The sequence below is a fragment of the Botrimarina sp. genome (assembly GCF_040219535.1).
GTDB lineage: Bacteria > Planctomycetota > Planctomycetia > Pirellulales > Lacipirellulaceae > Botrimarina.
Window position 1 is genome coordinate 114,855 of record NZ_JAVJSH010000036.1, and the last position, 57,671, is coordinate 172,525.

Annotated in this window: 49 protein-coding genes and 1 pseudogene (2 of these 50 cut by a window edge); 20 read left to right on the plus strand and 30 right to left on the minus strand. The window is 70.7% G+C overall.

Annotated features, from left to right (window positions below; genetic code table 11):
- From RIC11_RS19915 to RIC11_RS19925, 3 genes are all read left to right on the plus strand, one after another.
- A protein-coding gene (locus RIC11_RS19915; protein WP_350214150.1) for a hybrid sensor histidine kinase/response regulator crosses the window boundary here: on the plus strand, positions 1-1,110 show its 3' portion. 780 nt of this gene lie to the left of the window's left edge; only the last 1,110 of its 1,890 coding nucleotides appear in the window; its start codon lies off the left edge, out of view; the stop codon is at positions 1,108-1,110.
- A 59-nt stretch (positions 1,111-1,169) separates the two neighbouring features.
- Complete coding sequence (corA, locus tag RIC11_RS19920) at positions 1,170-2,255, plus strand: magnesium/cobalt transporter CorA (protein WP_350214151.1); 1,086 nt, start codon at positions 1,170-1,172, stop codon at positions 2,253-2,255.
- A gap of 168 nt (positions 2,256-2,423) precedes the next feature.
- On the plus strand, positions 2,424-2,792 hold the full coding sequence (locus tag RIC11_RS19925; protein ID WP_350214152.1) for a TraR/DksA family transcriptional regulator: 369 nt from the start codon (positions 2,424-2,426) through the stop codon (positions 2,790-2,792).
- Positions 2,793-2,820: 28 nt separating this feature from the next.
- Here the strand turns inward: RIC11_RS19925 and RIC11_RS19930 are convergent, their stop codons facing one another.
- Positions 2,821-6,489 carry a mechanosensitive ion channel domain-containing protein gene (locus tag RIC11_RS19930; RefSeq protein ID WP_350214153.1) on the minus strand — a complete coding sequence of 1,223 codons (3,669 nt, stop codon included), beginning with the start codon at positions 6,487-6,489 and terminating at the stop codon, positions 2,821-2,823.
- Positions 6,490-7,218: 729 nt separating this feature from the next.
- Here RIC11_RS19930 and RIC11_RS19935 point away from each other — a divergent pair.
- Positions 7,219-9,411 (plus strand): carboxy terminal-processing peptidase, encoded by a 2,193-nt coding sequence (locus RIC11_RS19935; protein WP_350214154.1) that lies wholly within the window; start codon positions 7,219-7,221, stop codon positions 9,409-9,411.
- Between the two features lie 31 nt (positions 9,412-9,442).
- Here RIC11_RS19935 and RIC11_RS19940 read toward each other — a convergent pair whose 3' ends face one another.
- The 11 genes from RIC11_RS19940 to aroE form a co-directional block, all read right to left on the minus strand.
- Entirely contained in the window at positions 9,443-10,264 is an 822-nt protein-coding gene (locus RIC11_RS19940; protein WP_350214155.1) for an MBL fold metallo-hydrolase, read from the minus strand.
- Between the two features lie 182 nt (positions 10,265-10,446).
- Entirely contained in the window at positions 10,447-10,863 is a 417-nt protein-coding gene (locus tag RIC11_RS19945; RefSeq protein WP_350214156.1) for a TadE family protein, read from the minus strand.
- A 36-nt stretch (positions 10,864-10,899) separates the two neighbouring features.
- On the minus strand, positions 10,900-12,033 hold the full coding sequence (locus RIC11_RS19950) for a VWA domain-containing protein (protein WP_350214157.1): 1,134 nt from the start codon (positions 12,031-12,033) through the stop codon (positions 10,900-10,902).
- Positions 12,034-12,066: 33 nt separating this feature from the next.
- Positions 12,067-12,468 (minus strand): TadE/TadG family type IV pilus assembly protein, encoded by a 402-nt coding sequence (locus tag RIC11_RS19955; protein ID WP_350214158.1) that lies wholly within the window; start codon positions 12,466-12,468, stop codon positions 12,067-12,069.
- Between the two features lie 35 nt (positions 12,469-12,503).
- Positions 12,504-12,956: a sensor histidine kinase gene (locus tag RIC11_RS19960; protein ID WP_350214159.1), complete on the minus strand. Its 453-nt coding sequence runs from the start codon at positions 12,954-12,956 to the stop codon at positions 12,504-12,506.
- Between the two features lie 266 nt (positions 12,957-13,222).
- Entirely contained in the window at positions 13,223-13,837 is a 615-nt protein-coding gene (hisH, locus tag RIC11_RS19965) for an imidazole glycerol phosphate synthase subunit HisH (RefSeq protein ID WP_350214160.1), read from the minus strand.
- 194 nt (positions 13,838-14,031) lie between these two features.
- Positions 14,032-14,865 carry an OmpA/MotB family protein gene (locus RIC11_RS19970; protein WP_350214161.1) on the minus strand — a complete coding sequence of 278 codons (834 nt, stop codon included), beginning with the start codon at positions 14,863-14,865 and terminating at the stop codon, positions 14,032-14,034.
- A 250-nt stretch (positions 14,866-15,115) separates the two neighbouring features.
- Entirely contained in the window at positions 15,116-15,577 is a 462-nt protein-coding gene (locus RIC11_RS19975) for a hypothetical protein (protein ID WP_350214162.1), read from the minus strand.
- Between the two features lie 54 nt (positions 15,578-15,631).
- The gene (locus tag RIC11_RS19980; protein WP_350214163.1) at positions 15,632-16,969 is read right to left on the minus strand and encodes a prepilin peptidase; all 1,338 of its coding nucleotides are present in this window, start codon (positions 16,967-16,969) and stop codon (positions 15,632-15,634) included.
- A gap of 97 nt (positions 16,970-17,066) precedes the next feature.
- Entirely contained in the window at positions 17,067-17,618 is a 552-nt protein-coding gene (locus RIC11_RS19985) for a shikimate kinase (RefSeq protein ID WP_350214211.1), read from the minus strand.
- Positions 17,619-17,786: 168 nt separating this feature from the next.
- Complete coding sequence (gene aroE, locus RIC11_RS19990) at positions 17,787-19,289, minus strand: shikimate dehydrogenase (RefSeq protein WP_350214164.1); 1,503 nt, start codon at positions 19,287-19,289, stop codon at positions 17,787-17,789.
- Positions 19,290-19,518: 229 nt separating this feature from the next.
- Here aroE and RIC11_RS19995 point away from each other — a divergent pair, with 229 nt between their 5' ends.
- Complete coding sequence (locus RIC11_RS19995) at positions 19,519-20,145, plus strand: EF-hand domain-containing protein (RefSeq protein WP_350214165.1); 627 nt, start codon at positions 19,519-19,521, stop codon at positions 20,143-20,145.
- 60 nt (positions 20,146-20,205) lie between these two features.
- Here RIC11_RS19995 and RIC11_RS20000 read toward each other — a convergent pair whose 3' ends face one another.
- The 6 genes and pseudogenes from RIC11_RS20000 to queC all read right to left on the minus strand — a co-directional run bounded on the left by RIC11_RS20000 (position 20,206) and on the right by queC (position 27,488).
- Complete coding sequence (locus tag RIC11_RS20000) at positions 20,206-21,249, minus strand: DUF1559 family PulG-like putative transporter (protein WP_350214166.1); 1,044 nt, start codon at positions 21,247-21,249, stop codon at positions 20,206-20,208.
- 398 nt (positions 21,250-21,647) lie between these two features.
- Positions 21,648-23,657 (minus strand): DNA mismatch repair endonuclease MutL, encoded by a 2,010-nt coding sequence (gene mutL, locus RIC11_RS20005; protein ID WP_350214167.1) that lies wholly within the window; start codon positions 23,655-23,657, stop codon positions 21,648-21,650.
- Between the two features lie 391 nt (positions 23,658-24,048).
- Entirely contained in the window at positions 24,049-25,461 is a 1,413-nt protein-coding gene (locus tag RIC11_RS20010; protein ID WP_350214168.1) for a sigma-54-dependent transcriptional regulator, read from the minus strand.
- Between the two features lie 143 nt (positions 25,462-25,604).
- Complete coding sequence (locus RIC11_RS20015) at positions 25,605-26,291, minus strand: 7-carboxy-7-deazaguanine synthase QueE (protein ID WP_350214169.1); 687 nt, start codon at positions 26,289-26,291, stop codon at positions 25,605-25,607.
- A gap of 37 nt (positions 26,292-26,328) precedes the next feature.
- Positions 26,329-26,727 (minus strand): annotated as a pseudogene (locus RIC11_RS20020) (GxxExxY protein).
- A 44-nt stretch (positions 26,728-26,771) separates the two neighbouring features.
- Positions 26,772-27,488 (minus strand): 7-cyano-7-deazaguanine synthase QueC, encoded by a 717-nt coding sequence (queC, locus tag RIC11_RS20025; RefSeq protein WP_350214170.1) that lies wholly within the window; start codon positions 27,486-27,488, stop codon positions 26,772-26,774.
- Between the two features lie 262 nt (positions 27,489-27,750).
- Between queC and queF the strand changes: the two genes are divergently transcribed.
- The gene (queF, locus tag RIC11_RS20030) at positions 27,751-28,101 is read left to right on the plus strand and encodes a preQ(1) synthase (protein WP_350214171.1); all 351 of its coding nucleotides are present in this window, start codon (positions 27,751-27,753) and stop codon (positions 28,099-28,101) included.
- Positions 28,102-28,133: 32 nt separating this feature from the next.
- Here queF and RIC11_RS20035 read toward each other — a convergent pair whose 3' ends face one another.
- Positions 28,134-30,368: a hypothetical protein gene (locus RIC11_RS20035; protein WP_350214172.1), complete on the minus strand. Its 2,235-nt coding sequence runs from the start codon at positions 30,366-30,368 to the stop codon at positions 28,134-28,136.
- Between the two features lie 456 nt (positions 30,369-30,824).
- Between RIC11_RS20035 and RIC11_RS20040 the strand changes: the two genes are divergently transcribed.
- The 4 genes from RIC11_RS20040 (at position 30,825) to RIC11_RS20055 (ending at position 34,299) form a co-directional block, all read left to right on the plus strand.
- Complete coding sequence (locus tag RIC11_RS20040; RefSeq protein WP_350214173.1) at positions 30,825-31,274, plus strand: TraR/DksA family transcriptional regulator; 450 nt, start codon at positions 30,825-30,827, stop codon at positions 31,272-31,274.
- A 152-nt stretch (positions 31,275-31,426) separates the two neighbouring features.
- Positions 31,427-32,578 carry a S1C family serine protease gene (locus RIC11_RS20045; RefSeq protein WP_350214174.1) on the plus strand — a complete coding sequence of 384 codons (1,152 nt, stop codon included), beginning with the start codon at positions 31,427-31,429 and terminating at the stop codon, positions 32,576-32,578.
- A gap of 89 nt (positions 32,579-32,667) precedes the next feature.
- On the plus strand, positions 32,668-33,450 hold the full coding sequence (locus RIC11_RS20050) for a GDSL-type esterase/lipase family protein (RefSeq protein ID WP_350214175.1): 783 nt from the start codon (positions 32,668-32,670) through the stop codon (positions 33,448-33,450).
- 18 nt (positions 33,451-33,468) lie between these two features.
- The gene (locus RIC11_RS20055; RefSeq protein ID WP_350214176.1) at positions 33,469-34,299 is read left to right on the plus strand and encodes a phosphatase PAP2 family protein; all 831 of its coding nucleotides are present in this window, start codon (positions 33,469-33,471) and stop codon (positions 34,297-34,299) included.
- 162 nt (positions 34,300-34,461) lie between these two features.
- Here the strand turns inward: RIC11_RS20055 and RIC11_RS20060 are convergent, their stop codons facing one another.
- A complete protein-coding gene (locus RIC11_RS20060; protein ID WP_350214177.1) occupies positions 34,462-34,773 on the minus strand; it encodes a hypothetical protein in 312 nt (103 codons plus the stop codon).
- A gap of 38 nt (positions 34,774-34,811) precedes the next feature.
- On the minus strand, positions 34,812-35,030 hold the full coding sequence (locus tag RIC11_RS20065; protein WP_350214178.1) for a hypervirulence associated TUDOR domain-containing protein: 219 nt from the start codon (positions 35,028-35,030) through the stop codon (positions 34,812-34,814).
- Between the two features lie 127 nt (positions 35,031-35,157).
- Here RIC11_RS20065 and RIC11_RS20070 point away from each other — a divergent pair, with 127 nt between their 5' ends.
- Positions 35,158-36,186, plus strand: a complete 1,029-nt coding sequence (locus tag RIC11_RS20070) for a DNA topoisomerase IB (RefSeq protein WP_350214179.1) — start codon at positions 35,158-35,160, stop codon at positions 36,184-36,186.
- A 46-nt stretch (positions 36,187-36,232) separates the two neighbouring features.
- Here RIC11_RS20070 and RIC11_RS20075 read toward each other — a convergent pair whose 3' ends face one another.
- Entirely contained in the window at positions 36,233-37,492 is a 1,260-nt protein-coding gene (locus tag RIC11_RS20075) for a glycosyltransferase (protein ID WP_350214180.1), read from the minus strand.
- Between the two features lie 173 nt (positions 37,493-37,665).
- On the opposite strand from RIC11_RS20075, the gene RIC11_RS20080 reads away from it, so the two are divergent.
- From RIC11_RS20080 to RIC11_RS20090, 3 genes are all read left to right on the plus strand, one after another.
- The gene (locus RIC11_RS20080) at positions 37,666-38,547 is read left to right on the plus strand and encodes a hypothetical protein (protein ID WP_350214181.1); all 882 of its coding nucleotides are present in this window, start codon (positions 37,666-37,668) and stop codon (positions 38,545-38,547) included.
- 160 nt (positions 38,548-38,707) lie between these two features.
- Positions 38,708-39,166 carry a hypothetical protein gene (locus RIC11_RS20085; RefSeq protein ID WP_350214182.1) on the plus strand — a complete coding sequence of 153 codons (459 nt, stop codon included), beginning with the start codon at positions 38,708-38,710 and terminating at the stop codon, positions 39,164-39,166.
- Positions 39,167-39,238: 72 nt separating this feature from the next.
- Positions 39,239-39,979 carry a hypothetical protein gene (locus RIC11_RS20090; RefSeq protein WP_350214183.1) on the plus strand — a complete coding sequence of 247 codons (741 nt, stop codon included), beginning with the start codon at positions 39,239-39,241 and terminating at the stop codon, positions 39,977-39,979.
- A 175-nt stretch (positions 39,980-40,154) separates the two neighbouring features.
- On the opposite strand, the gene RIC11_RS20095 is transcribed toward RIC11_RS20090, so the two are convergent.
- The 7 genes from RIC11_RS20095 to RIC11_RS20125 all read right to left on the minus strand — a co-directional run bounded on the left by RIC11_RS20095 (position 40,155) and on the right by RIC11_RS20125 (position 48,235).
- On the minus strand, positions 40,155-41,963 hold the full coding sequence (locus RIC11_RS20095) for a DUF885 domain-containing protein (RefSeq protein ID WP_350214184.1): 1,809 nt from the start codon (positions 41,961-41,963) through the stop codon (positions 40,155-40,157).
- A 260-nt stretch (positions 41,964-42,223) separates the two neighbouring features.
- Positions 42,224-43,510: a citrate synthase gene (locus tag RIC11_RS20100; protein WP_350214185.1), complete on the minus strand. Its 1,287-nt coding sequence runs from the start codon at positions 43,508-43,510 to the stop codon at positions 42,224-42,226.
- Between the two features lie 417 nt (positions 43,511-43,927).
- Positions 43,928-44,272 (minus strand): helix-turn-helix domain-containing protein, encoded by a 345-nt coding sequence (locus tag RIC11_RS20105; RefSeq protein ID WP_350214186.1) that lies wholly within the window; start codon positions 44,270-44,272, stop codon positions 43,928-43,930.
- A gap of 23 nt (positions 44,273-44,295) precedes the next feature.
- On the minus strand, positions 44,296-44,421 hold the full coding sequence (locus RIC11_RS20110; RefSeq protein ID WP_350214187.1) for a hypothetical protein: 126 nt from the start codon (positions 44,419-44,421) through the stop codon (positions 44,296-44,298).
- Between the two features lie 272 nt (positions 44,422-44,693).
- Positions 44,694-46,211 carry a serine/threonine-protein kinase gene (locus tag RIC11_RS20115; protein ID WP_350214188.1) on the minus strand — a complete coding sequence of 506 codons (1,518 nt, stop codon included), beginning with the start codon at positions 46,209-46,211 and terminating at the stop codon, positions 44,694-44,696.
- A 107-nt stretch (positions 46,212-46,318) separates the two neighbouring features.
- A complete protein-coding gene (gene metF / locus RIC11_RS20120; protein ID WP_350214189.1) occupies positions 46,319-47,185 on the minus strand; it encodes a methylenetetrahydrofolate reductase [NAD(P)H] in 867 nt (288 codons plus the stop codon).
- A 102-nt stretch (positions 47,186-47,287) separates the two neighbouring features.
- On the minus strand, positions 47,288-48,235 hold the full coding sequence (locus RIC11_RS20125) for an aminotransferase class IV (protein WP_350214190.1): 948 nt from the start codon (positions 48,233-48,235) through the stop codon (positions 47,288-47,290).
- A 342-nt stretch (positions 48,236-48,577) separates the two neighbouring features.
- On the opposite strand from RIC11_RS20125, the gene glgP reads away from it, so the two are divergent.
- The 5 genes from glgP to RIC11_RS20150 all read left to right on the plus strand — a co-directional run bounded on the left by glgP (position 48,578) and on the right by RIC11_RS20150 (position 53,753).
- A complete protein-coding gene (gene glgP, locus RIC11_RS20130) occupies positions 48,578-50,779 on the plus strand; it encodes an alpha-glucan family phosphorylase (RefSeq protein ID WP_350214191.1) in 2,202 nt (733 codons plus the stop codon).
- A gap of 98 nt (positions 50,780-50,877) precedes the next feature.
- Positions 50,878-51,165, plus strand: coding sequence for a hypothetical protein (locus RIC11_RS20135; RefSeq protein ID WP_350214192.1), 288 nt, complete (start codon positions 50,878-50,880; stop codon positions 51,163-51,165).
- 89 nt (positions 51,166-51,254) lie between these two features.
- Positions 51,255-52,349, plus strand: a complete 1,095-nt coding sequence (locus tag RIC11_RS20140) for an acyl-CoA dehydrogenase family protein (protein WP_350214193.1) — start codon at positions 51,255-51,257, stop codon at positions 52,347-52,349.
- A 67-nt stretch (positions 52,350-52,416) separates the two neighbouring features.
- The gene (gene cysC / locus RIC11_RS20145) at positions 52,417-53,088 is read left to right on the plus strand and encodes an adenylyl-sulfate kinase (RefSeq protein WP_350214194.1); all 672 of its coding nucleotides are present in this window, start codon (positions 52,417-52,419) and stop codon (positions 53,086-53,088) included.
- Between the two features lie 386 nt (positions 53,089-53,474).
- Positions 53,475-53,753: a BON domain-containing protein gene (locus RIC11_RS20150; RefSeq protein ID WP_350214195.1), complete on the plus strand. Its 279-nt coding sequence runs from the start codon at positions 53,475-53,477 to the stop codon at positions 53,751-53,753.
- A 72-nt stretch (positions 53,754-53,825) separates the two neighbouring features.
- Here the strand turns inward: RIC11_RS20150 and lpxK are convergent, their stop codons facing one another.
- A complete protein-coding gene (lpxK, locus tag RIC11_RS20155; RefSeq protein ID WP_350214196.1) occupies positions 53,826-54,932 on the minus strand; it encodes a tetraacyldisaccharide 4'-kinase in 1,107 nt (368 codons plus the stop codon).
- A gap of 212 nt (positions 54,933-55,144) precedes the next feature.
- On the opposite strand from lpxK, the gene RIC11_RS20160 reads away from it, so the two are divergent.
- Positions 55,145-57,671: the 5' portion of a hypothetical protein gene (locus RIC11_RS20160; RefSeq protein ID WP_350214197.1), read on the plus strand. Its footprint extends 1,100 nt past the window's final position; the window shows 2,527 of its 3,627 coding nt (coding positions 1-2,527); its start codon is at positions 55,145-55,147; its stop codon lies beyond the right edge, outside the window.

Consider the following 57,671-nt stretch of genomic DNA (forward strand, 5'->3'; position numbering starts at 1 on the left):
GAAGCGGACCGGCGCAAAGACGAGTTCCTGGCGATGCTCGCCCACGAGCTGCGCAACCCGCTCGCTCCGATCGGCTTCGGCCTGGAGCTGCTCGCCCGCCAAGAAGGGACCGACACGCAGCAGCTCGAACTGGTCCGCGACCAGTTCAACCAACTCGTCAGGCTCGTCGACGACCTGCTCGACGTGTCGCGTCTGGTGCGCGGCAAGATCGATCTGCGACCGACGCCCGTCGACCTCAACCAGCTCGCGCGGAGGTCGCTCGCGGTCGCCCGCGTGCAAACCTCCGCACGCGACCAGGTGCTCTCCGCCGCGCTGCCCGACGAACCGATCTGGACCGTCGCCGACGCGGTCCGCCTGTCGCAGGCGCTGGGGAACCTGCTCTCCAACGCGTCGAAGTACTCGGACGACGGCGCGCGGATCGAGCTCTCGCTCGCCCGCGAGCAAGACACGGCGGTCATCACGGTCACCGACGAGGGGGTCGGCATCGACTCGGAGCTGCTGCCGCACATCTTCGACCTGTTCACCCAAGCCGATCGCTCCATCGACCGTTCGCAGGGCGGGCTGGGGATCGGCCTGACGGTCGTCAAGCGGCTGGTCGAGCTGCACGGCGGACGCGTTTCCGCCTCGAGCCTGGGGCTCGCGGGGGGCGCCGTGTTCACGATCGAGCTGCCGATCTCCGCTCCGCCCCAAACTCCCGACGGGCCGCCGCCTCGGCCCACGCACGCGCGGCCGCACGCGGTGCGGGCGCTGGTTGTCGACGACAACGTCGGCGCCACGTTCCTGCTCTCCCAGCTCCTCGCGAAGCTCGGCGACGTGCACGTCGAAACCGCCCACGACGGCGCCGCCGCGGTCTCCAAGGCGCTGCACATGGCGCCCGACCTGGTCGTTTGCGACATCGGATTGCCGGGGATGGACGGCTACGAGGTGGCCCGCTCGCTGCGCGCGGCGCCGGGTTGCCGCGGCGCGTACCTGGTTGCTCTGACCGGTTACGGTCAGGCCGGCGACCTAGAGAAAGCCGCCGCCGCCGGCTTCGACCGGCACCTCGTGAAGCCGGCCAGCGTCGACGACCTCGAGTCGATCCTCGCGGCCGTGCGGCCCGCGGCGCGATAAGGACCAGTGGCAGGCGTCGCTGAGCCGCTGACCGGGCGACCCGCCGGAGTGACCCCCGCATGACGATCAACTCCGGCTACCGCCGGCTGTTCCGCAAGCGACGCCCGAAGGTCGGCTCCCGGCCCGGCACGCTGGTCATCCCGCGCGAGGCGCCCCCGCCGCAGATCCACACGTTCACCTACAACGCCGACTCGCTCCGCGAGGCGGACCCGGCGGGCGTGGAGGGCCTGGCCGCCACGCTGGCCGACGACTCGGTCACGTGGGTCGACGTGCAGGGCTTCGGCGACCACTCGCTGATGAACCAGATCGGCGACTTCTTCGGGCTGCACCCGCTGCTGCTAGAGGACGTCGTCAACGTGCCCCAACGCCCCCGCACCGAGGCCTACGACGACCAGGTCCTGGTCATCGTGCGGATGGTCCGCGTCGACGAGGCGTCGGCCGAGCTCAACTCCGAGCAGGTGGCGATCGTCTTCTCCGAGCGGTGGGTGCTCACCTTCCAAGAGAAGCCCGGCGACATCCTCGACCCGGTCCGCCGGCGGCTGCGGAGCGGCAAGGGCCTGATGCGCACGCACGGCGCCGCTTACCTGGCGTACGCGATCGCCGACACGATCATCGACGGCTACTTCCCGGTCCTCGAGTCGATCGGCGAGCTCTTGGAGGGGCTCGACGAGGAGGTCCTGACCAAACCCACCTCCGACGTGCTCCACCGGCTCAACGCGATGAAGCACCGCCTGGCCCACCTGCGGCGGTGGCTGTGGGCGCAGCGCGAGGCGGTCGACACCCTGATGCGCGACGAGCACCCGCTGGTGACCGACGAGCTGCGCGTCTACCTGCGCGACACCCACGGCCACTGCGTGCACACCGCCGAGATCGCCGAGATGCACCGGGAGATGGCCACCGGCCTGATGAACAACTACCTGTCGTCGATAGCCAACCGCACCAACGAGGCCATGCGGGTCCTCACGGTGATGGCCAGCATCTTCATCCCGCTGACGTTCCTGGCCGGCGTGTACGGCATGAACTTCGAGTACATGCCCGAGCTCCACCTGCGCTGGGCCTACCCCGCCGTGTGGGTAGCGATGATCGCGACGGCCGCCGGGATGGGGACGTACTTCTGGCGCAAGGGGTGGCTCGGCGGGCGCTAGCGTCGGCGCGATCGCGGACGGCGTTTCCTCCGCCGCGCCCGTGCCGCGGGGCATTGGAATGCGCTTTGCGTCATCGGTTCGGACACCCCCATTACCGGACAAAGCGCGCGGGCCGATGCGCTCCCCAGGGGCCGCCCCGCCATCACCAAGCCAAGGAGGACCTTCCCGATGACAGCCACCACCGCCGGACACTACGCCGACCGCCTCAACCGCGAACTGTTAGACACGCAGAACGAGCTCGGCCGCAACGACTCGGCGCGGGTCGAGACCATCGCGGCGCCGGGCGACCTGTCTAACGTGCCGCAGCACAACGCCGACGCCGACTCCGAAGGCCTCCGCGTGCGGATCGCCGAAGAGCAGCGCGAGCGCGAGAAGCTCGAAGCGATCGAAGCGGCGCTGCTCCGGATCGAGTCGGGCCAGTTCGGCCTGTGCACCGCCTGCCAGACGCCGATCGACGAAGAGCGGCTCGACGCGGCGCCCTGGGCCGCCAAGTGTGCCTCCTGCGCGCGCGAAGACTCCTGGACGCGGCTCCGCTGAACGGCGCCGCCCTCAGCGACCGCCCGCCTCAGGCCGCATTCTGCTTGCGGTCTTTGGTGGCGGTCTCCGGAGCACTCTCCCCCTCCCGGATCGCCTTCATCAAGGCGGCCGGCGCGGTGCGGATGTGCAGGTCGCGTTGCGGGAAGGCGATCTCGATCCCCTCACGAGCGAACGCGCGGTTGATCTCGGTGTGCAGGTGATGGATCACGTCCAGCCGGCCGTCGAGCGTGGGCAGGTACGTGCGCAGCACCAGGTTCAGCGAGTTGTCGCCAAAGCCCTCGAAGGTCGCTAGCGACGGCGGGTCCTTGAGGATCAGCGGGTGGTCGTTCGCCACCTGCAAGAGGATCTCGCGCGCCCGCTCGGTGTCGGAACCGTAGGCCACGCCGATGTTGATGACGATCCGGTTGGTCTTGTCCGACAGGGTCCAGTTCAGCAGCCGCCCGGTGATGAACTCCTTGTTGGGCACGACATACTCTTTGCGGTCCCAGTCGGTGATCGAGGTGGCGCGGATGCGTATCTTCGAGACCACGCCCGTCACGCTGTCGACGGTGACCACGTCGCCCACGCGGATCGGGCGCTCGAGCAGGATGATCAGCCCCGCGACGAAGTTGGCGAACATCTCTTGCAGCCCGAAAGCGAGGCCGAACGTGAGCGCGGTTGCGAGCCACTGCACCTGCGACCACTCCAGGCCGATCGCCGAGCAGCTCGTCACCACGCCGACCAGCACGATCGCGTAGCTGACCAGCGTGGTGATCGCGTAGCGGACCGAGGCCTCCATCGGCAGCTGCTGGAGGACCGCCATCTCGAGCAAGCCGGGGCCGTTCTTCGCGATGACGAACGTCACGAACGCGACCAGCAGGGCTAGCGCCAGGTCCGACAAGGTGACCGCCTCGCCCGGCGCGGCGCCAGCGGGCGTAGCGGGCGTTTCGCTCGGCGCGACGGCGGGCAGGCCGGGCAGGGCGGGGGCGTCGCTCGAGGGCGGCGGCGCCGACGCGACGGCCGAGCCGCCCCACAGCTTGTACTCGTCCAGCATCCCCAGCGCCGGCAGCACCTGCACCCAGATCAGCCACAGCCCCACGACCGACGCCGCGAACATGCCCGTGGTCACCAGCCGCCGGGTCTGCTCGCTGTGGGCCACCAGGTCCGCCTGCGGCGCACTCGTGGCGATGCCGGCCGTCTCGCCGCCGGCGGTCTCGCCCGCCGCGGCGGCCGCGGCGGCGGCCTGCGCGCGCTCCTTCGCCTGGACCATCGCCAAGTGCCGGCGCCGCAGCATCAACATCCGCAGCGCGACCGACCGCAGCACGACCAGCGTGGCCAGGAAGCAGACCGTCTCGGACACGCGCCAGGCGAGCGTGCTCGCCGTGTAGTAGTACCCCGTGAACGCCAGCACCCCCAACGCGATCGGCGCGGCCGCGGCCAGGCACGGCCACAAGCGGCGGAGCCGCTCGGCCCAGCTCCCCTTGTTGTACGCGTAGTACTCCTTGAGCACGCCGCCCGGCGCGAGGAGCGAGAACACGACCGCGGCGGCCACGACCATGCCGGCGATAAAGAGCGTGCGCTCGAGCGAGTCGCGGCCGTGCGACGCGTCGAGCGCGCCGAGCATCGTGGTCGCGGCGGCGATCGGCAGCCCGACCAGCGCCAGCAGCCGCGCGCCGCGGCGCAACGCTCCGGTCACGCCGCGCGACCAGCCGAAGTGGCTCTGCGCAAGCCCGTTGCGGCGGCACGACTGACGCAGCAATTCCAGCGGCGCCCACAGCCAACCGGCCAGCCACATCCCCTCGCCCACCGCGCCGGCGAAGCCGGTCGCGTCCGGCGCGACGCGCAGCCTCCAGCCGATCGCCAGCAAGAGCGCGGGCCACACCGCCGCGACCAAGACGGTCCTTACGGCGGCCTGGTAAGTCGGCATGATCGACCGGCAGTTGGCCTTCTCGGCGACCTCGCCCGCCGCGGTGATCGACTTGCGTAGCCGCGACCCTTGCGAAGCAACGGCCACAAAGCCGACCACAAACAGGCCCCACGCCCACGGCCGCCGCACCAGGTCGCCGGTCGCCTGCCGCCCCAGCCGCGCCCAAGCGACGGGGCTCATCGCGGCGAGGTCCGCCTCGTCCAGCGCGTAGTCGTTGGCCAGCGACTTGCCGCTGCGGATCCACAACACCCGCTCGTCGATGAACTCCTCGTACGTCGAGACGAGGTCGACGTAGCGTTCCTCGGCCAGCGTCAGGTCGGACAGGGTCTCGATGTACTTGGCGCCGTTGCCCATCAGCTGATCGAGGTAGTCCCGCTGCCGTTCGAGGATGTCCTTGGCGGCCTTCGCCAGGAAGTCGAGGTCCGCGCCCGCCGGCGCCTCGGCGACGATCTCCGCCGCGCGGTCCTCGAGGTTGGCGAGCTCGTCACGGGTGTCGCCGTAGTCGAACAGGTCGTACTCGAGCTCCTCCAACACCGGGCGCCGCGCGGCGATCGACTCGGTGTAGACCGACGTGTCGGGGAGCGTCTTGCGTTGCTTGCGCAGCAGCGCGCCGACCGAGCTGATCGAGCCCACGTTGGCGACTCGGTTCTTCGTTTGTTTGAACTGCTTCTCGAGCGCCGCGCACGCGTCGCCGACCGCCTTGAGCTCTTGCTCGGCTTCGTTGAGCTGCTGCGTGAGCGCGTGGGCGCGCTCCGCCAGCGCCTTGTTGTGCTCCGCGTGGCTCTTCAGATCCTGGCTGGCGATGATCACCTCCATCTCTGCCTGCCGGAGCGACTCCTTGGCCTCCTGCTCGCGGCGCTGCTTGACCAGTTCGCGGGTCTGCGCGAGGAGCTTCTCGGCCTCGACCACGCGCCGCGCGGCGAGGTCGGTCCGCACACGGACCAGGTTCGCCGCGTCCTCGGCGTCGTACTTGGCGAGCTCCGCCTCGAGCGCGACCAGTTCCGCCGACAGCGCCCGCCGCCGCGCCGCCTGCTCGGCGGCCCGGGCGCTGGTCGCCAGCGGCGGCTCGTCGGCCGCCGGGACGACCGGCGCGAGCTCGCTCAATTGGGTCTGGAGGTTGGTCACAGCGGTGCGGATGTCTTTGCGTCGCTGGCCCCGCGCCTGGGGCTCCCCTTCGAGGGTCGCCCGCGCCTTCTTGTCGGCGGCCACGGTCGCTTCGAGCTTCGCTTGGTGCTGCTCCAGCTCGGCCACCGTGGCGTCATCGGGCGGCGCAGCGGCCGCCGCTTCGGCGGGTTGCTCGAGCTTCTGCTGCGCCTCGGCGAGCCGCTGCGGAACCGCCGCCGCTTCGGCGCGGAAGGCCTCGGCGCGGGCCGCGTGGTCGGCGGCGAGCTGCAGGTCGGCCGCGGCGGCGGTGAGCGCGGCCGTGATCGGCTTGCGGGCCTCGTCCGACAGGTCGGCGGCGGTCTCTGCGTCGCGTTGCAGACGCTGCAGTTGCTCGGCGGTCAGCTCGGCGGCCGACGCGGGCGACTCGGGCGATTCGGCCGAAGCCAGCTCGACCCCCGCCGCGGGTTCACCCGCCCAGCCGCTCGGCGTGCCGCCGCCCACCGCCCACTCGGCGGGGTAGTCGGCGCCATTCGGCAGAGCGAGCGGCGCCGCGGCCGGCTGTGTAGGTGGCAGAGCGACCGGCTGCGCCGGGCTGGCCCAGGGCTCCTCAGAGCCGGCGCTGGCGGCCAGCATCGACACACAGAAAGCAACAACGACGCGCCGCATCGGCGCGAGCGAACAAAGCATGACGGTTCCTTCCGTTTCGCTTGGGCGGCTTTTCCTAAGCACTCCCACACCCGGCCGAGCCACTCCGATAGAGCGGCTGCGGCGCGGCGACGCCGATCCTATGGCGATTCGCCCGCCAACGCCAAGGGAAGTCTGCCGCGCAGACCGCTCGGCGGACAAATCGCCGGCCACACGGCCCCGATCAAGGAAAATGGCGCCGTGCGCCGCCAAAACCTCGCCCCAGCCGCGCGGCCGGCGGCGCCGCTGTAACGAAACCCTAAGCTGCTGGCCTTAAACGACTTAACATGGGTTTCGTGACAGGTTTCGCGACATTTCGCCGTAATCGTGGGCGTGTCGCGTTGCGTATCAAAAAAGCTGCGGCTAGGCGCAGGGGGCGTAGTGGCTGGGGTGGCCCTCTGGCGATGGCCGGACGGCCCGAACCGCGGCGGCTACGGTGGCGTAGAGCGGGGGCAGTGGAGCGCTCAGTGTGGCCTGCGATCTTGCCCTGCTTACCGAGGGCGCGATACTTTCCAGGCCGTCCAGCCCGGCATCGGGCGCCAAACGGATGTTTAGGTCGGTTTGGCAGGCGCGGTTAGAATCGACAAGTCGGCCGCGGCGTCTGCCCGGCCTTAGCTGCTGATGCCACAGCCGCCTTTGAGCCGAAAAACAATAAGAATGTCTAGCCTGCCCGCGGGCCGTCCCGCCGCCCCCGCGCTTTCCCTCCGAAGCACCTCAGGCCCAAGCAACCGCATGCGTCGAACCGCCCTTGCTCGCCCCCAACAGCCGGCCCGCTTTCGATCGCTGGGGGCGCTTGTGCTAGCGCTGGCGATAGCCGCATCGAGCCTGGTCGCCACGCCCGCCGCCGCCCGCCCCGCGCCGCCGGACCAAACGGACCGCGCGATCGCGATCCTGGTCAGCAAGCGGATGCAGCGTGAGCACCTGAGCAAGAAGCCGATCAACGACGAGATCTCCGAGCGGACGCTGACGGCGTTCCTCGAGCGGCTCGACCCGCTGAAGCTGTACTTCTATCAGTCGGACGTCGACCAGTTCGGCAAGTACCGCGACCAGCTCGACGACCTGTTCCGCAACGGCCGGGTGGACTTCGCCCACGTGGTGTTCGACCGCTTCCTGCAGCGGGTCGACGAACGCGTCGACACCGCGCTCGGGTTCGTCGACACGCCGCACGACTTCACCGTCGACGAGGAGATGGTCACCGACGCGGACGCCACCGACTACCCGAAGACCCCCGAGGAAGCGGCCGAGCGGTGGCGCAAGCGGGTCAAGTTCGACCTGATGATCAAGATCGCCGAGGCCGAGGCCGAGCTGCTCGACGAGGCGGCCGCCGAGGGCGGCGCCGAGGAGATCGAGGGTCTCCGTGTCGGCAAGCGCGTCGCGTTGCCCGAGGGCGCCAGCCTGGCCGAGGCGCGCGAGAAGCTCCGCAAGCGCTACAGCTCGCTCCGCAAGCGGTGGGAGCAGACCAGCAGCAACGAGCTGCTCGAGCTGTACGTGACGTCGCTCACCAGCGGCTTCGACCCCCACTCCAGCTACCTGTCGCCCGAGACCCTCGACAACTTCGAGATCTCGATGCGGCTCGAGCTGGACGGCATCGGCGCGTCGCTCAAGAGCGAGGACGGCTACACCCAGGTGGCCGAGGTGATCGCCGGCGGCGCGGCCGACGAGCACGGCGAGCTGGTCAAGGGCGACATCATCACCGGCGTGGGCCAGGGGACCGACGGCCCGATCGAAGACATCGTCGACATGAAGCTCAACGACGTCGTGAAGCTGATCCGCGGCAAGCGGGGCACCATCGTGCGGCTGCAAGTCAAGCCGGTCGACAACCCGAACAACCTCGTCGAGTACGTGATCACCCGCGACCGCATCGAGCTGAAGAACCAAGAGGCCCGCAGCACGATCCTCGAGACCGGCCAGAAGCCGGGCGGTCAGCCGTACCGGATCGGCGTGATCGACCTGCCGAGCTTCTACATGGACATGGACGGCGCCCGCGAGGGCAAGCCGGACTTCAAGAGCGCCACGCGCGACGTGCGCCGGCTGCTCGACGGGTTCGAAGAAGAGGCGGCCGCCGGCCGGCCGATCGACGCGGTCGTCGTGGACCTGAGGTTCAACGGCGGCGGCTCGCTCACCGAGGCGGTCAACCTGACCGGGCTGTTCATCGACCACGGCCCGGTCGTCCAGGTCAAGGGGACCGACGGCCGCACGCTCCCCTACGCCGACGAGGCCCCCGGCATGCAGTGGGACGGGCCGCTGGTCGTGCTGACCAACCGCTTCAGCGCGTCGGCCAGCGAGATCTTCGCCGGCGCGATCCAGGACTACGGCCGCGGCATCGTCGTCGGCGACCAGTCGACCCACGGCAAGGGGACCGTCCAGCAGCTTTTCGACCCGGGCCGCCAACTGTTCGGCAACAAGAACCTGGGCGCGATCAAGATCACGATCCAGCAGTTCTACCGCCCGGGCGGCGACAGCACCCAGAACCGCGGCGTGCTGTCCGACGTCACGCTGCCCAACCTGACCGACCACCTCGAGGGCGTGACCGAGGCCGAGATGGACTACGCGTTGCCCTTCGACCGCGTCGACAAGCAGCCGCACGACTGGCACGGCATGGCGGGCCCGGAGATCGCCAACCAGCTGCAGTCGCGTTCCAAGGAGCGGGTCGCCGAGTCGGAGGAGTTCGCCGAGGACCTGAAGCGGATCGAGCGGTACGAGGCCCAGAAGGACCGCCCGACCATCTCGCTGAACCTGGCCGAGTTCCTCGCCGAGCGGGAGAAGCTCGACACCGACAAGGAGAAGGAAGAGATCGGCGAGCAGATGTCCGACTCGGACCGGCCGGTCTTCGACGCCGAGGACCACTACAACCGCGAGACCTTGGAGATCACCAAGGACTACATCAAGCTGCTGCGCGAGAACAAGCTGGCCATCGCCCGCTGAGCGGGCCGGCCGGCCCGGCGGCCACGCGGGATCACGTGAGCGGGACCCGCAGGCCGTCGTAGGCCAGGTCCATGCCCTCGGGCAGCTCGGCGCAGGTCGTCGCGTAATCGAGGTCGTGGCTCATGTGCGTGAAGTAGGTCTGCTTCGGCCCGAGCTCCTCGGCCAACGAGACCGCCTGATCCAGGCTCAGGTGCGTGGCGTGGCCCGACCGCCGCAGCGCGCCGAGGATCAGCACGTCGAGCCCCGCCAAGTGCTCCTTGCTCTCGTCGGGCATGCCGTTCAGGTCGGTGCAGTACGCGACGTTCCCCACGCGGAAGCCCAGCGTGTCGAAGTTCGGCCCGTGGGTCTGCCGCACCGCGGTGAAGCGCGCGCCGAGCACTCCGATCTCGGGCCAGCCGCCATTGACCGGGCCGATCCGCTCGAACCGCAGCTCGGGCACCGCGCCGCGGTGCAGGTTCGGCCGGCGGCGGAACGCGTAGTCGAACGACTTGCGGATCCGCTGCTCGGTCCACTCCTCGCAGTACAAGGGGAGCGGGCCGTTCAGGTAAAACTGCATCAGCCGCAGGTCGTCCAGACCGAACAGGTGGTCCGCGTGCTCGTGGGTGTACAGCACCGCGTGGACCACGCCGATCCGCTCGCGCAGCAGCTGCTGGCGGAGGTCCGGCGGCGTGTCGATCAGCAGGTTCCCTTCCGGCAGGCCGAGCACCACGCTGCAGCGGGTCCGGTTGTTCTTGGGGTCGTCGCTCGTGCAGACAGGGCAGCCGCACCCGATCGCCGGCACGCCGACGCTCGTGCCGGTCCCCAGCACGATCATCTGGCCGCGGAGATCGGTCGACACGGCTTCGCTAGGCACGGCGCAGGGGGCAGGGCAGGGGGCAACCGAGTCTGGGGGCGGGCGTGGGGGCCAACCGAGTCTGGGCCACGCCCGGTCGGCCGTCCAGGGTGATTATCCCCCGCTGGCCTGCCGCGTCCTAGCGGCTCGCTCTCTGACCACGCCGGTCGCGCGGGTTCCCTGCGAGCCCGGCAAGGGCGGCGCTAGCGCGTCTGCACCCGCTCGGTGCGTAGCGTCGAGCGCGAGGTGAGCGTGCGGCCGCGCGTGAACTTGGGCACGACCCAGCCGTTCTGGTCGAGCGGCACGCTGATCGCCACCGAGACCTCTTCGGTGTCGGTCGTGATCACCGCCGGCGTGGGGTCGACCGTGGCGCCGCGCGCCCCGGCCACGCGCAGCAGCAGGTTGGCCGCGTCCCGCGCGTCGTCGGCCGTGGCGCCCGGCACCATCGCGGCGCGGGCCGCCTCGTAGGCGGCGTTGTCGGCAGTGTGCCGCAGCACGTTGAGCCGCGTGAACTCGAACATCGCCAGCAGCACCATGAAGAAGACCGGCGCGACGATGGCGAACTCGACGGCGGTCGCGCCGCGGCGGACCGGGCGGCGGCGTTGGCGGCGGTGGGGCATGGGTGTCGGCTCGTGGGGAGCGGCAGCGGGCGGGCGTCAGTCGGTGATCAGCACGGGCAGCGTCCGCGCGATCTCGCGGAACGCCTCGGCGAGGTCGCCGGCGGTGTCGGCGTGGTAGTACTGCCCGCCGGTGCGGCTGGCCACGGTCCGCAAGCGGCGGCTGTCGGCGTTGGGGCTGAAGCCCACGGTGTGCACCGTGCAATTGGCCCGCGCCGCGTCGTTGGCGACGTTCTCCGGCGTGACCCCTTGGTTGTGGCGGCCGTCGGTCATCAGCACGATGGTCTTGACCGCGTAGGGCCGCGCGTCCTCCAGCGCTTCGATCCCCTCCCGGAGGCCCTGCCCGATCGCCGTGCTCCCGCCGATGCCGTTCTGCATGAACGCGGCCATCGTGGCGTTGATAGCCGAGTAGTCGGTCGTCAGCCGGTTGTGCAGCGACGCCGTCGGGAAACGCAGGTCGCCGTTCGGGCACGACTGCCGGAAGCGGCTGCTGTAGCTCACCAGCGCGAGGTGCTCCTCGGGGTAGGTCACCTCGAGCTCGTCGACGAAAGCGGCGACCGCCTCGGTCAACGCGGCGAACCGGGTCCGCGAACCGAGCGGCCCGCAGTTCTGGCCGTTGCCCGTGCCGCCGAAGCTGATGTCCAGGCCCATCGATCCCGAGCGGTCGATCACCAGGCAGATGTCGCGCTCGAGCATGGTGCTCGTGGCCGTCATCTGCGGCTCGAACGCGGGCGTGCCGAGCACCGAGCCGAAGAACAGGTTCACCCGCCCGCCGGCCGATCCGGCCGTGCGGCTGCCGGTCACGCGGACCGCGTTGATCGTGCCGCCGCCGGAGCGGAACGTGAACCGCGCGCCGGCCGACGGCTGCGTCGACTCGCCGAACTCGACCTCGCCGGGCGAGACCGCCAGGCCGGCGCCGGCGACCGGGTTGCGGCTGGCGGCTTCGATCGCCGCGTCGCGCGCGGCGACGCGGTCCTGGCGGAGCGACAGGGTCTTCGCGCCGGCGCGGCTGGCGGCGTCGGTCGCGGTGCGGAGCTCGGTGCGGACGAGCTGCATCCAGGCCACGTCGATCGCGAACGCGACCATCAGCACGATGACCGGCATCAGCACCGCGACGAGCACGAGGATCGCGCCGCGGCGGTCGGCGGCGGGACGGTGGGGGCGGCGGGGCATGTCGTTCGGAGCGGGTGGGGGAGCGGCCGCGGGTCAGAACTCTTTCATAAACGTGGCGGTCGCGCTCAGGCGGCTGGCGCCGAAGAACCGCAGCGGCACGACGCGGTTCTGGTCGGTCGGCGCCGAAACGACCACCGTGAAGTAGTCGCCAGCAGCGACCGCACCGAGGTTGCCACCGGCGGCCGTGGCTTGGCCGCCGCGGACGCCGCGGTCGGCGAGCACGGCCATCGCGGCGGCCTCGGCCTCCGCGGCGGTCGCGCCGGGCAGCAACGCCTTGTGCGCGCCCTCGTACGCGGCCACGGAGATCGACTGCTTGAGGAAGATCATCGAGCAGCACTCGAGCGACCCGAGCAGCAGCAGCATCAGCACCGGCAGGCAGACCGCGAACTCGGTCGCGGCGAGTCCGCGGCGTCGTGTGGTGGCGGGGCGATTCACGGCGGCGGTTCGGCGGGGTTCGGGGCGGGGCGGGTTCAGCGCGACGCTTGCGAGTCGGCCTCGTTGTCCGATGGCGCCCGGTGGTTCACACGCTGGATCATGGCGTTGAAGTCGGCGGCCACGTCGTGCCAGAAGTCGCCGCGGCGGAGCTCGATCGGGCCCGGGTCCTCGCCCCGCGCGAGCGCGCGCGTCGCGTCGCGGAAGCGCGCCATCGGGCCGGCGAACTTGTTCGAAAGCTTGATCGCGTCGTAGATGAACAGCGGCGCGAGGCTCAGCAGCACGATCAGCAGCGGCCCGTACACCCGCCAGGCGCTCCGCAGGTGGTCGGCGAAGGGCGTGAACGGGTCGACGAGCCAACGCAAACCAACCACCAGCGTGGCGGCCAACGCGATGAACAGCAGCCAGTGCAGAGCCATCCGCCGCGCGAGCGCGCCCTGCACCTCGGGGTCGACGTACTTGATCTTGCGTTTCGTTGCGGGCTTGTTCACGTGAGGCTCCCCAGGGCCGAGGCGCGGTGCGGACAGAACGCGTCCACCATCCGTGGAACCGTAGCTCGCGTTCCGCGCCGCCGCCGCGCGCCGCGGGGCCGCGCCGCCTGGAGCGACCGGGCCCGATCGCTCCAGGCGGCAGGACCGTCACCGGCCGATAGGGCAGCCGCCGCGCGCGGTCGCTGGTTGCCCGCAGAGAAACGCCGTTCGGGCGTTTTCCAACCTCGGCCAGTTCGCAGCAAGCTGCTCACGCCTCGCAAAACGTGCTAGGCGAGGGGCAGCTCGGCGAAGTTCTTCAGCAGCCGGAGGCCGACCGACTGGCTCTTCTCCGGGTGGAACTGCGTGGCGAACAGGTTCCCGCGCCACACGCTGCTGCAGAACGGCCCGCCGTAGTCGGTCTCGGTCGCCACCACCTCCCGGTCGGCCGCCGCGACGTGGTACGAGTGCACGAAGTAGAAGTAGGCGCCGTCGTCGATGCCCTCGAAGATCGGCGGGCGGTGGACGAAGCGGACCTGGTTCCAGCCCATGTGGGGCACCTTCAGGTCGGCCGGCACGTCGAACCGCACGACCTGGCCCGGCAGCACGCCGAGGCCCCGGTGCCGGCCGTCCTCGTGGCTGACCTCGAACAGCATCTGCAAGCCCAGGCACACGCCCAGGAACGGCCGCCCCGACGCGATGAAGTCCTTCAGCGGCGCTTCCAGGCCGTGCTCGCGCACCGCAGAGAGCGCGTCGGCCGACGCCCCCACGCCCGGCAGGATGACCCGGCTAGCGGCGGCCACTTCATCGGGTGAGCGGGTGATCGTCGCGCTATGCCCGACCTTCTCCAGCGCCTTCTGCACGCTGCGGAGGTTGCCCATGCCGTAGTCGACGATGGCGATCAAGGGGAGGCTGCAGGCTTGAGGCGGGAGGCTTGAGGAAGCGCCGGGGGCATTGGTGGTCGTCGTTCGAGGGTTTGACGCCCCAATTCTCGCCGAGCGGCCCGCCGAAAACTAGGAGACACAGGCTTCGGGCTTCGGGCTTCGGGCTTCGGGCCTCAGGCCTCACGCCTCACGCCTCACGCCTCACGCCTCACGCCTCACCGCACCGAGTCCGGGTACACGACCATCTCTAGCCGGCGGTTCTTTTGGCGGCCGGCCTCGGTGCCGTTGGACGCGAGCGGGTGGTTCGCGCCGTGGCCGATCACGAAGAGCTGCGTCGCCGGGACGCCCGCCCGACGCAGCGTTTCGTACACGGCCGTCGCCTGGGCGACCGACAGGTGGTGGGCGGTCGGGTGCTGCGACGACACGACCGGCGCGCCGTCGGTGTGGCCCTCGATGCCGATCCGTCGGCCCGGGTACGCCTGCACCAGCTGCGCGGCGACGCTGCCGGCGAGCCGCTCGCCGGTGGGCTGCAACTGCGAGCTGCCGGTGTAGAACAGGTCGTCGGCCGGCAGCGTGACGCGGATCACGTCGCCGTCGGGGCGGATGTCCACGCCGGGCAAGCCGCGGAGCTCGATCGGCTCCAGCAGCGAGCTGCTCGGCGCGAAGCCGACCGACAGCGCCTGCCGCTGGTTGGCCGCGAGCAGCTTGTCGGCCCGCTGGCGGAGATCGGAGTTGTCGGTCTTCGCCGAGGCGAGTTGCTCGGCCGTGGCCTTCAGCTGGCCCTGCGTGGCGACGATCTGATCGCTCAGCAGCTGCACCTGCTGCCGCGACTGGGCCAGCAGGGACTCGAGCTCTTGGTTGTCGCTGTCCAGCTGGTCGGCGCGCCGCAGCAAGTCCGCTTCGCGGGCGGCGATCTGTTGCTGCTGATCGGCCGTGAGGGTCACCGGCTGCGGAGCGGCCGCCGATCCGTTGGGCCGGAACACGACGCGTCCGCATCCCGCTGCACACAGCAGGCAAAGGGCGAGCAAACTGACGGTCCAGCGCGGCATCGGGCTCCGGCCTCGGCGGCGCAGCGGCTGTGGGTCTCAGCGGCTGTGGGGCGCGGCGGAGACTAGCAACCCGCCGCGGAGGGGCCAAGGGCGGCTTTGGAAGGAGGCTGGAGGCCGGAGGCTGGAGGCTGGAGGACGCGCAGGGCCGGGCCTTGGCCGCACCTCGGATGGCGGAATGCTAGCGGCGGGCGGCGCCGTTTCCCTCCCGGGCCGCTTCAACGCCCCCCGGCGCTTCCTCCGGCCTACGGCCTCAAGCCTCCAGCCTCTTAATAAAATTCCTCCGCCGCCAAGCCGGCGCGTGGGCGACCCAGCCTTGGCGGGCGAGGAATCGGTCGGACAGGCGGGTGTTGGCCGCGTCGCACAGCAGCGCGCGGACGCCCTTCAGCTCCGCGATGTGGTCGAGCGTCTGCAGCGCCGCGCGGAACGTGGCGTAGCTGGCGCCGGCCGTGCAAGCCACGTAGCGCAGCGCGAGGAACGCGTCGTGCCCGCGGGGGTGGTTGTAGTACAGCCGGCACCGGTCCTCGGGGCCGCCGGGGCGCCAGCGGGGCCCCACGGGCCAGACTTCTCGCCAGCTCAGCAGGTGCGGCCAGGGCCGCAGCGTCACGCTAACGAGCCGGCCGCCGCGGGTCTCGATGACGCCGTACCGCCGGCGCTCGAGCAGCGCGCGGCCCGCTTCGGTGTCGGTGACGGTTTGGATCAGCGGCAAGAGCACGCCCGTGGCAGTGGTGCGGGGGAGATGGGGCTGCCTCGGCGGCCCGCGGCGCGCTCACGCGGCGACGGGCTCGTCGTCCCAATCCTCGCTTATGCCGAGCACGCGCACCTTGAACCACCGCCAAAGGACCAGCAGCACGCCGAGCACCGCCAAGCAGACGACCAGCACGATCGGCACGACCGGCCCGAGACCGAAGATCACCTCGCACCGCGGCCAGACCACGCCCCACTGGACCACCAGCACCGCCGCGGCCATGCACAAGAACGGCCCGTAGGGGACCTCGTCGCCGCGGCGCAGCACGACCTGGCTCACGCCGACCAGCAGCGCCGCGAACGGCGCGAGGAAGAAGATCAGCAGGCCGGCTTGCCAGCCGAGGAACGCGCCGATCATCATCATCAGGGTCACGTCGCCGAAGCCCATCGCCTCGCGGCCTAAGGCGGCCGTGCCGACGATCCGCACCGCCCACACGATCGAGCCGGCGCCGATCATCCCCACCAGGGCGGTCAGCAGCCCCTGCCACGCGGGGCCCCCCGCCAGCCACACCATCGAGATCAGCAGCACGCCGACGACGAGCATCTCGCGCAGAGGGCGCGAGCGCAGGTCGCGCAGCGAGCGCGTCAGCAGCAGCCCCAGCCCCCGCAGCACGCCCCGCCGGGTGCGCCACACGCGGGTCGACAGCGCGAAGCACCACAGCACGTAGCAGCCAAGGCCGATAGCGAGCGAGCTTTGGTTCCGCGGCCCGCCGGCGAGCGAGTCGGGCCACTCGCCGGGCGCGACCGCGTGCGTCGGCTCGGCGTAGACCGGCGCGCCGTTGGGGCCGGGGGTCAGGTCGCCCTTGAACCCCCGCAGGGCGACGCCGACCGCCGGCGCGGCGGCCCTCTCTTCCACGTTGGGCAACGCGGCCATCGGCATCGCGGTCATCAGTACCAGCGCGAGCAGCGTGCCGCGGACGGTGATCTCGTCCGGGATGGTCTTCTCGTCGACGTCGATGAGCGACGCCGCGAGCATCAGCCACGCCAGCACGAAGTGCGCCGCGAAGGCCCTCAGCCCCGAGTAGCCCTCCGCGGGCAAGCTCGCCAGCGGCTGCTGGACGACCAGCGCCTTCGCCGGCCAGACCTCCCACCAATAGAGCGCGGCCATCGCCGCGGCGAACGCCAGCTCCACGAGCATCGGACGCAGCCAGAAACCGCGGCCGAGCACGCCCGCGTCGCGACGCAGCCGCAGCCAGCCGAGCACCGGCACGCGGTCCAGCGCGGTCCGCCGCGCGACGCCCTCGGGCGTGGGCTGCCACGGCGACACGCGCCGGCGGTTCCACGCCAGTTCGTAAGCGGCCGCGTTGGCGAGCGACGCCGCCACAGCGGCCACGGCGAAGACGACAATCAGAGAGAGCAACACGCAGCCGGGGGGCGAGAGAGCGGGGGAGCGCGGCGTCGGAGCGGCCTGCCGCGCCGGCGTCAGGCCAGATTAGGGCCGATCCGCGACAGGCTGGCTAGGCCGCGCCCGGCCCGCCCAACCGCGCCAGGATCGCGTCGGCGAGGGCTTCGGGCGGCTCGCCGGCCGCGTCGACGCGGGCGGTCGCGCACCGGGCGTAGATCGGCTCGCGCTCGGCTAGCAGCCGCTGGACTTCTTCCAAACCGGCGAGGCCCGTGAGGCTCGGCCGCCGCGAGGCCGAGCCCGCGTCGGCCGCGATCCGCTCGGCCAGCACCGCCGCGGGGGCCATCAGCCACACGACCGGGCCGGCCGCGGCGAGCCGACGCCGCGTCGCGTCGCGGAGCACCGCGCCGCCGCCGAGGGCGACCACGGTCCGCTCGCGCTGGGAGGCCTCGCCGACGAGCCGCTCTTCGAGGTCACGGAAGGCCGCTTCGCCGTCGTCGGCAAAGATCGCCGCGATCGACTTGCCGGCGCGGGACTCGACCAGGTCGTCCGTGTCGACAAACTCCCAGCCCAGCCGCTCGGCCAGCACCCGACCCACGGTCGACTTGCCGCACCCGCGGTAGCCAACCAGAAAGACGCGTTCGGCGGCGAGCTGCGGTCGGGTAATGGGTGAGGCCTGAGGCTTGAGGCTTGCGGGGTGAGGTGTGAGGGGCTATACGCCGAGACTAGTTCTTTACCGTCCAACTCCGCATCCCGCATCCCGCATCCCGCATCCCGCTTCCCGCTTCCCGCTTCCCGCTTCCCTCGTCCCTCGTCCCTCGTCCCCCGTCCCTCATCAATACTTCACCGGCCCGATGGCGCGCTTGAGGGTCTCGCGCATGACGTCCTTCGGGGGTTCCGCGCCGGTGAACAGCTCGAACTGCAGGGCGGCTTGGCGGACGAACATCTCGACGCCGGTCACCACGCGGCAGCCGTGCTCGCGGGCCTCTTTGACCAGCAGCGTCGACTCGGGGTTGTAGACCGTGTCGAACACGACCATCGAGGGCCGCAGGTGGCCCTTGTGGTAGGGGGTCTCGTCGACGTTTGGGTGCATGCCGATCGGCGTGGCGTTCACGAGCACGTCGACCTCGGCGTTGTGCCGCGCTCCCCAGTCGACCGCGCGGCCGCCCAACTCTTTGGCGAGCGTGTCGGCGCGGCTCTTGGTGCGGCTGCAGACCACCGCGTGCGCGCCGCGCTTCTGCAGCCCGTAGAGGATCGCCCGCGACACGCCCCCCGCGCCGAGCACCAGCACGCGCTTGCCGGCCAGGCGCGTCGCCTCGCCGGGGACGGGCTCCTCGCCGGGCGCGCAGAGGCCCAGCTCGAGGGTGTCCATGGCGGCCTTGTAGTCGGTGTTGTAGCCCTCGGTCTGGCCGTCGTGGAACACGACGGTGTTGACCGCGGCGATCTCTTCGGACGCCGCGTCGACGCGCGACAGGTGGCCGGCGATCGCTTCCTTGTGCGGGATCGTGACGCTCAGCCCGCGGAGGCCCAGCGAGGCCGCCTCGGCCATGAACTCGCCCAGCGTGTCGGCCGGCACGCGGAACGGCAGGTACACCGCGTCGCGCCCCGCCGCTTGGAACGCCGCGTTGTGGATCTGGGGGCTGAGGCTGTGGCCGATCGGGTCGGCCACCACGCCGTACACGTCGGTCGCCGCGTTGATCTTGTCGTAGTTGTAGACCTCGTGCATCTGCTGGAAGCTGAGCTGCCCCGGCGCGAGCGCGCGCTCGTGGTGGAACGTCGCGTACGTGAACGGCGCGCCGAACTTCGCGCCGAGGATCCGCGACGGCGTGCCGATGTCGCCCATGCACATGCCGACGGTCGGCGTCTGCGCGTCCTTGACCAGCCGCAGCATGCGGATGTTGTCGGTCGGCTTCTGCGCCATCGTGGCGATCTTCACGACGTCGGCGTCGAGCTTCGCCATCGCCGCGTGCAGCACGGCGAGGTTCTCGGGCGTGTTGCGGAAGTTGTGGCAGCTGACGATCCGCTTGGTCTTGCCGTAGCGGGGGATCTTGCCGGCGATGTCCTCCTCGAGGTCGACGTAGTCCGCGCCCAGGGCGATCGCCTCGCGGAGCATCATCATCCGCTGCTCCTCGCTGCCGGCGAACTTGCCGCCGTCCTCCTCGCGGCGCACCGTGATGATGACCGGCGTGGGGCGGTCGGCCAGCAGGCGCTGGAGGTTCACCCGCGAGCTGATGTAGTCCAGCCGCAGCTCGACGAGCTTCGCCCCCTGCTCCGCCAGGTGCTTGTGCTCGGCGAGCATGTGCTTGTGCCGGCTGCGGCCGATGCTGACACAGATCATGGGGGAGGCTGCAGGCTGGAGGCGAAAGACCGGCGGTCGCGCCCGGCGGGGGGGCGATGCGGGCGACCGAACTGGGGAATCGACCCATTGTCGCCAGCCACAACGACCGACGCCAGTCGGGGGGAAGCAGCGGCCACACGCCGCGTCCGGTTGCGGCGCGGGGCGGGGCGGGATAGCGTGGCTTGCCGACTTCAAGATGTCCCTCGTCCGCCTGCGTTGAGGCGCCGCGATGCGTTCTGTGACCTGCCTGTTGATGGTGCTCTCGGTCGGTTGCTCTTACGGCCCCAGGGCGGTGCGGCCGGTGGACGTCGATCCGGACGAGGCGGCCGCCGAGGCGATGGCCCTCTACGACGCCGACTCCGACGGCTCGCTGGCTGGCGAGGAGCTCCTCGGCGTGCCGGGCGTCGTCATGGCCATGCGGTTTTACGACGCCGACACCGACGGCCGCGTGACCCAAGAAGAGATCCGCGAACGGATCGCCGGCTGGGAAGACCAGGGCCTCGGCTTCAAGCCGATGGGCGTGAGGGTCACGCTCGACGGGCGGCCCGTGGCCGACGCCGAGGTGAAGCTCATCCCGGAGCCCTACCTGGGCGACGCCGTGAAGCCGGCGGCCGGCACCACGCTGCCCGACGGGTCGGCCAACGTGTCGGTCAAGCAAGAGGACCTGCCGGCGGCCCTCAAGCAGCGGGGCCGGCCGTTCTACGGCGTGACCGGCGGCACGTACAAGATCGAGATCACCGGCGGCGACACGCCGATCGACCCGGCGAAGATCGACCCCAGCACGCCGCTGGGCGTGGAGGTCGCCTACGACACGATCCAGACGAACTTCCACCTGAACCTGAGGTCCCGCCGCTGAGCCGCCAGCGATCGCCCCGCGGCGTAGCTCGGCCCGGCGCCCGCCGCCGCGCGGCGCCGCTCACTTGCCCGAGTTGTTCTCCCACTGGTCGCCGTCGGCGCGAGAGCCGCGGACGTGGTGCAGCTCGGGGTCGACGTCGAACGCGACAAACTGGACCGACCCGTCGAGGAAAGCGAACAGCAGCCCCGCCGGGTGGGCGCTGCCGAAGTACTCGCGGCCGTCGAAGCCGGGCGTGTCTTGCAGCGGCGTGCGTTCGATCTGCAGGTTCGGCCAGTGGGTGGTCATCCGGATCACGTCGTCCTGGAAGCCGCAGTACATGCTCCAGTCGTCGTCGTGGGCGGTCCCCGTTTCGTAGAGGTTCGCGTCCAGGTGCTTCTCGCCGACGGCGTAGGTGTTGCTCAGCCCGTCGGTCACCTGGGCGATCTTGATCTCCGAGCCGCAGAAGGTGGGGCCGGAGAAGAGGTCGTCCTTGGGGGGCCACTTCTTGGTCCCCGCGTCGGCCTCCGCGTAGCTCCTGGGAAAGACCGCCTCGCAGCGGTCCTCCATGAACGTCTTCTCGAACCGCAGCTGCTGGAAGCTCTTGTTGACGATGTCCAACGCTCCGGCCGAAGCGGCGTAGTCGGTGCGCGCGTGCGCGGCGGCCAAGACCGGCGCGTTGAGCGGCTCGAACTGGCTCGAATTGGGGTACGCGCGCGACGCTCGCCGCGACGGGCAGTTCAGCAGGGCGACCGGCGTGGCGTCGCGCTCGATGATCTGTTGGTGCAGCGCGGCGCCCGAGAGCCCCGCGCCGAGGTCCCGCAGCGCTTGCTCCTCGATGTACGGCAGCAGGCTATAGACCCAGCCGCCCGGCTGGTCGACGCCGTAGCCGCGGTTGGGGTCGCCGGTGTAGACCCCGTACCAGCCGCCGCTGGGGAAGTAGCCGTGGGTCCCTTCGTGGTTGTGGTAACCCAGGCCGATCTGCTTCAGCTGGCTCTGGCACTGCGCGCGGCGCGCCGCTTCGCGGGCCGCCTGGACAGCCGGCAGCAGCAGCGCGACGAGGATGCCGATGATCGCGATAACGACCAGCAGCTCGACAAGCGTGAAACCTTTCCGCGATCGGGGCATGGGGGAGGGCCGGCCAAGAGGGGTTTGCGACGAGCAGCGAGCCGCGACGGTCAGCGAGAAGCGGCGAGGGTACTTACTTTATAGCAGCCGGCGCCGCCGCGGTGCACGGCAGAAGTCGGCGATTCGTCGGGGCAAGCGGCAGCCGACCCGGCACTCGCCCGTGTCTTCAGGCGGCAATTCTTGACGCCGTCGGTCCGAAGCGATGCGATAATCGCCAGGTCTGGCCGCGCCGAAACGTCGCCGCAACGCGTTTACAGGACTCGTCGCGCGTAACGTTTCCCCAACCTGTTACGCGGCAAGAACTTAAGCCCCGTTTCGTGACGGCATATCGCGACACTCAAAAAGGCGACGTGTCGCGTTTGTTTCATTCGAAGCGAGCGGCGTGCTCGGCGGCCCCTTCACCCGTTGCGTCCGAAGCGGCGGTCGAGCTCGGCCGTGGTGAACACCAGCGAGGTCGGCCGGCCGTGGGGGCAGTGGTGGTGGTTCTCTGTGTCGGGGCGCGCGGCGAGCAACGCGGCGATCTCTTCGTCGGAGAGCGGGTCGCCGTACTTGACGGCCGCCTTGCAGCTCATCGTGTGGAGCAGGTCGTCGACCACGTCGCGCGCGGTCTCCCGGGCGGTCGGGGCGGCCGCCTTCTCGGCCAGCTGGGCGGCGATCTCCCGCAGCGTGGCGCCGGGCGTGAGCCGACGCAGCAGCGCCGGAAACGAAGCCACGAGCACCGTGTCGCCGCCGAACGGCTGGACCTCCAGGCCGATCTGCCTCAGCGTGGCCGCGTGCTCCAGCACGGCGGCCGCTTCGGCCGGAGCCAGGTCGACCGGCTCGGGCACGAGCAGCTTCTGCGTTTCGAGCGGCCCGGCGAGCACCCGCTCGCGGAGCTGCTCGTACAGCACCCGCTCGTGCAGCGCGTGCTGGTCGATGACCTCCATGCCGCGGTCGGTCGGCACGACCAGGTAGCGGTTGTGGAGCTGCAGGGCCTTCCCGGCGCGGAGAGCCGGCTGCTCGCTCGGCGCGGGAGCCGCTTCGCTGGCCGGGTCGGCGGCGAATGGCCGCGGGTCGGCGACTGGCCGCGGGTCGGCGACTGGCCGTGGGTCGGCGGCGGCCGTGGGGGCTGCCGCGTGGTCGGGGCGGACGAAACGGTGCAGCTCGAGCGGCTCGCCTGCGGCGGGGAACGGCCGGAACGCGGGCACGCCGGCTGGCGGGTGCGTAGCGGCGGGCGTGCCCCCCTCGTCGAAGCGGCGCTGCTGGGCGGCCAGGCCCCGCTTGGCCCAAGCGACCAGCTCGGCCTCGCCGCCGGCGGCGGGCGAGCCGTCGTCGCGTTGCGTGGCGGTCGATCCGCTCGCTCCGGACCGCAGGTCGGTCGACAAGAACCGCTGGCGGAGCGTGCCGAGCAGCTGGCTGTAGAGCGGGCCGGAGTCGGCGAAGCGGACCTCGAGCTTCTGGGGGTGCACGTTCACGTCGACCAGCGCGGGGGGCATCGCCAGCCGCAAGAAGCAGATCGGCTTGCGGCCGGTGAGCAACAGCCCGCGGTAGGCCTCCCCCAGGGCGTGCTGAAGCGAGCGGTCGCGGATCGCGCGGTTGTTGACGAACAGGTACTGCAGGCGGGCGTGGGAGCGGCTCTGGCCCGGGTGGGCCACGAAGCCGCTGAGGGTGACCGGCCCGGCGTCGCGGTCGTCGCGGCTCTCCACAGGGATCAGAGCCTCGGCGAGCTCTTCGCCGAACAACGCGGCGATGCGCGCTCGCCAAGCGGTGTCTTCGCCGGCGCCGGCCGGGGCGCCGCGGGGGGTCCCGTCGGCGGTAGGCCGGCCACAGGGAGGCAAGTCGTGCTGAGTGCGGCCGTTGTGGGTGAGCGTGAAGTGGACCGCCGGGCTGGCCAGCGCGACGCGGGCCAGGGCCTCGGTGACGTGGCCCGCTTCGGTCCCGGCGGTGCGGAGGAACTTGCGGCGGACCGGCGTGTTAAAGAAGAGGTCGCGGACCTCGACCGTGGTGCCGACGGGGCAACCGGCCGGCGTGGGGCCGTCGACCGCATGGCCGCTGACCGACAGCTCGGCGCCGTCGGCGCCCTGCTGGCGGCTGCGGATCGTCAGCCGGCTCACGGCGGCGATCGAGGCGAGCGCCTCGCCGCGGAATCCGAGCGTGCCGACGCGGAAGAGCTCCTCGGCCGACGCGATCTTGCTCGTGGCGTGGTTCGTCACGGCGAGCGGCAGCTCGTCGGCCGCGATCCCGCCGCCGTTGTCGACCACGCGGATCAGCTCGGCGCCGCCGGCCTCGATCGCCACGTCGACGCGCGTCGCGCCGGCGTCGACCGCGTTCTCGAGCAGCTCCTTCACCACACTAGCGGGCCGCTCGACCACCTCGCCGGCGGCGATCTGGTTCACGACCAATGGCGGGAGGGGCTTTATCGCGGGCATCGAACCGGTCCGTGGTTCGAATGCGGAATTCGGAAGGCGGAAGGCGGAATCGCTCGCTCGGATTCCGCCTTCCGCATTCCGCCTTCCGCATTCAATTCAGCTTAACGTCGTTCTCACGTGGGAGGCTCGGCCGCGCGCCGACGAGCCCATGGAAGCAAATCGCTGCGACAATCCAGGGCGCCGGCTCGTTCAGCGAGACGCCAACCGCCCAACCTTCCGGCCAGACCCCATTCCGAATGGCCTGATATAACGCCGCTATCCCAAGCGTCAGCAGGATCAGCTGCGCGAGAGCAGAGCGGACCGTCACAAGGGTTGCCATGGTTGGGTTCGAAGTCGTTGGAGAGCGAGAGTAAGCATCTGCATTCCGCCTTCCGCATTCCGCTTTCCGCATTCAATTCAGCTCGTACTCTTTGATCTTCCGGTAGAGCGTCCGCTCGCCGATGCCGAGCATCTTGGCGGCTTCTTCGCGGTTGCCGCCGGTGACCTTGAGGGTCTCGGCGATGAAGAGGCCCTCGATGTCGGACATCGACTTGCCGACCAGCTCCGCCAGCGAGCCGGCGGCCGTCGGCGGCGCCTCGGCCCGGTCGCCGCCGAAGCCGCCGGAGAACTGCTCCGGCAGGTCGTCCAGGTCCAGCACGCCGTCCAGGTCCACGACGACCATCGACTCGATCGCGTTCTTCAGCTCGCGCACGTTGCCCGGCCAGTCGTACGCCAGGAGCCGCCGCCGCGCGGCGGGCGACACGCTCTTCACCTTCTTGCCGTGCCGCTTGGAGTGCAGCTTGAGGAAGTGCTCCACGAGCAGCGGGATGTCCTCGCGCCGCTCGGTGAGCCGCGGCAGGCGTACGGTGACCACCTTCAAGCGGTGGTACAAGTCCTCGCGGAAGTTCCCGTCGGCGATCGCCGCTTCGAGGTCGCGGTTGGTCGCCGAGAGGATCCGCACGTCGACCTTCTTCTGCTCGTTCGACCCCACGCGCGTGATCTGGCCCGACTCGAGCACCCGCAGCAGCTTGATCTGTGTGGCCGGCGGCATGTCGCCGACCTCGTCGAGGAACAGCGTGCCGCCGTCGGCGTACTCGAACTTCCCCACCCGGTCGTGCGACGCGTCGGTGAACGCGCCCTTCACGTGGCCGAACAGCTCGCTCTCGAGGATGTGCTCGCTGAGGGCGCCGCAGTTGAGCGCGACGAACGGCCGGCTCTTCCGCGGGCTGTTCTGGTGGATCGCTTGGGCGACCAGCTCCTTGCCGCAGCCGGTCTCGCCCTGGATCAGGACCGTGGCGTCGGTCGGCGCGATGCGGCTCAGGCGCTCGATCACGTCGCGCATGGCCTGCGACTCGCCGATGACCCCCTCGAAGCCGAACTTCTCGTCAAGCCGCTTGCGGAGCTCGGCGTTGGCCCGCCGCAGGTGTTGGCTGCGGCCCGCGTTGTCGACCACCGCGCGGAGCTGCCCCAGGTCGAGCGGCTTCAAGAGGTAGTTGAACGCCCCGCGACGCATCGCCTCGACGGCCGACTCGATCGTGCCGTGGCCGGTGACCAGGATCACCTCCGCGTCGGGCAGCCGCTCGCGCGCCTCGGCGAGGACCTCCAGCCCGCCCGAGCCGCCGGGCATGACCAGGTCCGTGACGACGATCTCGTAGTCGCCGGTGTCCATCAGCGCGACGGCCGCCTTGCCGCTGTGGGCCACATCGCACGCGTACCCGATCTTGCCGAGCGACTCGCTCATCGCTTCGGCGTGGGCCTCGTCGTTGTCGACCACCAGGACCCGGATCGGCGGGCCCGCGGCGGCGCGGTGGATGCTCTTTGCCATGGGGCAAAGTATGGGGGGAGCAGGCCGGAGGCGGAAGGCTGGAGACGGGAGGGTCGGCACACCGAGCCGCGACCGTGAGGGAGCGACCCATGGGACTTGCGAGCCGCTCGGTCAGCACACCCTCCAGCCTCCGGCCTCCGGCCTCACGTTCCTCTAGTCGCCCCGAACCACTCGATCTGCTTCCGCGGGCAATACGTCACGCCGCGGCGGTCGCACTCGGGGCGGAGCCACTCGGCGCGGCGCTCGAGCTCCGCCGGGGTAACCCCCTGGGGCATCAGCAGAACCCGCTCCGGGTCGACCGGCGGGAGCTGGTCGAGCAGCGCGTCGACTTCGGCCAGCTCGTCGGGCGTGTCGACGACGAACTTCAGCTGGTACACGTGCTCGGCGATCAGCCGGCGGATCACGTCGGGCCGCAGCCGGGTCCGCTCGTGCCGCCGGGCCCAGTGGGCGTGGCGGACCGGGTCGGGCGTGGAGCCGGAGAGCTTCGGGCTGATCGACATCAGGTTGGCGGTGACCGGCAGGTAGAGCGTGCCGGCGGTCTCGATCGTCACGTGCCGCCGGCCGCGGCGGAGCCGCTCGCACAGCGGGATCAGCTCGGCGAACAGCATCGGCTCACCGCCGGTCAGGACCACGTGGCGGCAGTCCCACTCCTCGACCTCGGCGACCACCTCGTCGACCGACAGGTCCCGCCCCTCGGGCTTCCAAGAAGCGTGCGGCGTGTCGCAGAACCAGCACCGCAGGTTGCACCCGCTCGCGCGCACGAACACGCTCGGCGTGCCGGTCAGCAGGCCCTCGCCTTGGATCGAGCGGTAGACTTCGGCGATACGCATGGGGGGAGCGCTAACCGCGGAGGCGCGGAGGACGCAGCTAGAGATTGTTTGCGATTCGTTTGATCCCGTGCTTCAGCAGATCGACGTTGAAATTGATCAGCAAGCCAAGGCGTTTGTCGCTGAGCCGCAGGTAAGTCAGCAGCTGGGCGGTGTGGATCGGGGCCAACTCGTCGACCGACTTGATCTCGACTATTACCAGCTCGGCGACAAGCAGATCGAGTCGTTAGGAAGCGTCGAGGCTCCTGCCACGATAACAGATTGGCAGTGCGACTTGGCTGGCGACGCGTAGCCCGCGGTCTCGCAGCTCGAAAGCCAAGCAGGTCTCGTAAGCCGACTCCAACAGCCCGGGGCCGAGGGCGCGATGCACTGCGATCGCGGCATCGACGATCTGCCCGGCGATCTGGTCGTGCTGCTCTCTACTCCCCATGCTCCCCATGCGTTTCTCCGCGTCCTCCGCGCCTCCGCGGTGATGCAAGTGAATCAACCAGCGTAACCTACCGGATCCGCCAGCCCCGCTTCGGCGAAGCCCTTCAGTCGCAGGCGGCAGGCGTCGCAGCGGCCGCAGGCGAGGCCCCCGTCGGTCGGGGAGTAGCAGGTGTGGGTGAGGCCGTAGTCGACGCCCAGCTCGACGCCGCGGCGGATGATCTCGGCTTTGGTCAGCCTAATCAGCGGCGCGTGCACGCGGATGGGCTGTGCGCCGGGCGAGCCGGCGGCCGCTTCGACGCCGGCCTTCGTCGCCAGGTTCGCCAGGCGCTCGAAGGCCTGGATGTACTCCGGGCGGCAGTCGGGGTAGCCGCTGTAGTCCACCGCGTTGACCCCCACCCACAGGTCCGCCGCGCCGAGCACCTCGGCCCAGCCCAACGCGACCGACAGCATCACCGTGTTCCGCGCGGGGACGTAGGTCACCGGGATCCCGTCGGCGATGGCGTCGTCCGAGCGGTCTTGCGGCACGTCGATCTGGGCCGTCAGCGCGCTGCCGCCGATCTGCCCGAGGTCGACCCGCACGGTGCGGTGCTCGGCGACGCCCGCCGCGGCCGCGACCCGGGCGGCCGACTCGAGCTCGAACCGGTGCCGCTGGCCGTAGTCGACGCTCAGCGCATAGACCTCGAAGCCTTCGCTGCGGGCGATCGCGGCGACGGTCGCCGAGTCGAGCCCGCCGGACAGCAGCACGACCGCTTTGGGGGGGGCTTCCGGCACGGGCGGCTTGCGCGGCGAGGGAACGTGGGGCGGGGGAGGGCGGTGCGTCGTCGACCGGGGGGGGGCGAGGCCTACCGCGCGGCCGCTCATTTTGCCAGACTGCGGAGCCCACCAGCAACGGCCCGGGGGATGACAAAGCACCAATGACCAAGCCCCAAGGACCAACGCTGGGACGCCAGCCGCTCATTGGTCATTGGGGCTTGGTCATTGGTCATTCCCCCCGCCGGGCCGTCCCTCCGCTTCGCCAGCCCCCCGTTAGTCGATGTCGCGCGACCTGCTCGAGACCTTCGAAAACCAGTTCCCGGATCGCGAATACAAGATCGAGATTCAGCAGCCGGAGTTCACCTCGCTCTGCCCGAAGACCGGCCAGCCCGACTTCGGCGTCGTGACGATCACCTACACGCCGCGCGCGAAGTGCATCGAGCTGAAGAGCCTGAAGTTCTACCTGCAGGCGTACCGCGACAAGGGGATCTTCTACGAGCACGTCACGAACACGATCCTCGACGACCTCGTGGCGGCCGCTTCGCCGCAGTGGATGAAGGTCGAGATCGCCTTCCACGCGCGGGGCGGGATCACCGAGACCGTGACCGCGGTGCACAACTCGGTCATGTGAGGCCGGCCGCGCGCCGAGGGCCGGCGCGGCGATCAGTCGTCGCTCGCCGGCGGTTTCGCGGCGCGCTTCCGCTGGGCCGCGGCCGACTCGGTCTGGTGCAGCGTGTGCATGAAGTACCACCCGCCGCCGCTCAGGCCGGCGACCCCGAGGATGAACTGCGCGCCGGTCGAGATCGTCGAGGTCACCGCCAGCGCGGCGCCACAAACGAACACGAACGCCGCTACGCCGAACCGCCACGTCGCTCGCTCGCGGGTCTGGCGCACGTTGGCGACGTCGATCGCTTGCCGCGCCGACTGGTTCGCCAACTGCCTCATCGCCCCTATGTCGGCCGGCGGGGTGCGTGGCTTGGCCGGCTTAATCTTCGGCTGCGGGAGGGGCCACTCGGAGGACGGATCGCCCTCTTCGGGCGCCGCACCGATCGACGCTTCGCCTGCCGCCGGCGCGGGGAGAGGCTGCGTCGGCGTTGACTCGATCGGTTCGACACTCTGGGCCGCGGCGGGCTTCGGCGGCGCCGGCCCTGTCTGGGGGGTCGCGACCGGCTGCGGGTCCGACGCGAGGGCGCGGCCGCGGATCCGCTCCATCATCTTCCGCATGTACTCGTCGATCGACTCTTCGCCGGCGTCGGCGACCGGCGCGGGCTCCGAGGGCGCGGCCAAAGCAGGCGGCGGGGCCAGAGCGGGCTGGGCCGAAGCGGGCTGGGCCGGCGTGGGCTGGGCCGGCGTGGGCTGGGGCTCATCGTCGGGGATCAGGTGCCGGTAGCGTTCGATAAACGACTGCGGCGGCGCCGCTTCGGCCACCGGCGGCTCTTCCTCCGGCTGCGCCGGGGCCGGCTCGTCGGCGGGGGCCGCGGGAGGCTCCTCAACAGGGACCTCGGCGAGCGCTGCGACCGGGCTGTTCTCGGGGTTGAGCGCTGCGACCGGGTCGTCCTCGGGTTCGGCCGCCGCCGGTTCTTCTGGCCCGATCGTGGGAGACTCGCCGATCGCCGCTTCGGGCCCTTCGGCCGCTTCTTCCGCTGGGGCCGCTTGTGCGTCGGCTAAGGCGACTTCGTCGGGCGCGGTCGCGGACTCGGGCTCCGTCACATCGTCGTCGGAGCAACTCTCTGTGAAGCCCCACAGAGCCGCCGCTTCGGCCGGCGACGCGCTAGCGGCGAGCGCTTCGATCCCCCATGTCGCGTCGTCGCTCCCGTCGTCGGCGGTTTGACGGTCGTCGGCGCGGCCGCCGGCGGACTCCTCAGGGGCGGATTCCTCAGGGGCGGACTCCTCGGCGGTAGTCTCCTCGATCGCTGGGGCAGCCGACGCGGCTTCTGACGCCGCCGCGGGCGCCGCTTCGGGAGTGTCGACCGGCAGGATCGCCGCCTCGGCGTCGGCGGGCCAGGCGCTCAGCTCTTTGCCGGGCTCGGTGGGCCAGGCGTCGGCTTCCTGCGGCGGCGCGGGCCGAGCAGCCGCGGCGGGCGCGGCCTCGGAGTCGGCGGCAGCTTGCTCCGTCGGCGGAGCAGCGGCCGGGGCGGCGCCGCCGCGGGCTTCTTCGAGCAGCCCCTCGAGCAGCGCGATACGGTCGTGCGCCGCTTCGATCGCGTCGGCCGCAACGGCGAGCTGCTCCTCGGCTTGGTTGAGCCGAGCGGTCAACCCGTTGCTGGTTTGCTCCGGTTCGACGGAGCGGCTTTCGGCGGCCGAGGCGAGCTGCGACTCGAGCCGGGCGATCGTTACTTCGCTTTCGGTCAGCTGCTGCGACGTCGCCGCAGCGCGGCGACGCTCCTCTCGCACCGCCGCGGCGAGTCGCCGGACGCGTGCGCGGTCCGACGCCAGGCGCTGGCCCGCCACGGCCGCGGGCCGCTCAGGCGAGTCGCCGACCGGCGCGCCGGGCACCGGCGGAGGGTCGGCGGGCTCGTTGCGGACCCCGCTCGCCGGGATCGTTTGCAAGGGCTCTTCGACATCACCCGCTACCACGCTGTACTCGATCGGCCCCACCCGGAGCGTGTCGCCTGCGGACAGGGTCGCCTCATCGAACGGCTCGCCGTTGACGCGGCACTCTCCGCCCCAGTAGCGGACGCTCGCGCCGGCCGCGATGGGGGTCACCACACAAGCGATCGGGGCGACGCCCGGACCGGCGACCTTCAACACACAGCGGGGGCCGGCGCCGATCGTTAGCGGCGTCGAGCCGAGCGGCAGCGGCGGCGCCGGGGACCCCGCTGGGGGGGCCAGCGTCAGCGCGGTGGGGGCGGTCGCCGCGTCGAGCTTGAGGGACGTCAGGGCGAGGGTGTCGTTCATTGTGTTGAGCGTCGTCGGGCGGCCCGGGGGCGTGGATCGGCAGCGCGATCGCCTGGCGCGCGTAGCTGACACGATCATGTAGGTCGCTGTGGGGGCCCGGTCAAAAGCCGGCGCCGGCGGCGCGGCCGCTCTGAGGGAGACCGCGTTGGCGACGGTCGGATTGCGCAAACCATTGCGGGACAAGAGCTTTGGGCCGCTTGTGAGGTTTGCCGCAGCGGCATCCGCGGAATACCCAGATTCCGTATCGAACCGGGCAACCCGAACGGAGGTCTTCGCGTACTAAGCTTGCGAAGCCACTCCCGGGACAACCCGCGACGCCCCCTCGCAGATCGAGGGCGCGCAGCGGGGCGTGTTTCCAGATGGCTCTGCCGGAACAGCCGAAGCACACCAACGGCTCGCCCCGACCGCTACGCCCCCACGCGTGGCGCAGCGGGGCGGCTTACCGAGGCCCCTCCCATGCCGCGCGCCCGAACCGACTCGATCCGCAAGATCCATCAGCTGCTGGTCACCCGACGCGACGCGTTGCGCCGCGCCCTAGCGGGCGACCTGAGCCTGCTGAAAGAGTTGAAGGACCAGACCGGCAGCGACCTGGTCGACGCGGCGCTCGATGCGGCGCAAGACGAGATCAGCTCGAAGCTGGCGGAGGTCGAGAGCCGCGAGCTCGGGAGCATCGAGAACGCGCTGGTGAGGATCCGCCAGGGGGTTTATGGCGACTGCGAGATCTGCGGCAAGAAGATCCCCATGGCGCGGCTCAACGCGTTGCCGTACGCCACGATGTGTATCGAGTGCCAGCAAGCGGCCGAGGACGGCACGCTCGACGACCGCCGCCCCGAAGACTGGAGTCGGGTGGTCGATACCGGTTACTCAGACGCCGACAGCCGGGTGAGCGACTACGAGCTGCAATAATCGCTACTGGCGCGGGTGACCACCCGCCAGCAGCGACTACACTTTCAAACAAGCGGGGCCGGGGCGGGCGACGCCCCGGCCCGCTTCGTTTGATGAGGCCGCGGAGGCCTCCGTACGACGCCACAAGAAACCGCGAGCTGACCGTGCAGCGAATGCCTGGTTCGAGTCTCTTCCCGCGACTGCCCGCGTGCGTGCGACTAGCGGCCTGCCTGGCCGTTTGCCTGGCGGCCTCGACCGGCGCCGGCCAGATCGCCCGCCAGGCCGGCGCCCAAGCCGAGCTGGACCGCAGCCGCGAGTTCGCCGAGCTAGAGAGCGACGTGGCGGCCCTCGAGCGGCAGCTCGGCGTGTACAAACGCGTCGCGCGGCTGGTCGCGCCGAGCGTCGTGCACATCGAGGCCCAGCCCGTGCGCGAGTACCGCACCCGCGGCGCGCAGGAGGCCGGGTCGGGCGTGATCGTGCGCTTCCGCGGGCAGCCCTACGTCTTGACCAACCGCCACGTGATCCGGCACTCGTCGCCGGAGCACATCCGCGTGCAGTTGGTCGACGGCCGCCCGTTCCGCCCCGACCGGGTGTGGAGCGACCGGCTGACCGACGTGGCCGTGCTGTCGGTCCCGCCGTCGGTCTCGCAGGACCTGACCCCCGCGCTGCTGGGCGACAGCAACACACTAGAGATCGGCGACCAGGTCCTGGCGTTCGGCAGCCCGTTCGGGCTGAGCCACAGCGTGACCCGCGGCATCATCAGCGCCAAAGGGCGCTACAACCTCGACCTGGGAGAGGGCGAGGTCGAGCTGCAGAACTTCCTGCAGACCGACGCCGCGATCAACCCGGGCAACTCGGGCGGCCCGCTGGTCGATCTGCGGGGCCGGGTGATCGGCATCAACACGGCGATCGCCAGCAGCAGCGGCGGCAACGAGGGGATCGGTTTCTCGATCCCGGTCAACCTGGCCACACGCATCGCCGGGCAACTGATCGAACAAGGCGAGACCACACGCGGCTGGCTCGGCGTGGAGTTCGACGACGGCTTCAACGAGCGGCGCGCCCGCACCGCCGGCTTGCCGCGGCTGTTTGGCGCGTTGGTCGAGCGGGTCTTCGACGACTCGCCGGCCGAGCGGGCCGCCCTCCGCGAGGGGGACATCCTGCTGACTTACAACGGCGTGGTCATCGAGGATTACAACCACGTGTTCAACCTGGTCAACCTGACCGAGGTGGGCGAGCAGGTCCAAATCGAGGTGATCCGGGACGGCGCGCGGGTGCCCCTGAGCGTGCCGATCGGCCGCCGCCCCGACGAGGACGCCATCCCCTGACGGAGGGCGCCCACGGCCGCGGCGCGGTAGCATGGGGCCCGGCCGCTCTGGCCGCCTCGTCCGATTGCCCGAACCCCGCGGGACCCGCCGTGTCGTGTCGCTGTTTGTCGCCGCTTTGTCTTGTCTTCCTCTTTGGCTTGGCGGACGCCGCGCCGGGCCAGCCGCCCCGGCCCGATTTGTCGCCGTGGTCGGAGCAGAACGCTCGCTGGGCCGAGGAGGTCGGGCGGCTCGAAGCGCTCGACCGTGAGCAAGAGGACCCCGAGGGGGCGGTGCTGTTGATCGGCAGCTCGAGCATCCGGCTCTGGGAGACCGCGGCCGAGGACCTGGCCCCCTACCCGGTCATCCGCCGCGGCTACGGCGGCGCCCAGTTCAGCGACCTGGCGCACTACGCCCAGCGGCTGATCGAGCCGCACGACTTCCGCGCGGCGGTGGTGTTTGTCGCGAACGACATCACCGGCGGCCCCGCCGACAAGACGCCCGAGGAGGTGGGCGAGCTGTTCGGCTACGTGGCCGAGGTGCTCCGTTGGCGTGAGCCGGACGCGCCGATCATCTGCTGCGACGTCCGCCCCGCGCCGCTGCGGTTCGGGGCCTGGCGCGAAATCCAGCAGGGCAACGCCGCGCTGCGCGCCGAGTGCGAGAAGCGGCCCGGCGTGTACTACCTCGACACGGCCGACGCGTTCCTCCGCGACGGCGGCGCCGCGGCGCGGGACGACCTTTACGGGCCGGACCGCCTGCACTTGTCTCGCAGCGGCTACGAGCTTTGGGGCGAACTGATCAAGGCCGAGCTCGATCGGGTTCTGGCCGACCGGGGCGATCGGGCTGGCACGCCAAGTGCAGCCGGGGAGGGCAGCTCGCACCCCACCGACCGGTAGCCGCCGAAACCCCGCAGCATGGCCCAGAGTCACCAAAACGCCTCGCCATCGCCTTTCGCACACACGCCGGATTGGCGCGTCGCGGTGGCGATCCTGGCGGCAGTGGCCGGGCTCTGCGTGACGGGCTTCTTGATGCTGGCCGAGGGCGTCGGGTCGGGCGCGATCGACCGCTTCGACGAGAGACTCTTGCTGGCGATGCGGAACACGGAGGACCTGGGCGACCCGATCGGCCCACGGTGGGTCGAAGAGGCGATGCGCGACTTCACCGCCCTGGGCGGCGTGGTCATCTCGACGCTGGTCACGGCCGGCGCGGTTGCGCTGCTGGCCCTGAAGCGGAAAGCGAGCATGGCGATCTTCCTCGCGCTGGCCGTGGCGACCGGCGTGACGCTGTGCCTGTTCCTCAAGTCGGCCTACGACCGCCCCCGCCCGCAGCTCGCCCCGCACGGCTCCCACGTGTACACCAAGAGCTTCCCGAGCGGCCACACGATGACCGCCGCGACCGCGTACCTCACGCTCGGCGTGATGCTCGCGCGCGTGCAGCGGCGGCGGAGCGTGAAGTGGTTCTTGGTGGCGTCGGCCGTCGCGGTGACGTTGCTCGTCGGGCTCAGCCGCGTCTACCTGGCGGTCCACTGGCCCTCCGACGTGCTCGCCGGCTGGGCGCTGGGGGCCGCTTGGGCCAGTTTGTGCTGGATAGCGGCCCTACTCATCACCCGGCAGCTCCACCGCTCCCGGGGCCGCCGCGCGTCGCGGATGGCCGAAGAAATGACGGACGCCCCTGCGCCGGACGAGCCGACCATCGAGCCTGTGGCGGGCCGGCCGAGCGGCAGCGCACTCGAGGCAGCGCAGTAGGCGCCGTGCAAGCGAGCCGCCGTGCGATCGAGCCGGAGTCGGCGCCGCTGATGACGCGGCCGCCAGCGTGGTTAGCGATCGACCAACAGAACGGCGCGTAGCCGCCGCCGAGGTTCTGGTTCGGCCGATCCCCTAGATCACACGCCCGCCCGCCCGCCCGGCCTAGGCCGTCGCGGCGGCGTACCACGGCCCATAGGGCGTGTTCTCGACCAGGCAGCGCGTGTAGTCGCGCTGGCCGTCGGTCCACCAAACCGGCCCGCGTTCGCCGAGCGCGAGCTTGGCGTTGTGCACCCGCCGGCGAGCGGCGCGCTGCGACTCGATATCCTGCTCCGAGTCGCGCACCGCGCGGCGCGCCGACATCAGTTCGGACACCAGGCGCTGCTTCTCGTCCGCGGCTAGCGCCGGATCGGTCGCCCGCCACAAGCGGCCGCTTACGACTAGGTAGCGCCCGTCGGGCGTGCGGAGGGTCGACACTGGAGGACTCCTGAAGCCGCTTCGGATGCGGAGCTGGGTTACGCCGACTCGAGCTCGCTGCCCAGCTTGAGCACGTTGTTGCCGTCCTCGACGCGGACGTAGTAGGCGGGGTTATCGTCGTCGCCGTCGCGAGTGACTTCGGCGCCGTCGATCTTCCGCGTGACTTTTTTTGTGAAGCGGCTTTGGACCGTTCCTTCTCCGTAGCCGTTGCCCCACTTCCACTTGACCTTGGACCCCTCGTCGTAGTGGTTGCTCATCGGCGTTTCTCCCAGTGCTAGGGTGGGCGCGGGGTTTGCTGAGCGTGGCAGGCGAGCGAACGCCGTGCCGTTTGGCCCGCGCTGCTCTGCTCCGACAAAACCCACCGCAGCCCGCTGCTGCGCTCCGATGACGATCGACAAACACGAGAAACGACGCCGGCGCCTCGCCCGGCGAGCCAACCTCCGCTACGTGACCGACCGGACTCCCGGCTTCACCCGGCGTCGCTGTGGCCGCGGGTTCGTCTACGTCGACGCCGAGGGGGAGCGGGTCGCCGATCGCCAAGCCGATCGCGCGAAGGCGCTCGTCCTGCCCCCCGCGTGGGAGGACGTCTGGATCTGCTCGCTCGCCCGTGGGCACCTGCAAGCGACCGGCCGCGATGCGCGGCGCCGCAAGCAACACCGCTACCACGACGACTGGTCCGAGGTCACCCGGCGCGCGAAGTTCGACGGGCTGATCCGGTTCGGCGAGCGGCTGCCCGAGCTGCGGCGGCAGGTCGACGCGGACCTCCGCCGCCACGAGCCGCGCCTCGAGCGGACGGCCGCCCTAGCGGTCGCGGTGATGGACCAGACCGGCATTCGGATCGGCAGCCGCGAGTACGCTCGCGACAACGAGACCCCCGGCGTGACCACGCTTCAAAAGAGCAACGCGGACATCCACACAACCTTCGTGGAGCTTTCTTTCGCGGGTAAATCCCAAACGCAGCGGACGGTGCGTGTCCAGGGGCGGCGGCTGGCTCGCCACCTGGCGGCCGTCGCACGCTCGCCCGGCGAGGCGCTGCTCCGCTACCGCCGTGGCGACGATTGGTTCGACCTCGACAGCCACCAAGTCAACAACTACCTGCGGCAAGCGACCGGAGAGCAGACCACCGCCAAGCGGTTCCGCACGTGGCTCGGCAGCGTGACCGCTTTCCAAGCGATCCGCAGAGCCTACGCCGACGGCGCCAGCCCCACGCAAGCCGCCCGCCAAGCGGTGCGCGAGTCGGCCGGTGCGCTGGGCAACACGATCGCGGTTGCGCGGCGCCACTACATCCACCCGGCCGTGCTCGAGCTGTCGGCCGACGAGGCGGCGCGCCTTAGCAAGGGCCTCGATGGCTACGGCTACGAGGCAGAGCAGCGCGGGGCTGTCGATGCGGCGCTGCTCGATCTGGTCAGCTAGGCCGCGGGTGAGCCACCCCGTGAGCGGGACGACCACAACGGCGCAGCTAGTCGCCGGTGTCGCGGCGCGCCTCGAGCGCCAGGCAGGCTTTGGCCAGCGCCTGGCTCGGGTCGACCAAGGCCTTCGCGCGGTCGGCGGCTGCCTGTTTGGTTGGTGTCAGGACAGCGGCGATTTTTTTCGCTACTTGGCGGCCGGTGAAGCGCCGCGCGGCGATCCTCTCTGCGACGCCCAGCCGGATCAGCCGCCGCGCGTTGTCGAACTGGTCGAACGCCATCGGCTGCACCAACTGCGGCACGCCGGAAGCCAAGCCCCGCGCGCAGCTTCCGATCCCGCCGTGGTGCACGAACGCGGCCGATCGCTCTAGCAGCCGCGCCAGCGGCGTGAAGCCCGGAGCGAGGATCGTGTCGGGCAGCCGGCGGGGAAGCTGTTCGGGGTACTTCGTGAGCAGCACGCCGCGTCGGCCCAAGCGGCGGCACGCGTCGACCGCGGCGGCGAAGAACGCGTCGCCGTGGCGCATGGCCGAGCCGGGCGTGAACGCGATCGGCGCGTCGCCCGCGTCGAGGAACCGCTCGACCTCGGCCGGCAGGGGGTGGTCGCCGTCGCCCAGCGGGAAGCCGGTGGTGACCGTCCCCTCGGGCCAGTCGCTCGGCAGCTCGCCCGTGGCAGACACGAACCAGTCCGGGAACAAGCACACGGGCGGCGCCACCCCGTAGTACCACGACCAGTAGTCCCCCGCGGCTGGCCCGAGCCCCTTCGCCGCGCGGAACGCGTCGAGGACCGGGCCGACGAGGCCCTGCAGGAACACCCGCTCCCCGAGGCGAAACTGCACTTGGTGCAGCCAACGCGGCGCGCCGTCCCAAGCGATGCCGGCCGGCATCAGCGGCGGGCTTGTGTCGGACCACAGCGCCATCGGTGCGTAGACGATCGACGCGACCCGCGCGCCGTGGGTCTCGGCGAGCACGCGGCTGGCCAGGTCGAGCCCGTGGGCCGCGATGATCGTGTCGTCGGCCCGGTAGCGGTCTCTGACCAGCTCGTAGAGCGGCTCCAGGACCGCGACGCTCGCCTCCCGGAAAACGACCCGCAGCCCCTTGGTCGAGCTCCACAGGTCCCGGCGCTGGGTGAGCCGCACGTAGTCGTCTGCCTCGCCGATAGGGAGCATCGTGAGGCCGGCCGCTTCCAGCCGGTCGGCGAAGTAGGGGTTCGCCACGACCTCGAGCTCGTGCCCCCGCTCGGCGAGCGCCGACCCGAGGCCGATCATCGGGAAGACGTCGCCGTAGCTGCCCAGCGCGGTGAGGAGGAAGTGCATGGGTTCAGAGGGCAGTAGGCAGAGGGCAGACGGCAGCGGGCAGCAGGCAGCCGAGCCGCCGGGGAGCGTGCTCGCGGCGTGTCCGCTCCGCGCGTGCGCGGCGTCGATCGCGTAAACTGGATACCGGATGCGGACCCGCCGCAAGGTTGCCCGACTGTTTGCGAACCGCCGCTATGCCACTCCCCCCAGCCGCCGGACCGGCCGGACCCAACCGGCCCGAAGACGACCCGCCGATCGACCCCAACGCGTTCTACGCGCCGCCCGCGGCCGACGAGGACGACGAGTACGACGTCGAGCCGGTCGACGAGCAGGTGCTCGCGTCGGAGCGGGCGCGCGCAGCGGAGAACGTGCGGAGCGCGGAGAGCGCGATCGATGTCGACGCGATCTACCGGGAGATGGAGCGCGGCGACGACTTCGACGCGGCCTTCGAAAACTTCCGCGCTCGGTTCACGATCAAGCACCTGCTGATCTTGATGACCGTGGTCGCGGTCGTGCTGGGGGTCGCCGGCTCGGGTTTGCTGAACGGGGTCGGCTTCGCGGGCTTCATCGCGCTGTCGCTGATCGTGCTGGGGGGCGCCCACGCGTACCTGAACTTCCGAGAGTCGCGCCGCCGCGAGGCGCTCGTGGCCGCGCGCGCCAGGGAACTCCGCCGCCGGCGCCGCGCGTCGGGCGACGGCGACGGCATGTACACCGCCGAGGAAGAAGAGCTCGCCAGCTACCGGCAGCCGACCTTCGGCGAAGACTTCCGCGCGGCCATGGCGAGCCTGACGCGGTTCGGCACGGGCGAGCTCTTGATGGCGATGACCGGCGCGGCGGTGCTGCTGGCCCTGCTGGTGCTCGCGGGCAACCCGACGCGCGCGGCGGCCGGCCTGGGGGTGCTTGCGATCATGGGCTTCGGCCTGCAAGCGGCCGACGTCGACCTCCCCAGGCCGGTGCTCTTGGCCTGGTGGTTCTGCGTGATCGGCTTCGCGCTGCTGATGCTGCTGGGGGTCGTGCTGAACGCGTTGGAGGTGACTCTGGGGATCGGGTTTTTCGGGCCTCAAGCCGAAGGGTAACCATCAGTCGGCGTGGCGGGGGCGCACGGCGCAGCCGAAGCCCACGAAGAGTGTGCTCGTTCCTCAGGGCACGGGGGCTTCCGCTTCGCGGTGCGCCCCCGCCACCCGTTGCTGGCAGCAGTACGACAACCGCAAGGATTCAGACAGCCATCTGCGAACCATGAAGCTTTGGCACATCATTTCCGCTCAGTCTGCTGTCGTTGGCGCCGCGGCGGGCTTCTCAGGATACCTCGCATTAGCGATCGCTATCGAACGCGCTGGAGACGGATCGGGACAAGTCCTCTCGTACGGGCAACAGGCGGCGCTGTTCTCGTTGCCCCTCTGTACGTTCCTCGGGGCAGCAATCGGGTTGTCTCTATCGCTCGCCGTTTTGCGGCGCTACGCCGAGTCAATCTTGGTCGCATTGATTGCCGGACTTGGTGGGTGTGTCTTCGTGATGTCCTCATGGATGGATCAGATCAACCGGTACGGACGCGATCCGTCTGAGATGGTGCTCTATTATCCGCCGCTGGCGGCATCGGCACTGGCGCTGCTAGTCGGGGCCGCCAGCGCCGTGGCGAGAGCGCGACGCGAGAAGACTGCGAGCGTGGAATGCAAAGCGAGTAAGCGTGCGGGTTGAGTTCGGAAGTAACGTGGCTTTGGTAGAGACTTGCTGCGCCGCAGCGTCTCGCTAGCAACTGCGAGCAGGTATGTGACTCCCACACCACGCTTCACCATCGCCTTTCTGCTCAAGGCGACCGCCGCCACTGCGGTCTGCTGCTCGCCGAAGGCGTTCGACAAGGAGATCGGGTTGGTGGTCGCCGCGTTCGCGACGCCGGCCGCGCTCGCGTGGCTAGCGGCGCGGGAGGTTCCAATCCGAGGCGAGTTCCGCTTGGAGCTGCGCGAGGAGCCGGGCGGCGTCGTGCGGCTCGAGGCCGACGGAGGGCGGCAGACTCAGTATCTCACGCGGTGGCGGATCGGCATCGTCGGCGCGTGTGCCGCCTGCGTGTTGGGGTTCTCGGCGCTGCAAGTCGTGGACCCGGAGCCGATTTGGGTGTGGGCGGTCACCGTCGGGTCTTCGGCGCTAGTGGCCGTGTTGTTCTGCGGCTATTCACTGCGGCGGTCGGTGTTGGTCCCGCAACGGGAGGCGATTGCTGACCATCTGTTGTTCGGTTGGATTCGCATGCGGCGGAGGCGGTGGCAGGTCCTCGACGGCGAGGTGGTCGCCGTGATTCACTTTCAAATGCCGGACGACGACCATCGTTTCGAACTCGACTCTTGCCACACGCCCTTTCTGTTTCGAGGACGCAAGCGGTTCCCGCTCGCCCCGGGCGTCTGCACCGACGACGACCGGCCCGACCCGCACGTCGAAGCGTTCAGCCGCCGGGTCGCGGAGCTGCTGGGAGTCCCGTACGAGGGATACTGCGAGCGGAACGCCCCGGCGACGGCCTAATGCGAGGGTTGCGGGGAAGCACGGCGAAGCCCACGAAAGACGGAAGCTCGGTCTTCGGGACACGGTGGCTTCCGCTTCGCGATACGCCCCCGCCACCCGTTGCTTCACATTCACGCCAATTCGCGTGATTCGCGGGCAACTACTTCGCCGTGCGGAGCTGGCCGCGGGGATCGAGTCAGCCGCCCGAGGGCTGCTCGTCGATCCAGCGGTCGATTTGCTCTTCGAGCACCGTGAGCGGCACCGAGCCGTTTTCGAGGACCGCGTCGTGGAACGCGCGGACGTCGAAATCAGCGCCGAGCTTTTCTTCGGCCCTGGCGCGGAGTTCGCGGATCTTCAGCTCGCCGGTCTTGTACGCGAGCGCCTGGCCGGGCCAGCCGATGTAGCGGTCGACCTCCGAGCGGATCTCGTGCATCGACATGGCCGAGTTGGCGGCCATGTAGTCGATCGCCTGTTGGCGGCTCCAGCCCTTGTAGTGCATGCCGGTGTCGACCACCAAGCGCGCCGCGCGCCAGACCTCCATCGTCAGGCGGCCGAAGTCGCTGTAGGGGTCTTCGTAGAAGCCGGCCTCCAGCCCGAGCCGCTCCGCGTACAGGGCCCAGCCCTCGACGAAGGCCGTGAAGCCGCCGTACTTGCGGAGCGGCGAGAGCCCCTCGAGTTCCTGCTGCAGCGCGATCTGCAGGTGGTGGCCGGGGACCGCCTCGTGCAGCGCGAGGGCCTCGAGCATGTACTTCGGGCGGCTGGGCAGGTCGTACGTGTTGAGGAAGAAGAACCCGGCCCGCGTGCCGTCGCCGTTGGGGCGCATGTAGTAGGCGAAGGTCGTCTTCGGGGCGATGTAGTCGGGCACCGGCTTGAGCCCGTACGGCATCCGCGGCAGGCGGCCGAACAGCTCCGGCAGCTTGCCGTCGGCCCGCTTGAGGATCGCCGCCGTGTGCCGCATCAGGTCGGCCTCGGACTCCGCGTAGAACCGCTCGGCCGTTCGCAGGTGCTCCACGAACGCGGCGAAGCGGTCGCTCTGGTCGGTCTCGAACCCGGTCGCGTCGATGACGCGGTCCATCTCGGCGCGGATCCGGGCGACCTCTTCGAGGCCGGTTCGGTGGACCTCGTCGGGCGTGAGGTCGAGCGTCGTGAACACGTGCACGCGGTGGCGGTAGAAGTCGCGCCCCCCGGGCAACGCCGACGCGGCGATCGACGCGCGGCAGTTGGGCACGTACTCGTCGGCCAAGAACGCGGCGAAGCGGCGGTAGCCGGCCACGACCGACGAGGCGATCGCGTCGCGCGCGTCGCTGCGCAGCCGCTCTCGCTGGTCTTCGGGGATCGAGTCGGGGAAGTCTTTGAACGGCTTGTAGAGGAGGCTCTGGGTCGGGTCGTCGACGATGTGCGACTCGACCGACGGCTCGTAACCCTCGAGGATCACCGCCGGGACCGTCAGCCCCCGGCTGATCCCTTCGCGCATCAGCCCGATGTGCCCCTCGACGTAGCCCTCGAACTGCCGCAGCCGGAGCAGGTAATCCTGGTAGTCGCCCGGGTCGTCGAGCGGCGTGTAGTCGGGCAGCTCGGGGAACGACACGTGGAACCCCGAGCGGTTGCTGATCGGCATCAGGTGGTCGCCGAACGCGTGCTCCGCGAGCGAGTCCCTCAGGTCGCGTACCAACAGCTTCAGCTCGATCGACTCGCCGCCGGTCAGAGCGAAGGGCGCCGCGCCCGCGGCTTGCCGGAGGATCGTTTCGGCGCAGCGGTGGAAGGCGCGCTCGTCGTTTGCGCGGCGGTCCGAGTCGACCAGCGAGACCTCCCCCAGTTGGTCGTTGTAGCGCGGGTCGCCCACGCGCGTGGCGAACAGCGGGGACTCCCGCAGCCGCCACTGCCAGACGTCGTCGAGCAGCGTGGCGAGCTCATCCGAAGGACTCTGAGCCTCATTCGACGGGCTCTCAGCGGCGGCCGCGGCGGCGGCCACCCCCCACAGGATCAACAGAACAAGGCGGGCCATCGCGTCGGGTCCTCGGGCTGGCTGGGATCGGCGGGCGCCGGCGGGCGGGCGCCCGGCGGGCGAGGGAGCAGGGAGCAGGGAGAGGGCGGACCTCCGATGGTCGTCGCCCGGCGCCCCGCCGGCCGGCTCCGCCCATCGAAAGCGCCAGCCGGGCGAGTGACCCGCGGGTGGCGGGGGGTATGGCGAGCAGCGACCCGGCCGCCGCTCCGAAGCTCGCTCTGGGGCGCCGCCGAGATCCCGCAGCGGCCGCCGCGGCGGCCTCAGCGCTTGTCCATCGGCACGAACTCGCGCTCGGTCGGGCCGATGTAGATCTGCCGGGGCCGGTAGATGCGTTTGCCGGGGCTCTGCCGCATCTCTTGCCAGTGGGCGATCCAGCCCGGCAGCCGGCCCATCGCGAACAGCACGGTGAACATCTCGACCGGGATGCCCAGCGCGCGGTAGATCACGCCGGAGTAGAAGTCGACGTTCGGGTACAGCTGGCGCTCGACGAAGTACTCGTCGGTCAGGGCGACCTCTTCGAGCTTCTGGGCGATCCCGAAGATCGGGTCGTTGATCTTCTGCTGCTTGAGCAGCTTGTCGCACGCGGCCTTGATGATCTTCGCGCGGGGGTCGAAGCTCTTGTAGACGCGGTGGCCGAAGCCCATCAGGCGGAAGCTCTTGGTCTTGTCCTTGGCCATCGCGACGTACTTGTCGACGTCGCCGCCGTCTTCGCGGATGCGTTCGAGCATCGCCACGCAGGCCTCGTTGGCGCCGCCGTGCAGCGGGCCCGACAGGGCCGCCACGCCGGCCGCGATCGACGCGAACAGGTCGGCGTCGGCCGAGCCGACCATCCGCACCGTGCTGGTGCTGCAGTTCTGCTCGTGGTCCGCGTGCACGATCAAGAGCAGGTTGAGCGCCTCGGCGTGGACGGGGTCGACCTCGTACTGCTCGGCCGGCACGCTGAACATCATCTGCAAGAAGTTCTCGCAGTAGTTCAGGTTGTTCTTCGGGTAGACCAGCGGCTGGCCGATCGACTTCTTGTGCGCGTAGGCCGCGATGGTCGGCACCTTGGCGAGCAGCCGCATCGTGCAGCGGTGCACGTCCGACGGGTTGTTCACGTCGAGCGAGTCGGCGTAGAAGGTGCTCAGCGCGTGGATCACGCTGCTGAGGATCGCCATCGGGTGCGCGTTGTGCTGGAAGCCGTCGTAGAACTTCCGCATGTCCTCGTGCAGCATCGTGTGCTGCCGCAGGTCGGTGCGGAAGTCGTCCAGCTGGCCGGCCGAGGGCAACTCGCCGTGCAGCAAGAGGTAAGCGATCTCGACGAAGTCGCAGTTGGCTGCCAGCTGCTCGATCGCGTAGCCGCGGTAACGCAGGATGCCCTTCTCGCCGTCGAGGAAGGTGATCGCGCTGCGCGTCGAGCCGGTGTTGACGAAACCCTCGTCGAGCGTGACCGCGCCGGTCTCTGCGCGGAGCTTCGCGATGTCGAGGCCAACCTCGTCCTCGCTGCCCGCCACCAGCGGCAGCTCGGTCGTCGTGTCGCCAATGGTGAGCTTGGCGGCGTCGGCCATCGACAGTACTCCCAGCAAGAAACGAGGCGATTCGGCAACGAGCGGCGACACGCGCCAGCGCGCCGTAGAACAGAGAGCTTACCGGCGGCGATCTCCCCTGCCAATCGGCGGGCGGCGCCCGGCGTGCCGCGGCCCGCGCGCCGCGGTGCGCGTGGCGGCGGGCCGTAGCGGTTGCTCCCTTCGGCGACCACGCTCGGCGGTCGAGCGGTGCGCCGCCCCCGGTGCGCGACGCCAAAAAAAGAAGAGGGCCCCGCGCCGCCTTCCGCGGTGCGAGGCCCTCGTTCGTAGCCCAAGTGGCGAGGCTGACGTAGTCTGCCCGATGCCCGGCGGGCGCCGCGCCGGAATCCGCTCGGGATCCGCCGATCCGCTGGGCCGCCGGGCGGTCGTGCCGGTGGCGCCGGCTGCGGCAGGCGGGGCTCACGCGGAGAGCCGCTTGGCGGGCCGGCCCGCGCTTGGCTCGGTCGCGATGTGCCGGCGGGTGCGGCACACCAGACACGGCAGGTAAACCATCGCGCCGCAGCCAACGCACCGCCGCGCCACGCCCGACTGGCCGGGCCGACGCCGCGCGTCGCGCTCGTCGGGCGGCGGCGCCCCGAACAGCCCACGCTCGCCGTTGGCGATCGCGTTGACCGTGCCCCGGCTCACGCCGGTCTGGCGGGCGATCGCGCGGCGCGACAGGGCGCCGTCGTCGAGCAAGCGGCGGACCTCGAGGACTTTCTCTAGAGCGATCACGGCGGCGGCCTCCAGATCGGGGTAGAGCAAGGGGGGGGCGGGCGCGGGTCCGGTCAGTCGTCGTCCTCGTCGGGCTCGATCCAGAAGTCGCCGGGCTCGGGTTGGGCGTCCTCGTCGGGGAGGCAGAAGTCCCAGTCCGGGTCGCCGGCTAGACCGGCGGAGGGGGGCGTGAAGGGCATTGCCGTCGCTCCGATTAGTGTACATAAAAACACTTAACGGACGCGAAGGTAGCAAGACACGTGGCCACTTTCGACCCGCAAGCGCACAAATAGTGCATTTTGTGTCGCTCGCTCCCCGCCAGGCGATCGATGGCTACCGGCCTGGGGCAGCGCCGCCCTGGGCGGCGCCTCGACCGGCGGAGCTTTGCTCCCAAGCGGCGGCCGCTCGCGCCGCGAGGGGGCCACGCAGTTGGCGGCGCGATCCGCTCCTAACCGCTTCCACCCAGTGGGCTTCAGAGCCGTTGGTCGACGACGGCTTGGTAGCTGGTGGACAGCTCGGGCAGCTCTTCGCGGAGCTGCTCGAGGCCGCGGTCTCCCGCCGCGACCAGCGGGGCGCGGGCGGCCCTGGCCAGGTCGATCTGGCCGAGTTCCGCGTACGCGATCACCCGCACCATAGCGACCGCCAGGTTCGAGAGCGGGTCGCTGAACGCGTCGTCGGCCACCGGCTCGAGCGCCGCCAACGCAACGGCGTGCTGCCCGCGGCCGATCGCGCTGAGCGCGAGGCCGCGCCGCGCGAGGTTGTGGTAGAAGGCGTCGGCATTGGGGTGCAGTTCGATGACCGCGCGCCAAGCCTCTGGTGTGTCGACCGACTTGGCGTTGAACAGTTGCTGCTGCACGGTTTCGAACCGTGCCGACCCGCGGAGCTGCGGGCTGACCGGCAGGCTCGGCACGGCCCACAGCGCGACGCCAGCCCCGATCAGCATCCCGGCCGCCGCGCCGATCGCGGCCCGTCGGCGGTGGCGGCGGCGCGTGGCGGCTTCGATCGACTCTTGCTGCATCGCCGAGGCGAGCTTGGTGACCGCCGCCATGTCCTCGGTCGACCGCGGCGCCCACGGCAGCGTCGTGCTAGAGACCGCGGCCACGGCCCGGCCGAAGCCGCCAGAGACCGAGGCCCACCCCTCTTCTGCGCCGGCGGCGGCCACCTCGGCAAGCCGGCCGAGCAGCTCGCCCGGCGATTGGAAGCGGTCCGCGGGGCGCTTGGCGATCAAGCGGTCGATCACCTCGGCCAGCGGCGCCGGGGTGTCGGGCCGCCGCTTGCGGATCGGGTCGGGCTTGTTGTTCAGGTGCTGGATCGCCACGGACAGCGGCGTGTCGCCGGTGAAGGGCGGTTCGCCGGTGAGCAGCTGGTAGGCCGTGACGCCGAGCGAGTACAGGTCGCTCCGCGCGTCGACCTCTCCCCCCTCGATCTGCTCGGGGCTCATGTAGAGCGGCGTGCCCATCGCGATGCCGGCCTGCGTCATCCGGGGCCCGCTGGTTTCCGCCAGCCGCGCCAGGCCGAAGTCGGCGACCTTGATCACCCCGGTGCGGTCGATCATCAAGTTGTCCGGCTTGATGTCGCGGTGCACCAAGCCGCGCTCGGCCGCGGCGTCGAGCGCCGTGGCGACCTGCCACAGCACCTCCAGCAGGCGCCCCGGCGCGAGGCAGCCCTCGCGCTCGACCAGGCGCGACAGCGTGCCGCCCGCGACGTATTCCTGCGCGAGGTAGTGACGCTGCGCGCCGTCGGCCGCGGCGACGCCCACCTCGTAAACCTGCACGATGCCCGGGTGCACGAGCGACGCGGCCGCGCGGGCCTCGTGCTGGAACCGGCCCACGTGCGACGGGTCGCGGCAGAGCTCGGCGTTGAGCACCTTCACGGCCACCCGCCGCGCGAGCGACTGCTGCTCCGCCAAATAGACCGTCGCCATCGCGCCGCGCCCCAGCAGCCGGAGCAGCTGGTAGTCGTTCAGGCGGCAGCCGGTCAGGTCGTCCAAAGTAGGCTGTCGGCTGCGGGCCGAAAACTGTAGGAGGCGCCGGGGGCGTTGCTTGTTCTGCCGCGGCGCGGTTACGACGCCACCTCGCTGTCCCGACGGCCTGTGGCCTACAGTCTCACGTCGGTGAGGACACGCACCGCGGCTTCGGACTTGTTGAGCACGTAATAATGGATGCCCGGCACGCCCGCGTCGACGAGCTGTTGGGTCTGGTCGGTCGCTTGGCGCACGCCGACCTCGAACTGGCGATCGGCGTCGCCGCCGCACGACTCGAGGTCGGCGAGGAACCGCTCCGGCAGCCGCGCGCCGCACAACGAGGCGATCTTCTTGATCTGCGACACGTTGGTCACCGGCAGCAGGCCGGGGATCAGCGGGACCTTGACCCCGGCCGATTCGCACTGATCGCGGAAGCGGAAGAAGTCCTCGTTGTCGTAGAACAACTGCGTGATGATCGCGTGGGCGCCCGCGTCGACCTTGCGTTTGAGGTTGTCCAGGTCGACCTCGGCGCTGGGGGCCTCCTGGTGGACCTCGGGGTAACCGCCGACCGCGACACCCATTTCGGGGAAGTCGGAGCGGATCATCGCGACCAGCTCGTTCGCGTACGCGAAGCCCCCCTCGGTGGCGGTGAACTTGCTCTCGCCCTTCGGCGGGTCGCCCCGCAACGCGACGACGTTCTGCACGTCGGCGTCGATCGCGCGGCGGAGGTAGTCCCGGATCTGGTCGGCCGTCCGGCCGACGCACGTGAGGTGCGTCGCCACAGGCAGGCCGAACTGCCGGCGGAGCCGCGCCGCGATGTTCAGCGTGCTGTCTTGGGTCGATCCCCCCGCGCCGTACGTGCACGTCAGGTAAGACGGCTTGAACTCCACCAGCCGCTCCGCGTGGCGGAACAGGGCGTCGGCCCCTTTGTCGGTCTTCGGCGGGAAGAGTTCGAAGGACAGCGCGAAGGGATTGGCGGCGTAGATCTCGGGCAGGCGCATAAGCTCGTGGGCTATCGGATGTTGGCTGTCGGCTGCTGTCGGGCGGCGGAGCCCGCCACTATATAAGCCGACCGCCGGGAGCCGATAGCCGACAACGCCCGGTCACCAGAGCCGCGCGTCGGCGTTGTCGGCCACGTACCGCTCGACGTGGGACTTGTACGCCTGGGCGATCTTGCGGGTCATCGGCCCGCCGCCATCGGGGAGTTGCTTCCACTGGCCGCTGGGGAGCCGGATGGCGGCGACCGGCATGACCTCGCGCGTCGCGCTGGTGACGAACGCCTCGTCGACTTGGGCCAGCTCGTCCAGGCCGATGAGCCGCTCCTCGACCGGCCAGCCGTCGCGCGCGCCGATCGCCCGCAGGGCCGAGCCGGTGATGCCGCGGAGGTTGCCCACCGAGTCGGCCGGCGTGTGGACCCGCCCGCCCGTGACGAAGAACACGTTGCTGTTGCTCGCCTCGGTGGCGTGCCCCTGGGCGCTGAGCATCAGGCAGTCGTCGGCGCCCAGCTCGGCGGCCTCGGCCAGACCGAGGATGTTGTTCAGGTAGTTGCCGCTCTTGATGTTCGGGTCGAGCGATTCGGGCGAGTTGCGACGCACGCCGGTCACCGCCAGGCGGAGGCCGGTCGTGTAGTGCTCGGCTTTCCACTTCGGCACGGGCTTCACGAGGATCATGTAGCTGGTGCGGAGCCCCGGGTCGGGGAACAGGTCGATCGGCCCGGTCCCGCGCGACACGTGCCACCTCACGTAGACCTCGCCCGAGCCGTCGGCGCTGGGCCCCGCGCCGGCCTCGGCCGCGGTGCGGCGGATCTCGTCCATCAGCTCGTCGCGGCTCTGGCTGATCCGCATGTGGATCAGCCGGGCCGAGTTCTCCATCCGCTCGAAGTGCTCGCGCCAGAAGAGGGGCACGCCGTCGTAGGTGCGGAAGACCTCGTAGACCGAGTCGCCGTAGAGGAAACCCCGGTCGGTGACCGGCACGCGCGCTTCGTCGAGCGGGGAGAGCACGCCGTCGACGTTAGCGGTTGGACAAACAGCGACGCCGGCTGCGGCACCCATGCGAATCTCGGCAGGAGGGGACGGTTAAGCAAACCTCGGGGAGAGGGCTCTTCGCTCGCGGGGGAGAGCGATTTGTTGCCCGGCGCCGACAGCGGCGACCGATCGGCATTCTATCGCAGCGGCGCCGGGCCGGAATCGGCTCGCCCGCGCACAAGAAACTCTGCGATTTCCGCCCGCCGGCCCCAGAATACGCCTAGAGCCACCGCGGCGGGCATCCGCTATACTCGCCCCGCTCGCCGCCCGCGACCCGGTCCGCCCCGGGTCGGGCGTGCGAGGCCGACGCGGCGTAGCGAGTCGTGTCGCCCCCCACCCGATACCCGCCATCGTTCTAGGCAGCGAAACATGAGCCAAGTCGAAGCCCCCACCCCCGCGGCGGTCGAACGCCAAAACTGGACCGAGGTCACCCCCGAGGCGCTCTACGGCAAGCTCCAAGCGATCGCCGGCAACTTGTGGTGGAGCTGGCAGCCGGAGGTCGGCAACCTGTTCCGCGACCTCGACCCGGTCCGCTGGCGCCAACTCGACCACAACCCGATCGCCCTGCTGCAAGAGATGACGCCGCAGCAGGTCGCCGAGCGGGCCAGCGAGATGGCCATGTACACCCGCATCAACCAGGCGCACCGCCGGCTGCACGAGTACCTCACCAAGACCGACCACACCTGGGGCGCGCGCGAGGCGGGCGTGCTCGGCTCCAAGCCGGTGGCCTACTTCTCCGCGGAGTTCGGCATCCACGAGTCGGTGCCGATCTATTCGGGCGGCCTCGGCGTGCTGTCGGGCGACCACGTGAAGAGCGCCAGCGGGCTGGGCATCCCGCTGATCGCGATCGGCCTGTTCTACGACCAGGGCTACTTCAAGCAGCACCTGGACGGCGACGGTTACCAACAAGAGGAGTACGTCGACACGAAGGTCGCCACCCAGCCGATGGAGCCGGCCGTCGACCCGCAGGGACGGCCCGTGTCGATCTCGATCGACACCCGCAACGGCGCCCTCCAGGCGAAGGTCTGGAAGATGAACGTCGGGCGGGTGACCCTCTTGCTGCTCGACTGCGACGTCGACGGCAACAGCCCCCAAGACCGCGAGCTCACCAGCCGCCTGTACGGCGGCGACACCCGCACGCGGATCCGCCAAGAGCTCGTGCTCGGCGTGGGCGGCGTGAAGGCCCTGCGGGCGCTGGGGATCGTGCCGGGGGTGTACCACCTGAACGAGGGCCACAGCGCATTCGCGCCGCTGGAGGTGGTGCACGAGCGGATGCAGGACGACGGCGTGTCGTTCGACGACGCGTTGCGCGAGGTGGCCCAGTGCACGGTCTTCACCACGCACACGCCGGTCCCCGCCGGGCACGACCGCTTCGACGCGGGGCTGATCGAGGAGCACCTCGGCCCGACGCGCGACAAGCTGGGCATCTCGCACGATCAGCTGATGGGCCTCGGCCGGGTCGAGCCCCAGAACGGCGAGGAGTCGTTCTGCATGACCGTCATCGGCCTGAAGCTCTCGCGCCGCGCCAACGCGGTGAGCTCGCTGCACGGCCACGTGTCGCGGCGGATGTGGGCCAACCTGTGGCCGTGGCGTGTCGAGGAAGAGGTGCCCATCGGCCACATCACCAACGGCGTGCACGTGCCGAGCTGGCTCGCGCAGCCGATGAAGCAGCTCTACGACAAGCACATGGGCCCCGACTGGCCGCGCCGGCTGAGCGAGCCGGCCACCTGGGAGAACATCTACAACGTCGACCCCGGCGAGCTGTGGGAGACCCACCACGCGCTGAAGAGCCGCTGCCTGGACTTCGTCCGCCGCCGGCTGAGCCGCCAGAGCCGCCGCCGCAGCGAGGACGAGACCCACGTCGACGCGGCCCGCGCGGCGCTCGACCCCTCGGCGCTGACGATCGGCTTCGCGCGGCGGTTCGCGACCTACAAGCGGGCCGACCTGTTCATGCAGCGGATCGACGAGCTGGCCGAGATGGTCAACGACACCGACCGCCCCGTGCAGTTCATCTTCGCCGGCAAGGCCCACCCGGCCGACGAGCCGGGCAAGCGTCTGATCCAGAAGATCTCCAACCTCCGCAACGACCCGCGCTTCGCGGGGCGCGTGGTGTTCGTGGAGGACTACGACATGAACGTCACGCGGCACATGATCCAGGGCGTCGACGTGTGGCTGAACAACCCGCGGCGGCCGCTCGAGGCGTCCGGCACCAGCGGCATGAAGGTCGTCCTCAACGGCGGGCTGAACTGCTCGATCTTGGACGGCTGGTGGGCCGAGGCCTACAACGGCATAAACGGCTTCGCCATCGGAAACGGCACCCAGCACGTCGACACCGAGATCACCGACGCCCGCGACGCCGAGAACCTCTACAACGTGCTCCGCAACGAAGTCGTTCCCTGCTTCTACGAGCGCGACGTCGACGGCCTGCCGCACGAGTGGATCGCCCGGATGGTCAACTCGATCGCCACCCTCGCGGCCCGCTTCAGCGCCCACCGCATGGTGCAGGACTATGTGAAGCTCTGCTACCTGCCCGCGGCCGGCGGCATGTCGAGCGAGATGAACCTGCGGTAGGAGGGCGGGGCTGCAGGCCTCAAGCGACAAGCGCCCACGCTAGGGCCTGCCGGCGATCCTTCGGAAGATCGCCGCCTGCCCTGGGTCGGGAGGAAACGATGAGTGATCCAGCGTCTAGCGATCGCGGCCTGAGCGAATTTCGTTTCCGTGTCGTCATAAGCCACCAACCGGAGGGTGAGGAAGCGATCCTGGACCTCGCCGACCGGCTGGCCGCTGCGGAATGTGACGACGGGCATCTGGGCGGCCACGAAGAAGGAATCGATATCGTGTTCGATCGACAGGCGACGCCCCGCGACGAAGCGATGCAGTCGGCGGTCGAGCAGATCGAACGGTGCGGATTGGTGGTGAAGCGTATCGAGTTGGACCGAGAATCGATCGCCGCTTAGCCGGCGCCCGCGGCGAGATAACCCGTCGCTCCGAAGTCGGGGGTGGCAGGGGCGCCCTTCGTAATCTCACTCCACGATGCCATCCCCCAGTGCCCAACCGCATCACCTCGCCCGACGACCCCGCGCTGCAGCAGCTCTGCGACGCCCTCCGCGCGGTCGCGCCTGAAGCGGACCGCACCGGCGCGTGGCCCGGGGAGGGCATGCGCGCGTGCGGCCGCGCCGGCGTGTACGAGTGGTTCCTGCCCGCGGAGCACGGCGGCCAGGGCTGGGACGACGAGCAGGTGACCCGCGGCTACCTGGCGCTCAGCCAAGCCTGCCTTGCCGTGACGTTTATCATCACGCAGCGGACCGGCGCGTGCCGCCGGATCGCCGGCGGCACGAACGACGCCCTGAAGGCCCGCCTGCTGCCGCGCCTGGTCAGCGGCGATTCGTTCGCCACGGTCGGCGTGTCGCACCTGACGACCAGCCGCCGCCACCTGGGCAAGCCGGCGCTCACCGCGACCCGCACGGGCGACGCCTGGCGCCTCGACGGCGCCGCCCCGTGGGTGACCGGCGCCGAGGCCGCCGAGCACGTGGTCGTCGGCGCCGTGGTCGCCGGCGAGTCGGGCGAGCCGACCGACGAAGAGCTCTTGCTGGCCGTGCCGATGGACACGCCGGGCGTTACCGCGGGCGACCCGTTCGAGATGGTCGCCCTGACCGCTAGCCGGACCGGTCCGGTTCTCTTCGACAACGCCGAGCTAGCGGACGAGTGGGTCGTCGCGGGCCCCACGCCCGAAGTGATGAAGTCCGGCGTGGGCGGGGCGACCGGCGGTCCGCAGACATCGACGCTTGCCGTCGGGAACGCCGCGGCGAGCCTCGCCATCCTTCGCGACGAAGCAACCCGCCGCCGCGACCTGGATCAGGCCGCCAGCGCGATGGGCGCCGAGCACGCCGAGCTGATCGGCGACCTGCTGCACGCCGCGCGGGGCGAGCCCACGTGCAGCAGCGAGTCGCTGCGGCAGCGGTCCAACAGCCTCGTGCTCCGTGCCGCCCAGGCGGCGCTCACCGCGAAGAAGGGCGCCGGCTACCTGGCCAACGCCGAGGCCGGCCGCCTGTGCCGCGAGGCGCTCTTCTTCCTGGTCTGGAGCTGCCCCCAGCCTGTGCAGCAAGCCGGCCTGTGCGAGTTGGCGGGCCTCAGCCTCTAGCCCCCCGCCGGCAACCGCACGCCGAGCCACCGCCCGCCCCGGTCCCCGCTCTCTCGCTCCCCGACCGATGTCCCAAGAGCCGATCGTCGTCTGGCACCAGCACTCGGTAACCCGAGCGGATCGCGAAAAGCTCGCCGGTCACCGCGGCTGCGTCGTGTGGTTCACCGGTTTGTCCGGCTCGGGCAAGAGCACCGTCGCGAGCGCCGTCGAGGCGCTGCTAAACGCTTCAGGGGTGCGCACCTATTTACTCGATGGCGACAACGTGCGGCACGGTTTGAACGCCACGCCGCAGACGCTCGCCGCGCTGCACGGCGAGGCTTACGGCGCGCGGTTCGGCCTCGGGTTCGCCCCCGAGGATCGCGTCGAAAACATCCGCCGCATCGGCGAGGTCGCCAAGCTGATGGCCGACGCCGGCGTGGTCGTGCTGACGGCGTTCGTCAGCCCCTACCGCGCGGACCGCGACGCGGTCCGCCAAGCCCTGGGCGGAGGCCTTGCCGCCGGCGGCGACTTCGCCGAGGTGTTCGTCGACACGCCGCTGGAAGTCTGCGAAAGCCGCGACCCGAAGGGGCTCTACAAAAAGGCTCGAGCCGGCCAGATCAAACACTTCACCGGAATCGACGACCCGTACGAGCCGCCGGCGTCGCCGGAGCTCGTTCTGGCCGGCGGCGAAGAGTCGATTGAATCGCTCGCAAAACGAGTCGTCGAGATGCTTTGCGAAGCGGGAGTGGTCCGACGCTAGGCGCGCGATGCGCGAAATCGCACTTCAAATGCGCTATATCGAAAAAGTCGTTGCGGCAATTTGACAACACGCCGGCGAGGCCTTTAGGTTGCGAGTCAGGCGGGCGTCGACCGGGTTTTGTGCGCCGTGTTGTCTGCCTCCCTCCCCCTCCAACCGCGTTCGGGAAGCAGCGACGGGCGTACCGGAACGCGCCCGCCGGCCTGAGAAATGCATCTCGCTTGCCCGCCGCGTCGCCGCGGCGGCCGCGCACCGAACCGAGCCAGCGCTGCCGAGTCCTGCCACCGGTGCTCCCGCACGAACTTGCGTTGAATAACGCTTCTTAGCCGGGACCGCCGCCGAGGAATCGCCCCCTGCAACGCCCACCCCTGTACGTCGACGCGCCGCCCATGTCCCTATCTCGCCGGGGCCGCCCAGGCCCCGAAAACGCGACCGCCTTCAACGACCGCTCGCGTCGGCTGGAGGACATAATCCAGCAGCGGATCAGCACGCGGCTGGGTCGCCGGATACGGAACCTGGCTGTCGAGGTAGATCGCGGCGTGATCCGATTGGCCGGCCAGTGCTCGACGTACTACTCCAAGCAACTGGCTCAGCACGCCGTGCTGGGAGTGGTCGAGGACGAACGGATCGAGAACCGCATCGAGATCGCTGTCCCCCAGGCCAGCTGAGGCTCCCGCGGCGGCGTTTCATTTAGAGGAACCGAGCTAGCCCCGCCCAACCGGCGGCCGCTCATCTTCGGATCAATCCGCATCCGGATTGACCAGCTTCGCGCGGTGGACGATCTCGTCCAGCCGTGCTTTTAGCTGCGGCTTTCCCTCGGTCAGCACGAGGTCGATCCCAACGGCCGACAGCGGCCGTCCGCCGAGCGTCGCCACGCCGATCTTCACGAGGTCTTTTGTCGTGCAGACGACCCGCGCCGCGTCGCACGCGGCGGCCTCTCTCGTGATGCGTTCGACGTCGTCGCGTGTGTAGCGGTGGTGATCCGCAAATTCGATCAGCCCGGCCACTCCCGCGCCGAGGGTGCGGAGCGTTTCGCGGAAAGCGTGCGGCGCGCCGATCCCGCAAAACGCCAGCACACGCTCTCCCCGCAGCGCGCCCAGCGGCTCGACGCCCCAGTCGCCGTGGTCGGCGGGCGCCGCGCCGTCGGCGACGCTCACCAGCGCCGTCGGCCGCACGACCGACTCGCACCAGAGCGCAGCGGGCGCCGCTTCGGCCGCGCGGCGGCGGATCGCTTCCCGCGCGGCCGCATCGATCAGGTCCGACCGTGTCAGGCAGACCACCTGCGCGCGGCGCAGCGACCGCACCCCCTCGCGGAGCGCGCCGCGTGGGAACAGCCGACCGAAGCCGAACGGCTGGGTGGCGTCGAGCAACACGATGTCGAGGTCGCGGGCCAGCCGCCGGTGCTGGAAGCCGTCGTCGAGCACGACGGCCTGCGCGGCGAGTTCTTCGATCGCCAAGCGGGCGGCGGCCACGCGGTCCCGGTTCTGCACGTGCGGCACGTCGGGCAGGGCGTGCTCTAGCTCGAGCGCCTCGTCGTTGGGGCCTTGCTCCTCGGCGCCGTAGCCGCGGCTCGCGAGCGCGACGCGGACCCCTCCCGCGCGGAGTGTCCTGGCGACCCACTTGACCATCGGGGTCTTGCCCGAGCCGCCCAGCGTGAGGTTTCCCACGCTCACGACCGGCGCGGCGACGCGGTGCGTCAGCTCGGGGCGGGTGTCGTAGCGGCGGTTGCGCCACCACACGCCGAGCCGGTAGGGCCCCTCGGCCGCCGCGAGGCCGGCCCGCAGCGCCGCGGCTGCCGGTCCCCGGCGTCGGCCGCTAACCAAGTCGTGAAAGTCGCTCGAACGCACAGCGATCCGGCCTGCTTTGAGAGATCCGACCCGCGCCGCAACCGGCAGCACCCGAACACCCGTCGCGCCGGGGGGCGGCGCGCGGCGCTCGACGCTGGCGCGGCGGCCCGCCAGGCGGCGAGCCACGCGTATACTAGAGCACCCGCCGCCTGCCCGCCGACGCGAGTTCGCCAGCCCACACGGGCCAACCCACACCGGCCAGCCCAGCAAGTATGCCAACCGCCGCGCCGCCACCGAAGCCCGCCCGCCGCGGCGGCGCTGCGCCGAGCCTGGTCGACGCGCGCATCAAGAAGACCCGAACGGCGGTGAAAACGGCGGACATCGCCACCGGCGCCGGGCTGCTGCTCGCTTGGTCCCTGGTGGTGCTGCTAGTGGCGGCGATGGCCGATCACTGGCTGGTCGCCGGCGGGCTCGACCGGGGCGGGCGGGCGGCGATCTTCGCCGTGGCGGCGATCGGGGCGGGCGTGATCATCTGGAAGCGGCTGACGCCGGCGATCGCCGGGAGGGTCAACCCGCTCTACGCGGCGCGCGAGATCGAGCGCGAGTCGCCCCAGCTCAAGAACGCGTTGCTGAACCTGCTGCAGCTGCGCGACGGGGCGGCGCCCGCCGCGGTGCGTCGCACGCTCGAACGCCAGGCCGCCGAGCGGCTCGCCACGGCCGGCGACGCGCCGATCGACCACACGCCACTGGTGCGGGTCGCTCAGCTCTTGATGGTGCTGGTCGGCTTGATCGGCCTGTACGTGGTGTTGTCGCCGAAGGACTTCTTCGCGTCGGCCGGCAGGGTGCTGGCGCCTTGGTCGGAAATCGCCGCGCCGAGCCGCGTGCGGATCACCGACGTCGAGCCCGGCGACACAACCCTCAGCCAGGGCGAGAAGCTCCAGATCACCGCGACGGTCAGCGGCTTGGCGCCCGACGAGATCGCCGAGGTCGTTTACACAACGGCCGACGCCGGCGTCGTCGACCGCCGCGTGCCGATGCGATCCGGCAGCGGCCGCGTGCTGCACGAGGTGACCCTGCCGCCCGGCGGGTCGGCCGACGCCGCGCTCGGCCTGCAAGGCGACCTCGCTTACCGGCTCGAAGCCGGCGACGCACGCACCCCCTGGCGGCAAGTGCGGGTGCTGGCGGCCCCGACCATCGCCCCCGTGTCGATCGCCTACGACTACCCCGACTACACCGGCCTCACCGACCGCGTAACTTCCGGCGGCGGCGACATCCGCGCGATCGAAGGCACGCGGGTGACTCTCGAGGCCGAGGCCAACCTGCCGATCGCCGACGCCCGGATCGACCTCGGCGCCGACGGCCGGCCCGACGTGGTGCTCCGCCCCGAGGGGAGCACGGCCACCGGCCGGTGGACGCTCCGCCACTCGGACGGGGCGGGGCCGATCGACTCGAAGAACTACGTGCTGCGGTTCACCTCGGCCGACGACCAGGCGAACGTCGACCCGCCGCGTTACCGCGTCGAGGTGATCGCCGACCTGCCCCCCGAGGTCGCCATCACCGCGCCCGAGGAAGAGATAACCGACGTGCCGCTCGACGGCTCGCTGCGTGTCGCTGGCGAAGCGCGCGACCCGGACTTTGAATTGCAGTCGGTGCGCTTGGTGGGGACCGTCGGGGGACGCAAGGCGCTCAACCGCGAGTTGCCCGAAGGCCGGGGCCGTGGCCTGCGGCGGCTGACGAGCGAGCTCTCGCCGCGCGAGCTAGGCCTGTCGCCGGGCGACGTGCTCGAGTACCGCCTGGTCGCCGCCGACAACCGCTCCCCCGAGGCGGGCGTCGGCCAGAGCGAGTCGAGGCGCTTGCGAGTCGTCGGCGGCGATCGCCAGCAACGCGACCAGCGTGGCGGGCAAGGGCAGGCCGGCGAAGGCCAGGCCGATCAGGGCCAGCCACAGCAGGGCCAGCCACAGCAAGGCCAGCCACAACCGGGCGCCGGCGGCAAGCAGGGCGAACAGCAAGACCAGCAAGCGGGCCAGCAGGGCGACCAGCAGCAGCAAGCAGGCGAACCGCAGGAGGGACAGCAAGGCCAAGAGGCACAGCAAGGCCAAGACGCCAAGCCCTCCGAGCCCGGCGACCAGCAGCAGGACGCTCCGCCCCAGAACGGCCTCCGCGGCCCCGGTGAAGCCGACCCCAACGCCGCGCCGCAAGACAACGCCGCTGGCGCGCAAGGAGAAGGGCAGGGCGACAGCCAACAACAGGCGGACCAGCCCGCCAACGGCTCGCGGCAAGGCCAGCCGCAGCAGCGCCCCGACGCAGGAACGAATCAAGACCCACAGCCCACGGGCGAGCCGGGCAAGCCACAAGGCGACGGGCAACCGGGCGCCGACCCCGCTGCGCCGAGCGAGCCCGACCCGGTGGCGCCCGACGGCTCGGACGACGGCGCCGCGTTCGAGCGGATCCGCGAGTTCCTCGAAAATCAGCCGACCGAGGGCCGCCAGGGCGAGCAATCGCCCCCGCCACAAGGCCAGCGCCAGCCGCCGCAGGCAAACGACCAGCCGCCGCAGGCAAACGACCAGCGGCCGCAGCCAAGCGACCAAGCGCCGCAGGCGAAACAACAGCCGCAAGGGGACACGAACGGCCAGACCGCTCCACAAGACCCCGCGCAGCCACCCCGCGAGCAGCCGGGCGCCCAAGAGCAACGCCCCGACCAGCAGGCCAACCCCGACGCCACCGGCCGGCCCGCTTCGCCCGACGCGCAGCAGCAGCCGCGCGATAGCCAGGCGCAGGACAGCCCCGCCCCCCCCGACC

Coding starts and splice junctions, on each gene's coding strand:
- RIC11_RS20095 (WP_350214184.1), bottom strand. CDS start 41,963: ATGGCCCGCCTTGTTCTGTTGATCCTGTGGGGGGTGGCCGCCGCCGCG.
- RIC11_RS20150 (WP_350214195.1), top strand. CDS start 53,475: ATGTCCCTATCTCGCCGGGGCCGCCCAGGCCCCGAAAACGCGACCGCC.
- glgP (WP_350214191.1), top strand. CDS start 48,578: ATGAGCCAAGTCGAAGCCCCCACCCCCGCGGCGGTCGAACGCCAAAAC.
- RIC11_RS20135 (WP_350214192.1), top strand. CDS start 50,878: ATGAGTGATCCAGCGTCTAGCGATCGCGGCCTGAGCGAATTTCGTTTC.
- aroE (WP_350214164.1), bottom strand. CDS start 19,289: ATGATCTGTGTCAGCATCGGCCGCAGCCGGCACAAGCACATGCTCGCC.
- corA (WP_350214151.1), top strand. CDS start 1,170: ATGACGATCAACTCCGGCTACCGCCGGCTGTTCCGCAAGCGACGCCCG.
- RIC11_RS20100 (WP_350214185.1), bottom strand. CDS start 43,510: ATGGCCGACGCCGCCAAGCTCACCATTGGCGACACGACGACCGAGCTG.
- metF (WP_350214189.1), bottom strand. CDS start 47,185: ATGCGCCTGCCCGAGATCTACGCCGCCAATCCCTTCGCGCTGTCCTTC.
- RIC11_RS20015 (WP_350214169.1), bottom strand. CDS start 26,291: ATGCGTATCGCCGAAGTCTACCGCTCGATCCAAGGCGAGGGCCTGCTG.
- RIC11_RS20055 (WP_350214176.1), top strand. CDS start 33,469: ATGGCCCAGAGTCACCAAAACGCCTCGCCATCGCCTTTCGCACACACG.
- RIC11_RS19935 (WP_350214154.1), top strand. CDS start 7,219: ATGCGTCGAACCGCCCTTGCTCGCCCCCAACAGCCGGCCCGCTTTCGA.
- queF (WP_350214171.1), top strand. CDS start 27,751: ATGTCGCGCGACCTGCTCGAGACCTTCGAAAACCAGTTCCCGGATCGC.
- cysC (WP_350214194.1), top strand. CDS start 52,417: ATGTCCCAAGAGCCGATCGTCGTCTGGCACCAGCACTCGGTAACCCGA.
- RIC11_RS20080 (WP_350214181.1), top strand. CDS start 37,666: ATGCCACTCCCCCCAGCCGCCGGACCGGCCGGACCCAACCGGCCCGAA.
- RIC11_RS20125 (WP_350214190.1), bottom strand. CDS start 48,235: ATGGGTGCCGCAGCCGGCGTCGCTGTTTGTCCAACCGCTAACGTCGAC.
- RIC11_RS20075 (WP_350214180.1), bottom strand. CDS start 37,492: ATGCACTTCCTCCTCACCGCGCTGGGCAGCTACGGCGACGTCTTCCCG.
- RIC11_RS19925 (WP_350214152.1), top strand. CDS start 2,424: ATGACAGCCACCACCGCCGGACACTACGCCGACCGCCTCAACCGCGAA.
- RIC11_RS20065 (WP_350214178.1), bottom strand. CDS start 35,030: ATGAGCAACCACTACGACGAGGGGTCCAAGGTCAAGTGGAAGTGGGGC.
- RIC11_RS19995 (WP_350214165.1), top strand. CDS start 19,519: ATGCGTTCTGTGACCTGCCTGTTGATGGTGCTCTCGGTCGGTTGCTCT.
- RIC11_RS19950 (WP_350214157.1), bottom strand. CDS start 12,033: ATGCCCCGCCGCCCCCACCGTCCCGCCGCCGACCGCCGCGGCGCGATC.
- RIC11_RS20035 (WP_350214172.1), bottom strand. CDS start 30,368: ATGAACGACACCCTCGCCCTGACGTCCCTCAAGCTCGACGCGGCGACC.
- RIC11_RS20045 (WP_350214174.1), top strand. CDS start 31,427: ATGCCTGGTTCGAGTCTCTTCCCGCGACTGCCCGCGTGCGTGCGACTA.
- RIC11_RS19945 (WP_350214156.1), bottom strand. CDS start 10,863: ATGCCCCACCGCCGCCAACGCCGCCGCCCGGTCCGCCGCGGCGCGACC.
- RIC11_RS20010 (WP_350214168.1), bottom strand. CDS start 25,461: ATGGCAAAGAGCATCCACCGCGCCGCCGCGGGCCCGCCGATCCGGGTC.
- RIC11_RS19970 (WP_350214161.1), bottom strand. CDS start 14,865: ATGCCGCGCTGGACCGTCAGTTTGCTCGCCCTTTGCCTGCTGTGTGCA.
- RIC11_RS20085 (WP_350214182.1), top strand. CDS start 38,708: ATGAAGCTTTGGCACATCATTTCCGCTCAGTCTGCTGTCGTTGGCGCC.
- RIC11_RS20000 (WP_350214166.1), bottom strand. CDS start 21,249: ATGCCCCGATCGCGGAAAGGTTTCACGCTTGTCGAGCTGCTGGTCGTT.
- RIC11_RS20110 (WP_350214187.1), bottom strand. CDS start 44,421: ATGCCCTTCACGCCCCCCTCCGCCGGTCTAGCCGGCGACCCGGACTGG.
- RIC11_RS19930 (WP_350214153.1), bottom strand. CDS start 6,489: ATGCTTTGTTCGCTCGCGCCGATGCGGCGCGTCGTTGTTGCTTTCTGT.
- RIC11_RS20070 (WP_350214179.1), top strand. CDS start 35,158: ATGACGATCGACAAACACGAGAAACGACGCCGGCGCCTCGCCCGGCGA.
- mutL (WP_350214167.1), bottom strand. CDS start 23,657: ATGCCCGCGATAAAGCCCCTCCCGCCATTGGTCGTGAACCAGATCGCC.
- RIC11_RS20040 (WP_350214173.1), top strand. CDS start 30,825: ATGCCGCGCGCCCGAACCGACTCGATCCGCAAGATCCATCAGCTGCTG.